General features: G+C 64.5%; 52 protein-coding genes. 23 read left to right on the top strand and 29 right to left on the bottom strand.

All coding sequences use genetic code 11. The features are described from left to right. Both LB572_RS25230 and LB572_RS25235 read left to right on the top strand, forming a co-directional pair. Window positions 1-192 (top strand): hypothetical protein (locus tag LB572_RS25230; RefSeq protein WP_224669645.1); only part of this gene is annotated, 192 nt, incomplete at its 5' end. Window positions 193-306: 114 nt separating this feature from the next. Then, a complete protein-coding gene (locus tag LB572_RS25235; RefSeq protein WP_224669646.1) occupies window positions 307-2,628 on the top strand; it encodes a PAS domain-containing sensor histidine kinase in 2,322 nt (773 codons plus the stop codon). Between the two features lie 211 nt (window positions 2,629-2,839). On the opposite strand, the gene LB572_RS25240 is transcribed toward LB572_RS25235, so the two are convergent. The 13 genes from LB572_RS25240 to LB572_RS25300 all read right to left on the bottom strand — a co-directional run bounded on the left by LB572_RS25240 (window position 2,840) and on the right by LB572_RS25300 (window position 17,428). Continuing rightward, the gene (locus LB572_RS25240; RefSeq protein WP_224669647.1) at window positions 2,840-5,803 is read right to left on the bottom strand and encodes a bifunctional [glutamine synthetase] adenylyltransferase/[glutamine synthetase]-adenylyl-L-tyrosine phosphorylase; all 2,964 of its coding nucleotides are present in this window, start codon (window positions 5,801-5,803) and stop codon (window positions 2,840-2,842) included. A gap of 114 nt (window positions 5,804-5,917) precedes the next feature. Further along, a complete protein-coding gene (locus LB572_RS25245; RefSeq protein ID WP_224669648.1) occupies window positions 5,918-7,396 on the bottom strand; it encodes a sensor histidine kinase in 1,479 nt (492 codons plus the stop codon). 110 nt (window positions 7,397-7,506) lie between these two features. Next, complete coding sequence (locus tag LB572_RS25250) at window positions 7,507-8,181, bottom strand: response regulator transcription factor (RefSeq protein ID WP_040991372.1); 675 nt, start codon at window positions 8,179-8,181, stop codon at window positions 7,507-7,509. A gap of 205 nt (window positions 8,182-8,386) precedes the next feature. Next, window positions 8,387-9,943, bottom strand: a complete 1,557-nt coding sequence (locus tag LB572_RS25255) for a Do family serine endopeptidase (protein WP_224669649.1) — start codon at window positions 9,941-9,943, stop codon at window positions 8,387-8,389. A gap of 217 nt (window positions 9,944-10,160) precedes the next feature. After that, window positions 10,161-10,625 carry a cytochrome c-type biogenesis protein gene (locus tag LB572_RS25260; RefSeq protein WP_140807892.1) on the bottom strand — a complete coding sequence of 155 codons (465 nt, stop codon included), beginning with the start codon at window positions 10,623-10,625 and terminating at the stop codon, window positions 10,161-10,163. Further along, window positions 10,622-12,607: a heme lyase CcmF/NrfE family subunit gene (locus LB572_RS25265; RefSeq protein WP_224669650.1), complete on the bottom strand. Its 1,986-nt coding sequence runs from the start codon at window positions 12,605-12,607 to the stop codon at window positions 10,622-10,624. The genes LB572_RS25260 and LB572_RS25265 overlap by 4 nt, the downstream gene beginning before the upstream one ends. 122 nt (window positions 12,608-12,729) lie before the next feature. Beyond that, window positions 12,730-13,170, bottom strand: coding sequence for a cytochrome c maturation protein CcmE (gene ccmE / locus LB572_RS25270; protein ID WP_224669651.1), 441 nt, complete (start codon window positions 13,168-13,170; stop codon window positions 12,730-12,732). A 4-nt stretch (window positions 13,171-13,174) separates the two neighbouring features. Further along, window positions 13,175-14,311, bottom strand: a complete 1,137-nt coding sequence (gene ccmI / locus LB572_RS25275) for a c-type cytochrome biogenesis protein CcmI (RefSeq protein ID WP_224669652.1) — start codon at window positions 14,309-14,311, stop codon at window positions 13,175-13,177. 104 nt (window positions 14,312-14,415) lie between these two features. Continuing rightward, entirely contained in the window at window positions 14,416-14,853 is a 438-nt protein-coding gene (locus tag LB572_RS25280) for a hypothetical protein (RefSeq protein ID WP_140807900.1), read from the bottom strand. Further along, on the bottom strand, window positions 14,850-14,993 hold the full coding sequence (locus LB572_RS25285) for a hypothetical protein (RefSeq protein ID WP_224669653.1): 144 nt from the start codon (window positions 14,991-14,993) through the stop codon (window positions 14,850-14,852). The genes LB572_RS25280 and LB572_RS25285 overlap by 4 nt, the downstream gene beginning before the upstream one ends. Then, the gene (locus tag LB572_RS25290) at window positions 14,990-16,378 is read right to left on the bottom strand and encodes an ATP-binding protein (protein WP_181179783.1); all 1,389 of its coding nucleotides are present in this window, start codon (window positions 16,376-16,378) and stop codon (window positions 14,990-14,992) included. Before LB572_RS25290 ends, LB572_RS25285 begins: the two co-directional genes overlap by 4 nt. A 22-nt stretch (window positions 16,379-16,400) precedes the next feature. Beyond that, window positions 16,401-17,066, bottom strand: coding sequence for a response regulator transcription factor (locus LB572_RS25295; protein ID WP_027164846.1), 666 nt, complete (start codon window positions 17,064-17,066; stop codon window positions 16,401-16,403). A gap of 62 nt (window positions 17,067-17,128) precedes the next feature. Continuing rightward, on the bottom strand, window positions 17,129-17,428 hold the full coding sequence (locus LB572_RS25300) for a hypothetical protein (protein ID WP_140807903.1): 300 nt from the start codon (window positions 17,426-17,428) through the stop codon (window positions 17,129-17,131). A 216-nt stretch (window positions 17,429-17,644) separates the two neighbouring features. Between LB572_RS25300 and LB572_RS25305 the strand changes: the two genes are divergently transcribed. Further along, on the top strand, window positions 17,645-18,031 hold the full coding sequence (locus LB572_RS25305; RefSeq protein WP_224669654.1) for an ester cyclase: 387 nt from the start codon (window positions 17,645-17,647) through the stop codon (window positions 18,029-18,031). A 5-nt stretch (window positions 18,032-18,036) separates the two neighbouring features. Here the strand turns inward: LB572_RS25305 and LB572_RS25310 are convergent, their stop codons facing one another. The 3 genes from LB572_RS25310 to LB572_RS25320 all read right to left on the bottom strand — a co-directional run bounded on the left by LB572_RS25310 (window position 18,037) and on the right by LB572_RS25320 (window position 22,561). Next, window positions 18,037-18,423, bottom strand: a complete 387-nt coding sequence (locus LB572_RS25310) for a DUF3168 domain-containing protein (protein WP_224669655.1) — start codon at window positions 18,421-18,423, stop codon at window positions 18,037-18,039. A gap of 160 nt (window positions 18,424-18,583) precedes the next feature. Next, the gene (locus LB572_RS25315; RefSeq protein WP_224669656.1) at window positions 18,584-20,137 is read right to left on the bottom strand and encodes a trimethylamine methyltransferase family protein; all 1,554 of its coding nucleotides are present in this window, start codon (window positions 20,135-20,137) and stop codon (window positions 18,584-18,586) included. Between the two features lie 12 nt (window positions 20,138-20,149). After that, on the bottom strand, window positions 20,150-22,561 hold the full coding sequence (locus tag LB572_RS25320) for a GcvT family protein (RefSeq protein WP_224669657.1): 2,412 nt from the start codon (window positions 22,559-22,561) through the stop codon (window positions 20,150-20,152). A 110-nt stretch (window positions 22,562-22,671) separates the two neighbouring features. Here LB572_RS25320 and LB572_RS25325 point away from each other — a divergent pair, with 110 nt between their 5' ends. From LB572_RS25325 to LB572_RS25345, 5 genes are all read left to right on the top strand, one after another. Next, window positions 22,672-23,310, top strand: coding sequence for a TetR/AcrR family transcriptional regulator (locus LB572_RS25325; RefSeq protein WP_140807910.1), 639 nt, complete (start codon window positions 22,672-22,674; stop codon window positions 23,308-23,310). A 164-nt stretch (window positions 23,311-23,474) separates the two neighbouring features. Further along, a complete protein-coding gene (locus LB572_RS25330; protein ID WP_224669658.1) occupies window positions 23,475-25,631 on the top strand; it encodes a transglycosylase domain-containing protein in 2,157 nt (718 codons plus the stop codon). 180 nt (window positions 25,632-25,811) lie between these two features. Next, window positions 25,812-26,396, top strand: coding sequence for a DUF1214 domain-containing protein (locus tag LB572_RS25335; RefSeq protein ID WP_224669659.1), 585 nt, complete (start codon window positions 25,812-25,814; stop codon window positions 26,394-26,396). Next, entirely contained in the window at window positions 26,389-26,937 is a 549-nt protein-coding gene (locus LB572_RS25340) for a DUF1254 domain-containing protein (protein WP_140806851.1), read from the top strand. Before LB572_RS25335 ends, LB572_RS25340 begins: the two co-directional genes overlap by 8 nt. Before the next feature lie 399 nt (window positions 26,938-27,336). After that, complete coding sequence (locus LB572_RS25345) at window positions 27,337-28,344, top strand: DUF2336 domain-containing protein (protein WP_224669660.1); 1,008 nt, start codon at window positions 27,337-27,339, stop codon at window positions 28,342-28,344. Window positions 28,345-28,349: 5 nt separating this feature from the next. Here LB572_RS25345 and LB572_RS25350 read toward each other — a convergent pair whose 3' ends face one another. The 3 genes from LB572_RS25350 to LB572_RS25360 all read right to left on the bottom strand — a co-directional run bounded on the left by LB572_RS25350 (window position 28,350) and on the right by LB572_RS25360 (window position 31,273). Then, a complete protein-coding gene (locus LB572_RS25350) occupies window positions 28,350-28,697 on the bottom strand; it encodes a DUF1491 family protein (protein WP_140806848.1) in 348 nt (115 codons plus the stop codon). 73 nt (window positions 28,698-28,770) lie between these two features. Then, window positions 28,771-29,562 carry a peptidoglycan-binding protein gene (locus LB572_RS25355; RefSeq protein WP_224669661.1) on the bottom strand — a complete coding sequence of 264 codons (792 nt, stop codon included), beginning with the start codon at window positions 29,560-29,562 and terminating at the stop codon, window positions 28,771-28,773. Continuing rightward, window positions 29,537-31,273 carry a sensor histidine kinase gene (locus LB572_RS25360; RefSeq protein WP_224669721.1) on the bottom strand — a complete coding sequence of 579 codons (1,737 nt, stop codon included), beginning with the start codon at window positions 31,271-31,273 and terminating at the stop codon, window positions 29,537-29,539. The genes LB572_RS25355 and LB572_RS25360 overlap by 26 nt, the downstream gene beginning before the upstream one ends. 556 nt (window positions 31,274-31,829) lie before the next feature. Between LB572_RS25360 and LB572_RS25365 the strand changes: the two genes are divergently transcribed. Both LB572_RS25365 and LB572_RS25370 read left to right on the top strand, forming a co-directional pair. After that, complete coding sequence (locus LB572_RS25365) at window positions 31,830-32,222, top strand: DUF5330 domain-containing protein (protein WP_224669662.1); 393 nt, start codon at window positions 31,830-31,832, stop codon at window positions 32,220-32,222. A 234-nt stretch (window positions 32,223-32,456) separates the two neighbouring features. Next, window positions 32,457-32,885, top strand: coding sequence for a SufE family protein (locus LB572_RS25370; protein WP_140806845.1), 429 nt, complete (start codon window positions 32,457-32,459; stop codon window positions 32,883-32,885). Window positions 32,886-32,964: 79 nt separating this feature from the next. Here the strand turns inward: LB572_RS25370 and LB572_RS25375 are convergent, their stop codons facing one another. Together LB572_RS25375 and LB572_RS25380 are read right to left on the bottom strand one after the other, a co-directional pair. Further along, window positions 32,965-33,390, bottom strand: a complete 426-nt coding sequence (locus tag LB572_RS25375; protein ID WP_027164827.1) for a MucR family transcriptional regulator — start codon at window positions 33,388-33,390, stop codon at window positions 32,965-32,967. Between the two features lie 521 nt (window positions 33,391-33,911). Next, window positions 33,912-34,274, bottom strand: coding sequence for an SH3 domain-containing protein (locus tag LB572_RS25380; RefSeq protein ID WP_412033589.1), 363 nt, complete (start codon window positions 34,272-34,274; stop codon window positions 33,912-33,914). 114 nt (window positions 34,275-34,388) lie between these two features. On the opposite strand from LB572_RS25380, the gene LB572_RS25385 reads away from it, so the two are divergent. The 3 genes from LB572_RS25385 to LB572_RS25395 all read left to right on the top strand — a co-directional run bounded on the left by LB572_RS25385 (window position 34,389) and on the right by LB572_RS25395 (window position 38,015). Then, entirely contained in the window at window positions 34,389-36,500 is a 2,112-nt protein-coding gene (locus tag LB572_RS25385; protein WP_224669664.1) for a S9 family peptidase, read from the top strand. A 99-nt stretch (window positions 36,501-36,599) separates the two neighbouring features. Then, a complete protein-coding gene (locus LB572_RS25390) occupies window positions 36,600-36,989 on the top strand; it encodes an SET domain-containing protein (protein WP_140806842.1) in 390 nt (129 codons plus the stop codon). A 201-nt stretch (window positions 36,990-37,190) separates the two neighbouring features. After that, window positions 37,191-38,015: an LON peptidase substrate-binding domain-containing protein gene (locus LB572_RS25395; RefSeq protein ID WP_224669665.1), complete on the top strand. Its 825-nt coding sequence runs from the start codon at window positions 37,191-37,193 to the stop codon at window positions 38,013-38,015. An 11-nt stretch (window positions 38,016-38,026) separates the two neighbouring features. On the opposite strand, the gene LB572_RS25400 is transcribed toward LB572_RS25395, so the two are convergent. The 4 genes from LB572_RS25400 to LB572_RS25415 all read right to left on the bottom strand — a co-directional run bounded on the left by LB572_RS25400 (window position 38,027) and on the right by LB572_RS25415 (window position 41,370). Beyond that, the gene (locus LB572_RS25400) at window positions 38,027-38,971 is read right to left on the bottom strand and encodes a cytochrome c (RefSeq protein ID WP_224669666.1); all 945 of its coding nucleotides are present in this window, start codon (window positions 38,969-38,971) and stop codon (window positions 38,027-38,029) included. Between the two features lie 10 nt (window positions 38,972-38,981). After that, window positions 38,982-39,419 (bottom strand): c-type cytochrome, encoded by a 438-nt coding sequence (locus tag LB572_RS25405; RefSeq protein WP_140806839.1) that lies wholly within the window; start codon window positions 39,417-39,419, stop codon window positions 38,982-38,984. A 258-nt stretch (window positions 39,420-39,677) separates the two neighbouring features. Beyond that, window positions 39,678-40,280, bottom strand: coding sequence for a superoxide dismutase (locus tag LB572_RS25410; RefSeq protein ID WP_140785282.1), 603 nt, complete (start codon window positions 40,278-40,280; stop codon window positions 39,678-39,680). A 211-nt stretch (window positions 40,281-40,491) separates the two neighbouring features. Continuing rightward, on the bottom strand, window positions 40,492-41,370 hold the full coding sequence (locus tag LB572_RS25415) for a branched-chain amino acid aminotransferase (protein WP_224669667.1): 879 nt from the start codon (window positions 41,368-41,370) through the stop codon (window positions 40,492-40,494). Between the two features lie 151 nt (window positions 41,371-41,521). Between LB572_RS25415 and LB572_RS25420 the strand changes: the two genes are divergently transcribed. Together LB572_RS25420 and LB572_RS25425 are read left to right on the top strand one after the other, a co-directional pair. Further along, a complete protein-coding gene (locus tag LB572_RS25420) occupies window positions 41,522-42,187 on the top strand; it encodes a haloacid dehalogenase type II (RefSeq protein ID WP_224669668.1) in 666 nt (221 codons plus the stop codon). A gap of 179 nt (window positions 42,188-42,366) precedes the next feature. After that, window positions 42,367-43,194 (top strand): L,D-transpeptidase, encoded by an 828-nt coding sequence (locus LB572_RS25425; protein ID WP_140806836.1) that lies wholly within the window; start codon window positions 42,367-42,369, stop codon window positions 43,192-43,194. Here the strand turns inward: LB572_RS25425 and LB572_RS25430 are convergent. Beyond that, window positions 43,191-44,633, bottom strand: a complete 1,443-nt coding sequence (locus LB572_RS25430; protein ID WP_224669669.1) for a PLP-dependent aminotransferase family protein — start codon at window positions 44,631-44,633, stop codon at window positions 43,191-43,193. The genes LB572_RS25425 and LB572_RS25430 overlap by 4 nt on opposite strands. Before the next feature lie 76 nt (window positions 44,634-44,709). Between LB572_RS25430 and LB572_RS25435 the strand changes: the two genes are divergently transcribed. The 3 genes from LB572_RS25435 (at window position 44,710) to LB572_RS25445 (ending at window position 47,075) form a co-directional block, all read left to right on the top strand. Continuing rightward, a complete protein-coding gene (locus tag LB572_RS25435; RefSeq protein ID WP_224669670.1) occupies window positions 44,710-45,333 on the top strand; it encodes an FMN-binding negative transcriptional regulator in 624 nt (207 codons plus the stop codon). Window positions 45,334-45,431: 98 nt separating this feature from the next. Then, on the top strand, window positions 45,432-46,082 hold the full coding sequence (locus LB572_RS25440) for a LysE family translocator (protein ID WP_224669671.1): 651 nt from the start codon (window positions 45,432-45,434) through the stop codon (window positions 46,080-46,082). A gap of 156 nt (window positions 46,083-46,238) precedes the next feature. Then, on the top strand, window positions 46,239-47,075 hold the full coding sequence (locus tag LB572_RS25445; RefSeq protein ID WP_224669672.1) for a 3-keto-5-aminohexanoate cleavage protein: 837 nt from the start codon (window positions 46,239-46,241) through the stop codon (window positions 47,073-47,075). Window positions 47,076-47,213: 138 nt separating this feature from the next. Here LB572_RS25445 and LB572_RS25450 read toward each other — a convergent pair whose 3' ends face one another. Then, on the bottom strand, window positions 47,214-48,737 hold the full coding sequence (locus LB572_RS25450) for a helicase HerA-like C-terminal domain-containing protein (RefSeq protein ID WP_140806832.1): 1,524 nt from the start codon (window positions 48,735-48,737) through the stop codon (window positions 47,214-47,216). Window positions 48,738-48,988: 251 nt separating this feature from the next. On the opposite strand from LB572_RS25450, the gene LB572_RS25455 reads away from it, so the two are divergent. The 4 genes from LB572_RS25455 (at window position 48,989) to LB572_RS25470 (ending at window position 53,230) form a co-directional block, all read left to right on the top strand. After that, complete coding sequence (locus LB572_RS25455) at window positions 48,989-50,431, top strand: methylmalonyl-CoA mutase subunit beta (protein ID WP_224669673.1); 1,443 nt, start codon at window positions 48,989-48,991, stop codon at window positions 50,429-50,431. After that, window positions 50,428-52,551: a methylmalonyl-CoA mutase gene (gene scpA / locus LB572_RS25460; RefSeq protein WP_224669674.1), complete on the top strand. Its 2,124-nt coding sequence runs from the start codon at window positions 50,428-50,430 to the stop codon at window positions 52,549-52,551. The genes LB572_RS25455 and scpA overlap by 4 nt, the downstream gene beginning before the upstream one ends. A 71-nt stretch (window positions 52,552-52,622) precedes the next feature. Then, window positions 52,623-52,844, top strand: a complete 222-nt coding sequence (locus LB572_RS25465; RefSeq protein WP_042641941.1) for an AbrB/MazE/SpoVT family DNA-binding domain-containing protein — start codon at window positions 52,623-52,625, stop codon at window positions 52,842-52,844. After that, the gene (locus tag LB572_RS25470) at window positions 52,841-53,230 is read left to right on the top strand and encodes a type II toxin-antitoxin system death-on-curing family toxin (RefSeq protein WP_224669675.1); all 390 of its coding nucleotides are present in this window, start codon (window positions 52,841-52,843) and stop codon (window positions 53,228-53,230) included. The genes LB572_RS25465 and LB572_RS25470 overlap by 4 nt, the downstream gene beginning before the upstream one ends. On the opposite strand, the gene greA is transcribed toward LB572_RS25470, so the two are convergent. Continuing rightward, entirely contained in the window at window positions 53,227-53,709 is a 483-nt protein-coding gene (gene greA, locus LB572_RS25475; RefSeq protein ID WP_140806827.1) for a transcription elongation factor GreA, read from the bottom strand. The two genes, LB572_RS25470 and greA, sit on opposite strands and share 4 nt — an antisense overlap. A 106-nt stretch (window positions 53,710-53,815) precedes the next feature. On the opposite strand from greA, the gene LB572_RS25480 reads away from it, so the two are divergent. After that, complete coding sequence (locus LB572_RS25480; RefSeq protein WP_140806826.1) at window positions 53,816-55,192, top strand: TIGR03808 family TAT-translocated repetitive protein; 1,377 nt, start codon at window positions 53,816-53,818, stop codon at window positions 55,190-55,192. Here the strand turns inward: LB572_RS25480 and LB572_RS25485 are convergent. Next, on the bottom strand, window positions 55,189-56,001 hold the full coding sequence (locus LB572_RS25485; protein ID WP_140806825.1) for a class I SAM-dependent methyltransferase: 813 nt from the start codon (window positions 55,999-56,001) through the stop codon (window positions 55,189-55,191). The two genes, LB572_RS25480 and LB572_RS25485, sit on opposite strands and share 4 nt — an antisense overlap. Between the last annotated feature and the right edge of the window lie 72 nt (window positions 56,002-56,073).

Here is a 56,073-nt window from a genome sequence, read left to right on the forward strand (position 1 = left end):
TCGAATCGGATGGCCATCCGGTTCGAGGCTCAGTCGCTCTTCTCGCACAAAGTCTCCTCCGTGCAGATACAAGGGGTGTTCCAGCGAAGTGAGGCGTTGGTGTTCCCTGGAAAACCCCTCATCCGTCCGCTTCGCGGCCACCTTCTCCCACAAGGGGAGAAGGGAAAAGGACAAATTTCAATCAACTTTTAATCTTTTTTGCCCGCGCCTCTGGACAAGGCGAATCACGTTTGATTCTTTACTGACGATTCGGGCGTGCGGCGTATCCGGATCATCCAGTATACGGCAGATCGGGGAGTGCCATTTATGGCCAAGGCGGACGCGTGGGGCGCGCCCGGAGGGAAGGCTTTTGCGCGTCGCAAGGCAAGGAGCGATGGACTTGCCGGTAATACGCGCCTGATCGCCGAACCCACCTATCAGCGGCTCTTGGCCGCCGAGCCCTTCCTGCGCCGTTCGATCCCGGCTCTCATCATCATCTTCCTGATCGTCATCGCCGCGCTGCGCTTCCTGTCGCTGATGAACGAGCATGACGAGATCGAGCGCGACGCCAAGGCGGTGCTGGCGCTGGCCGCCGGCCAGATGGCGCAGGGTGTCACCGCCGACTCCAGCGCAGCCGGCGCCAATGCCATAAGCCTGCTGGAAAACACCAGCCGCCAGGGCGCCATGAGCCGTGCCCATGTGCTCGCCATCACCGACGCCAACTTCAAGGTCATCGCCGTTTCGCCCTTGTCGACAGGCTGGCAGGGCCGCACGCTGGACAGCCTCGTGCTGGGCGGCCAGCCGCTGTTCATGTTCGGCGACCGCGCCGGCGTGATGGATGTCTCGATCGCGGGACGGGACTGGTTCGCCGCCGTCAGCCTCAGCGGCGACCGCAGACATGCGGCGGCCGTGTTGGTGCCGCAGGAAGCGGTGTTCGACAACTGGCGCAAGTCGATGTCGCTCAACGTCACCCTGTTCGTGCTGACGGCGGGCGTGCTGATCGTCATCCTCTACGCCTATTTCGGCCAGGCGGCGCGCGCCCAGGCGGCGGACCGCATCTATCTCGAAGCGCATCAGCGCATCGACATGGCGCTGGTGCGCGGCCGCTGCGGGCTGTGGGACTGGGACATGGTGCGCGGCAAGATGTACTGGTCGCGCTCGATGTACGACATGCTGGGCTACGAGCCCTGCGATACGATGCTCTCCTTCGGCGAGGTCGACGAGATCATCCATCCCGACGACGGCGACCTGTTCGAACTCGCCAACCGCATCGTCGAGCGCGAGATCGACCATATCGACCAGGTTTTCCGGATGCGCCACGCCGACGGGCAATATGTGTGGATGCGGGCCCGCGCGCAGGTGATCGACCCGGAGGCGCCGGAGATCCAGCTGATCGGCATCGCCGTCGACGTCACTGAGCAGCGGCACCTGGCGCTGCGCTCGGAAGCGGCGGACATGCGGCTCAGGACCGCGATCGAGAACATCAACGAATCCTTCGTGCTGTGGGATGCCGCCGAACGGCTGATCATGTGCAATTCGAAATTCCAGAAGGACAACGGGCTGTCGGACCGCGACGTCATGCCGGGCGCGACCCGCGATATGCTGGAGGAGCGCATGCTCGCCTTCGCCTCGGAGCGCAGGTTGGCCAATGCCAATGGTCCGCATGGCGGCATCACGCTCGAGCGCCAGCTTGCCGACGGCCGCTGGCTGCAGGTCAACGAGCTCAGGACCCGCGACGGCGGCGTCGTTTCCGTGGGCTCCGACATCACCCAGATCAAGCTGCACCAGGAAAAGCTGGTCGACAGCGAGCGGCGGCTGATGGCGACGATCCACGACCTCAGCCTGGCCCGCCGCGCCGAGGAGGAACGCGCCAGCGAGTTGGTCGAACTCAATCGCAAATACATGAAGGAAACCGAGCGCGCCGAGGCGGCCAATCGGGCCAAATCGGAGTTCCTCGCCAACATGTCGCATGAATTGCGCACGCCGCTCAACGCCATCATCGGCTTCTCCGAGCTTATGCAGCAGGGCCTTTTCGGGCCGCTCGGCTCCGAGCGCTACGAGGAATACGCAACCGACATCAACGGCAGCGGCAAATACCTGCTCGGCGTCATCAACGACATCCTCGACATGTCGAAGATCGAGGCCGGCCAGTTCTCGCTCGATCGCGAGGAGATCGACCTCTGCCCGCTGATCAAGGAAACGGTGCGGGTTATCTCGCTGCAGGCGGCGGAAAAGTCGATCAATGTCGAGACGCGCATCGCCGATACGATGCGGCTCTACGCCGACCGCCGCGCCATCAAGCAGATCGCCATCAACCTGCTCTCCAACGCGGTGAAGTTCACCGGACAGGGCGGCAAGATCACGGTCAGGGCGCGCAACACGTCGGGCGCCCTGCTGCTCACCATCGAGGACAATGGCTGCGGCATTCCCAAGCAGGCGCTGAGCAAGCTCGGCCGGCCGTTCGAGCAGGTGCAGAACCAGTTCTCCAAGAACCATACCGGCTCGGGCCTCGGGCTCGCCATCTCGCGCTCGCTGGCCGAGCTGCAGGGCGGCGCGCTGAAGATCCGCTCGACCGAAGGGACCGGCACCATCGTGTCGGTGCGCATCCCGCTGAAGAAGGCGCCGCCGACGGTGAAGGCGGCTGCCTGAATTTCGCAGAAAAATCTGTAACGCTGGAGGGACTGCGCCCCCCTCTGTCCTGCCGGACATCTCCCCCACAAGGGGGGAGATCAAATGTCGCGCCGCCTTTCGCCAATCTCCAACGTCGCAGGAGTGAGCGAGGCGCCGAAGCTGCCAATCTCCCCACTTGTGGGGGAGATGTCCGGCAGGACAGAGGGGGCGCGAAGGAATGAGGCGTGGATTAACCTCGCGAAGTCGCCGCGTCCGCGCGAAGGATATGGTCGAAGTCTTTCCGAACTTTCCGCGACATCTCCTTGAGATGTGCTTCCAGCACGCCGAAATCCGGCAGGTCGGTGGCCGCCAGCAGCAGGTCCGAAAGCCCCGGCGGGACATCGTCGCGCTGGAACTCGCCGGTGAGGCAAAGCCTGATCATCTGTGTCAGCGCCAGATAGAGCCGATAGGCCTCGCCAAGCTCTTCACGGACAGCGCCGCCTGCGAAACCGGGGGCTAGCCGCGCCAGAATGTCGGCCGTCGCCGTCGCCCGGCGGCCGGGCTCGACATTGCCGGTTATGACCGCGCCCTGGGCGATGAATTCGAGATCGATGAGCCCGCCCGGGATCAGCTTGATGTCCCAGAGGTCGCGCGGCGGCTTCTCCTTCTCGATCAGCGCTCGCATGTCCGAGGCCTCGGCCTTCACCTTGGCGGCGTCGCGCGGCTGCGCCAGAACCGCCGCTACTTCCGTCTCGAGCTCGGCGCAGAGTTCGGCATCGCCGCCGATGGCGCGGGCCCGTGCCAGCGCCATGTGCTCCCAGGTCCAGGCATCCTGGCGCTGATATTTCTTGAACGCGTCGATATGGGTGGCGACCGGCCCCTTGTTGCCGGAGGGGCGCAGGCGCAGGTCCAATTCATAGAGCACGCCTTCGGCTGTCGGCGCCGAGACGGCCGCGATCAGGCGCTGCGTCATGCGGGTGTAGTAATGCGAGGGCGCCAGCGGCTTCTCGCCATCGGAGTCCTCGGCATCTGAATGATCGTAGAGCAGGATGAGATCGACATCCGAACCCGCGGTGAGTTCGCGGCTGCCGAGCTTGCCCATGCCGAGCAGCGCCACCCTGCCGCCGGCGATCCTGCCGTGCCGTAGCGCGAATTCGGCGATCACCGCTTGAAGCGCCGCTTCTATGGTGAGGTCGGCGAGATCGGAGAAGGCGCGGCCGGCGCGCGCCGGATCGATCGAGCCGGCAAGCAGGCGCACGCCGATCAGGAATTTCTGCTCGGAGGCGAAGATGCGCAGGCGGTCGAGCACATCCTCATAGGCGCGGTCGCCTTCGATGAAGGCGGCAAGGCGCGCCGAGAGATAGGCGCGGTCCGGCAATTCGGTGAGCAGTGCCGGGTCGAGCAGGCCGTCGAAGACATGCGGGCGGCGGGTGATGATGGCTGCCAGCCTCGGTGCGGCACCCATGATGGTCGCCATCAGCTTCAAGAGCGCCGGGTTCGACTGCAGCAGCGAGAAGAGCTGGATGCCTGCCGGCAGGCCGGCGAGGAACTCGTCGAAGCGCATCAGCGCCTCGTCGGCGCGCCGCGTCTGGCCGAAGGCTTTGAGCAGCGCCGGCGTCAGTTCGGTCAGCCGTTCGCGCGCCTCCGCCGACTGGGTGACGCGGTAGCGGCCGAAATGCCAGCCGCGGATGACGCGGCAGATATCGCTCGGCCGCTGGAAGCCCAGGCTATGCAGCGTCTGCAGCGTATCGGGATCGTCGACATCGCCGGTGAAGACCAGGTTGCCGACTCCGGCCGAAAGCTCGGGCGCCGTCTCGAACAACGCCGCATAGTGGCGCTCGACCTGCTGCAGTGAGGCTCTGAAGGCCAGCGTGAAGTCCGCTTCGCCGGCGAATCCCAGCATCAGCGCAATGCGTTTCAGCTCCTCGTCTTCCTCAGGCAGGATATGCGTCTGCTCGTCGGCCACCATCTGGATGGCGTGCTCGACACGGCGCAGGAACCAGTATTGGCAGGTGAGCGCATCGCGCGCATCGGCGGTGATCCAGCCGCGCGCGGCGAGCGCTGCGAGCATCGGCACGGTCTCGCGACCGCGCAACTCCGGGAAGCGGCCGCCGGCGATGAGCTGTTGGGTCTGGACGAAGAACTCGATCTCGCGGATGCCGCCGCGGCCGAGCTTGACGTTGTGGCCCTTCACGGCGATCTCGCCGTGGCCCTTGTGGGCATGGATCTGGCGCTTGATCGAATGGACGTCGGCGATCGCCGCATAGTCCATGTATTTGCGCCAGACATAGGGCTGCAATTCCTTGAGGAAGGCCGCGCCCGCGGCGAGATCGCCCGCCACCGGCCGCGCCTTGATCATGGCCGCCCGTTCCCAGTTCTGGCCGCGCGCCTCGTAATAGCGAAGCGCCGCCTCGACCGGGATCGCCAACGGGGTCGAGCCTGGGTCGGGGCGAAGCCTGAGATCGGTGCGGAAGACATAGCCGTGCTCGGTGCGGTCCTGCAGGATGCGCACGAGACGGCGGGTGAGCCTGGAGAACAGCTCGGTCGCGTCGAGCGGATCGATGACGGCCGGCGCCTCCGGCTCGAAGAAGACGACGAGATCGATGTCGGAGGAAAAATTCAATTCATGCGCGCCGAGCTTGCCCATGCCGAGCAGGATCCAGCCTGAATCGCTGGCCGGTTCCGCTGGGTTCGGCAGCTTGAGCTTGCCTTGCCGGTTCGCGTCGAGCAGCAGGAAATCGACCGCGGCGCATGTGCAGGCATCCGCAAGATCGCTGAGCCGGCGCACCGTCGCCGAGGTCTCCGCCTCGCCTGAAAGATCGGCCAGCGCGATCAGGAAATGCGCTTCGGTCTTCCATTGCCTGAGCGCCATCATCAGGCCCGATTCCGAGGCGTCGTCCGCCCTGGCCGCGCCGCCGATCGCCTCGCGAACGGCGTCGAGCCGCGCTTCGACCGTCCGGTCGAACAGTGTGTCGAGGATCGCCGGCCGCCGGCGCGCCACATCGCGCAGGAAGGGCGAGAGGTCGAAGACCGCCGCCAGCAGCGCCTGTAGCGGCCCCTCGCCCGTCAGGAACGCAGCGAGGCGGGAAAGCCCCGCCTCCTCGGCGGCATCGGCGATTTCCGACAGTTCGCGCCGGGCATGCTCCGCATCCAGGGGGCGGAGCGCCAGTGCCGGGCTAAGCCGGAATTCGGATTCGATTTTCTTCTTCGCCATTTATCCGCGCCATCAGAGCATGTCTCCCGAAAGTGGGCCCGGTTTCGGGACAAAGACATGCTTAAATCAAGAATTCAAAGCAGGTCGCGTGAACCCATTTTCTCGCGACCTGCTTTAATGCGTCTCCCGCAACGGGAAACTCATGACCACGGACAATCCGGGATTGGCGGGTAAAAGATCAAGCCTTCCGTTGTGGAAAGTCATGATTGCCTTGGCGAGACTGAGGCCGAGGCCCGAGCCCGGCTGCGAGCGGCTCTTTTCCAGGCGCACGAAGCGCTCGGTGGCGCGGGCACGATCGGCGTCATCGGGAATGCCGTGGCCATTGTCGGTAACGGCAAGCTTGATTTCGTTGCCAACGCGCTCCAGCGCCACACGTACCTTCGGCGTCTCGGCGGCGTCGGTCGAGTATTTGATGGCGTTGTCGACGATGTTGGACAGCGCCTGGCCGATCAGCTCGCGGTTGCCGTTGATCGTCAAGGCCTCGGGCGCGGTCGTTTCCAGCGCGACGCCCGCTTCCTCAGCCACCGGCTCGTAGAGTTCGACGACGTCGCTCACCGTGGCGGCGAGATCGACGGGACCGGTCTGTTCCGAGGAATAGCCGGCCTCCAGGCGCGAGATCATCAGGATGGCGTTGAACGTCTTGATGAGCTGGTCGGACTCCGCGATCGTGCCTTCCAGCGCCTGGCGGTAGTCCTCGGTCTTGTGCCTGCCGGCGAGCGTCGCCTCGGCGCGGTTGCGCAGCCTGGTCAGCGGCGTCTTCAGATCATGGGCGATGTTGTCGGAGACCTGCTTCAGCCCCTCGTTCAGCATCGCGATCCTGGCCAGCATCGTGTTGAGGTTTTCCGACAGGCGGTCGAATTCGTCACCGGCGCCGGTGACCGGCAGCCGTCCGCTGAGATCGCCGCCCATGATGCGGCGGCTGGCGTCCGAGACGCTGTCGATGCGCTTCAGCGCGGCGCGACCGACAAAGAACCAGATCAGGATGCCGCCAAGCCCCATCATGCCGAGCGCCAGGGTCAGCGCGCGGCTGATGACCGCGCGGAAGCGCTCGGGCTCGCCGAGGTCGCGGCCGACCAGCATGATCATCTGGTTGGGCAGTCTCAACACCAGCGCGATGGCGTTGTGGCCCTTTTCACCTGTGGACTGGGGATTATTGCCGTCGCCGGCCTGAGGCGTGGGCTGGTCCGTGGCTCCACTGCGCAGCCGATCGAGCTCGCCCTCGCCGAAGCGCCGGTAGGAAAACGGTTCCGTCGTCCAGCCCTCGGTCTCGATGACCCCCGGCTCCAGGCTCTGGACATTGCCAGTCAGGATCTGGCCGTTGGCGTCGGCGATCAGATAGAGATTGGCGCCGGGTTGGCGCGAGCGGGCCTCGACGACGCGCACCAGCACCGGCAGGCCGCCGCGCTGATAGGCGCGGGCTAGGCCCAGCACCTCGTCGTTGATGGTCTCCTGCGTCTGCGCGGTCAGCATGCGCGCCGACAGCGACGTCATGTAGAGGACGAGCAGCACCGCGCAGAGCGCGAAAAGCAGAAGATAGAGCGCCGAGAGCCGGGCCGCTGTCGTCTTCATGATGGCCGGCAGGGAGAGAGCCATCTGTGGGCTCTAGATCAGGATGACGATTGGTTGAATCGTCATCCTGATCTAACCCTTTGTTGTAGCATGATCTTCTCCGAAAACCGGTTCCCACTTTTCGGGAGCATGCGCTAGCCGCCCTTCAGCATGTAGCCGGCGCCGCGGATCGTGTGCAGGATCGGCTTGTCGAAGCCTTTTTCGATCTTGCCGCGCAGGCGCGAGACGTGAACGTCGATGACGTTGGTCTGCGGATCGAAGTGATAATCCCAGACATTTTCCAGGAGCATGGTGCGCGTCACCACCTGGCCGGCATGGCGCATCAGATATTCGAGCAGGCGAAACTCGCGCGGCTGCAGCGTGATCTCGCGGCCAGCGCGCTTGACCGAATGCGACAGCCGGTCGAGCTCGAGATCGCCGACACGGTAGACGGTCTCGGATTCGCGCGCGCTTGCGCGGCGATTGAGCACCTCGACGCGGGCGAGCAATTCGGAAAAGGCATAGGGCTTGGTGAGGTAATCGTCGCCGCCGGCGCGCAGGCCGGTGACGCGGTCGTCGACCTCGCCCAGCGCCGAGAGGATCAGCACCGGCGTGGTGTTGCCGCGCGAGCGAAGTGCTGCGATCACCGACAGGCCGTCACGGCGCGGCATCAGGCGGTCGACGACCATCACGTCATAGTCGCCGGCATCGGCGAGCGCGAAGCCGGTCTCGCCGTCGCCAGCGACATGAGCGGTGTGGCCCGCCTCGGCGAAAGCTTTCTGCAAGTAGTCCGCCGCTTCGCGATCGTCTTCCATGACGAGAATCTTCATGGAGCCGTTATACGCGATTTCACTGGAAGGTTGAGGGGCAGTCATGGCTCATAGCCCTTATGTCTAAAGCGGCAGCGGGTGATGGGAAACCCGCTGCCGCCAGGAGCGAAACACGGTGACTGACTTACGTGCTCGGCCCCATGTTTTCCCGGCGGCGGCTCGGGGGTGTTGATACCGCCGCAGGGAAAAGCTGAACGCCGAGATATCAGCCCTTGCCGACCGGCAGCGCGACGAAGCGGTTTGAGTCGTCGCGGGTGATCTGCATCAGCACCGCCTTGCGGCCAGCCTTGGCAGCATCCGTCATCGCCTTGGAGACGTCGTCGGTGGTGTTCACGTCGTTCGAATTGATCGAGGTGATGACGTCGCCGGGCTGGATGCCACGGTCGGCCGCGTCGCTGTCGGGATCGACGTCGGTGACCACCAGGCCCTTGCCGTTTTCCGCCTTGGTGACGGTCAGGCCGAGATCGGCCAGCGTGTCGGCCTTGGCTGCGGGCGCCGACTGCTTGTTGTTGTCATCGTTCGAGGCCTGCTTGTCGTTCGCGGGAAGCGTGCCGAGATCGACCTTGACCGTCTCGTCCTTGCCGTTGCGCCAGACGGTGACGTCGACCGATTTGCCCGGCGCGAATGCGCCGATCATGCGGGCGAGCTCCTTCGGCGAAGCGACATCCTTGCCGTCGACCTGGGTGATGACGTCACCGGCGGTGATGCCCGCCTTCTTGCCCGGACCGGCATCCTGGGCGCTCGAGACCAGCGCGCCCTTGTCCGACTTCAGGCCGAGCGACTCGGCGATGTCGGAGGTGACCGGCTGGATCTCGACGCCGAGCCAGCCGCGCTGGACGGAGCCGCTCTTCATCAGGTCCTGGACGACCTGCTTGGCGGTCGAGGCCGGGATATCGAAGGCAATGCCGACACTGCCGCCCGACGGCGAGAAGATGGCGGTGTTGATGCCGATCACCTGCCCGTTGAGGTTGAAGGTCGGCCCCCCCGAATTGCCGCGGTTGACCGAAGCATCGATCTGGATGAAGTCGTCATAGGGGCCGGCGCCGATGTCGCGGCCGCGAGCCGAGACGATGCCGGCGGTGACGGTGCCGCCAAGGCCGAAGGGATTGCCGACGGCAACCACCCAATCGCCGATGCGGACCTTGGAATCGTCGGCGAAGTCGACATAGGTGAACTTGTTGCCGCCGCCATCGACCTTGAGCACGGCAAGATCGGTGCGCGGATCGGTGCCGATCAGCTTGGCGTCGAGTTCCTTGCCGTCATTGGTGACGACGCTGAAGTCCGAGCCTTCCGAGACGACGTGGTTGTTGGTGACGAGATAACCGTCCTCGGAGATGAAGAAGCCCGAGCCTTGAGCGACCGGGCGCGGCTCGCCATTGCCATGGTCGCGGTGATTGAACCGGCGCTGGCCGAACTGGCCGCCCTGACCCTGATCGCCGAAGCCGCGGAATTCCTTGAAGAAACGGCGCAGCTGCGGATTGTCGGGCAGGTTGTCGAAGCCGTCCTGATCGTCGGATCCGTCGTCGGCCGTCGGCTGAATCTTGGCCTTGACCTTGACGCTGACGACCGCCGGCGAAACATGCTCGACGACATCGGCGAAGCTCGGCATCTGCGGGGCTTCGACGCGCACGGCATCGGCCAGCACGGGGGCGGTGCCGGTTGCGAGCGCGCCGGCGCCGACGGCACCGATAACGGCCAGGGACGCTGCAGCCGCCATCAGGCGCTTTCGGGTGGAGGCAAATGAATTGGGGGCGTTATTCATGGGGTTTCTTATCCTCTATCGAAGTGGATGCGCTCAGGCGAAGCATCCTCGGGCAAGAGGATTAGAGAGCCGCACATTACGGCGCCATTTCCGGTACATGAAAGTTTTGTAATGTTGGGATCGGCGCCGATCACCACAGGCATGCCGCGCTCGAAGGCTTGGCAGAAGCGCCCGACCCGAGGGCGGTTGCAGTCAATCGCCGAGCCGAGCGACGGCGCTAATCGCTTAGCATCTTGTCCAGCGCCGCCTTCTCCTCGGCGCTGAGAGTGCTGTCCGAAGCCGGTCGGCGCGAGCGGGCGTTGAGCACGATGAACAGGCCGCCGGCCAGAAGCAGAAGCACCGGCGTGCTCCACAGAAGCGCGTTGCGCAGGCTGAAGCGCGGCTTCAAGAGCACGAACTCGCCATAGCGCGAGACGATATAGTCCATCACCTGCTGGTCGGTGTCGCCGGCGACGAGGCGCTGGCGCACGAGAACGCGCAGGTCGCGGGCGAGATCGGCGTCGGATTCGTCGATCGACTGGTTCTGGCAGACCATGCAACGCAGGCCTTCCGACAGCACGCGCGCCCTCGCCTCGAGCGCCGGGTCCCGCAACACTTCGTCGGGCTTCACCGCCTGCGCGGCGCCGGTAAAAAGCAAGGCCAGCAGCAGGACCAGCGAGGTGAGCGAAAATCTTGCGCTCATGTCGAGTTCGCCAACGCTGCCGCCGGCTTGCGGCGCTTTGCCGGCGCGCCGACGCGAAGGCGGCGGTCGAGCAGCGACATCGCCGCGCCCGCCATCATCACCAGCCCGCCGCCCCAGATCAGCGTCACCAGCGGCTTCCACCACAGGCGCACGACGACGGAGCCGTCCTTGTTCTCGTCGCCGAGCGACAGATAGAGCTGGCTGAAGCCCAGCGTCCTGATGCCGGACTCGGTCGTCACCGTCTGGCGCACCGGATAGAAGCGTTTGGCCGAGGCGATCTCGCCGTCGGCGTTGCCGTCGGCGCCCATAAGCAGGAAGCGACCGCGATCCTCGGTGAAGTTCGGACCTTTCTGCGGGGACAACCCCTCGAAGCGTAGCGTGTGGCCGGAGAGCTCCACCGTTTCGCCAGGGTGCATGGAGAGGATTTTCTCGGTGCCGAAGCAAAGCGTGCCGACGATGCCCAGCAAGGTCAGCCCGAGGCCGAGATGGGCCAGTGCGGTACCGAAGACCGAGCGCGGCAGGCCAGCGAAGCGCCGAAGCGCGACGGCAGGCGCTACCGAACCGAAACCGGATTTGACGGCAAGGTCGGTCAGCGCGCCAGCGACCAGCCAGACGGCGAGGCCGACGCCGAGCGCTGCGAAGACCGAGGCGCCGTCGATGAACAGGCCGGTGACCAGCATAGCGGCGATCGCGAGCGCAAACGCCGCCATCAGCCGCTGCGAGGCGGCAATGACGTCGCCCCGCTTCCAAGCGAGCAAGGGCCCGAACGGGACGATCGCGAGCAGCGGCAGCATCAGCGGACCGAAAGTCAGGTCGAAGAAGGGCGCGCCGACGGAGATCTTGCCGCCGGTCAGCTCCTCCAGCGCCAGCGGGTAGAGCGTGCCAACCAGCACCGTCGCCGTGGCGGTGGTGAGGAAGAGGTTGTTCAGCACCAACGCGCCTTCACGCGAGATCGGGTGGAACAGGCCACCCGCGGTCAGCGTCGAGGCGCGCAGCGCAAAGAGCGTGAGCGAGCCGCCGATGAACAGCGTCAGGATGCAGAGGATGAAGACGCCGCGCGTCGGGTCGGTGGCGAAAGCGTGCACGGAGGTCAGCACGCCGGAGCGCACCAGGAAAGTACCGAGCAGCGACAGCGAGAAGGTCAGGATGGCCAAGAGCAGCGTCCAGATCTTCAGCGCCGAGCGCTTTTCCATGACGATGGCCGAATGCAGCAGCGCGGTGCCGGCGAGCCACGGCATGAAGGACGCGTTCTCGACCGGATCCCAGAACCAGAACCCGCCCCAGCCGAGCTCGTAATAAGCCCAGTAGGAACCCATGGCGATGCCGCCGGTGAGGAACATCCAGGCGACCAGCGTCCAGGGTCGCACCCAGCGTGCCCAGGAGGCGTCGATGCGCCCCTCGATGAGCGCCGCGACCGAAAAGGAGAAGCAGATCGAGAAGCCGACATAGCCGAGGTAAAGCATCGGCGGGTGGATGGCGAGGCCGAGGTCCTGCAGGATCGGATTGAGGTCGCGGCCCTCGATCGGCGCCGGATTGAGGCGGACAAACGGATTGGAGGTCGCCAGGATGAACAGGAAGAAAGCGGCGCCGATCATGCCCTGCACGGCCAGGACATTGGCCTTGAGCGTTGCCGGCAGATTGTTGCCGAAGACGGCGACCAGCGCGCCGAAGAAGGTCAGGATCAGCACCCACAGCAGCATCGAGCCTTCGTGGTTCCCCCAGGTGCCGGTGATCTTGTAGATCATCGGCTGCAGCGAATGGGAATTCTCCCACACGCTCGCCACCGAGAAGTCCGAGCCGGCATAGGCGCTCGCCAATGCGGCGAAGGACAGCGCGGTCAACGCGAAGCCGGTGACCGTCACCGGACCGCCGACCGCCATCAGCCGCTGGTTGCCGGTGCGGGCGCCGACCAGTGGCACCAGCATCTGCACCAGCGACAGCGCGAAAGCCAGCACGAGGGCAAAATGTCCGGTTTCAACCATTGGTCACCTTTGCCGCAGATTCTGATCGCAAAACCGCGTGGCACTTTTGCGGAACCTGCGACCTTTACCTTGTCGCAGGTTCTGATCGCAAAACCGCTTTGCACTTTTGCGGAACCTGCTCATCAATTCGTGCTTTCCTGCCAGACGCCCTTGGCCTTCAGGCCGTCGGCGACTTCCTTGGGCATGTAGCGCTCGTCATGCTTGGCCAGCACACTGTCGGCGACGAAGACGCCGTCCGGACCGAAGGTGCCTTCGGTGATGACGCCCTGCTCCTCGCGGAAGAGATCGGGCAGGATGCCGGTGTAGGTGACCTTGACCGATTTCTGCTTGTCGGTGACCGAGAAGGCGACGGTGGCGCCCTGGCCGCGCACGATGGTGCCCTTTTCGACCAGGCCACCAAGCCGAATACGCTGTCCCGGCGGCACGCTTGCGGTGGCCAGATCGGCCGGCATGTAGAAATAGGAGGCCTTCTGTCCGAGCGCATAGAAGGTGAGCCCGGTCGCGGCGGCGAGGAAAGCCAGCCCCGCCAGGATCACCGACATCCGCTTCTGCTTGCGCGTCATTGCTTTACTCCGTCGCCGTCACGCCGAGCGAGGCGGCGAAGGCGGCGAATTTCTTGGCTTCTTCACTGTCCGCCCCAAAGGCGGCGACAGCGCGGCCGAGCGCGTCGCGCGCCTGGTCGGCCTTGCCAAGCACGACATAGGAACGGATGAGCCGCATCCATCCTTCCTCGTCGTGGGGATTCTGCTTCAATTTGTCGTCGAGCTCGGCGACCATGGTCTCGATCATTGCCTGCCGATCCTGCGGCGACATCTGCTGGGCGGCTTCCACCTGCTGGGCGTCCGGGCCGTTGGTCGGCGCGGCATCGGCGACCGCCGGGCCGCCTGCTTCCGCCAGCGCCTGCTGGACGGCGTTGCGCCAGGGCGAATCCGGCGGGAGTTGGCCGAGCATCTTTTGCCAGGCGGCGACAGCTTCTGCCTTCCTGCCTTCCTGGGCAAGGCCGACGCCCAAGTAGAAATTCGCCTTGGCGTTGGCCGGATCGAGCTTCAGCGCCGCCTCGAAGGCCTTTTGGGCGTCGGCAGAAACGATGCCGCCGGCGGCGCTGGCGATCGCCTCGCCAAGGCCCGACTGGCGCACGGCGGTGTCGCCGTCGAGGCGGATGGCGTTGCGATAGGCGGTCACGGCATCGGGAAAACGCTGCAGCCGAAGATAGATCGGCGCCAGCACGTCCCAGCCTTTGCCGTCCGACGGATTGGCGGCGAGATGCGCTTCGGCGCGGGCGACAAGCTCGTCGACCGAGGAATCGGCCGGGTTCTTGGCCAGACGTTGGGCCAGCGGCTGCGACGGCAGGTCGGGAGAGCCGAGCATGCCGTAAAGCCCCCAGCTCAGCAGGGGAACCGCAAGCACGGCCACGCTGGCGATCAGTCTGGCGCTGCGCGAGGGCTTCAGCGTTGCCGCGCCCGGTTGCTCAACCGCACCGAGACGCAGGATGCGGCGGCCGATCTCGGCACGCGCCTCCTCGGCCTCGCCCGGCTGGATCAGGCCGCGCGCCATGTCGCGGTCGAGCTCGGAAAGCTGGTCGCGATAGACTTCGAGATCGTGATCGCCGGCCGGCGACGCGCCCTTCATGCCGCCTGTTAGCGGCAACAGCACCGCCAGGCTGGCGCCGAGCGTGAGGATTGCGGCTATGACCCAGAACAGCATGCCTATTCCAATAGCGGCAGAGCCGTGTCCTGCCAACACGACCATCGTGCGACGCTTTGACGGCAGACGCCGTCGACCGCGGGCCTAATTCCGTTCGAAGCCCGTCAGGTCAGCGGCGTCCAGCTGCCATCGGCGTTGCGGCAAGCGGTGCCGCGCGCGGTGACGCCCGCGCCGCTGGTATAGACGGTGTGGGTATACTGGCGGCAATCCTGCGAGCCGACCCGGTAAGGCTGGGCGGCGACGACCTCGCCATAATGCGAGGAGTTGTCGCTCTTCCATGTCACTTTCTGGCCGCTGGTGTTGTACTCCAGCGCCTTGTACTCCGCTTCCAGGCCCTTGCGCTTTTCGGTATCGCTGAGGCCCGAGCCGATCGATCCGCCGATAAGCCCGCCATTCATGGCAGAGACAATGCCGGTCGACACCTTGCCGCCAGTGGGCGGCGTGGAAACAGGCGTGACCGGAGAGGTCGGACCGCTCCTGCCGAGCGTGGTGCAGCCAGAAACGGCGAGCAGGGCGGAAACGAGCGCGACGCGAATCTTCATGCCGACAACCGGTTCTCTTCAGCGGGATGGAACTGGATGGGCTGGGGGCGCGCCATCAGGAAGCTTTCATGGCCATAGTGTTGATATTTGTCGGAAATTTGGCCGTCGGTAGTCGCTCGCAAATCGATAAAAAACATCATTGGAGGCTCCGCAATCTCACCACCGCCCTCAAGCCGCCCATGCCGGACCGTTCCAGCGCCAGCGAGCCTCCATACTCGTTGACGAGGTCGGCGACAATGGCAAGGCCAAGCCCTGTTCCCGGCTTCGTCTCGTCCAGTCTCTTGCCACGCTTCAACACCTCCCGCGCGCTGTCCTCGGGAATGCCCGGGCCGTCATCCTCTATAACGATTTCAAACAGGTTGCCGCTTCCCGAAATAGTGGCGATCGTCACGGCGACGGCGCTTTTTGCCCATTTCATCGCATTGTCGAGCAGATTGCCGAGCAGTTCCTCCAGGTCCTCGCGCTCGCCGGCAAAGACGATCTCCGCCGGCGGCAGCGAAAGCGTCAGCCTTGCTTGCGGGTTGAGCTTCCGCAGCACGCGCACCATGCGCTCGACCAGCGGCGAAACCGGCGTGCGGAAGACGACGCTGTCGCGCTGCGCGGCGACGCGGGCGCGCTGCAGGTAGTGGTCGACCTGCTTCTGCATCGAGGCGGCCTGCTCGGCGATCAGCTGGCCTTTTGCGCCGCCGAGCGCGCGACCCTCATTGATCAGCACGGCCAAAGGCGTCTTCAGCGAATGGGCAAGGTTGCCGACCTGGGTGCGCGAGCGCTCGACGATGCGCCGGTTGTTCTCGATCAGCGCATTGGTCTCGTTGGCCAGCGGCTCGATCTCGGCTGGAAAGCTGCCGTCGAGCCGCTGCGCGGTGCCTTCGCGCACCATGGCCAGCGCATTGCGGACCCGACGCAGGGGCTGCAAGCCCAGCAGGATGGCGATGGCGTTGATGGCGATCATGCCGACGCCGAACAGCGAGAGATAGGTGAGCAGGCGGCGCTGGAAGCTCGCAATCTCCTGCTCGAGCTCGCTGTGGTTGCCCATGACGCGGAAGCGGGCGGCGCGGTTCTTGGCGTCCAGCACGAACTCGCTCTCGAACACTTCGAGCTGCTCGCCCTTGATGCCTTCCATCGAGTAGCTGCGCTGGAAGTTCGAATTGAAGGGTACTTCCGCGACGCTCGGCGACAGGAGCGAGGTCGTCATCGAGGAGGAATGGATTTCGCCATGCACGCCTTCTGAGGCCGGCTCCACCGACCAGTACCAGCCCGAGTTCGGCTCCGAAAAGCGCAGATCGCCAAGGTCGGGCGAACCGGTCAGCGCGCCATTGTCGGAAATGCCGACGGAGCCGATCAGGTTGAACAGATGCGCCGAAAGCAGACTGTCGAAGCCGCGTTCGCTGGCCTGGCGGTAAAGCGTGGTGATGAGGGTGAAGATGACGACCAACGTCAGGATCGCCCAGATGGTCGAAAAAGCGATGACGCGAAAGGTCAGCGAGCGCGGCCAAAGCCGCGGCCTTGAAATCCAAGTTCCCATCGCTGGCTTCAGCGGTTCCGCGTCACGCCTCCGGCTCACGCATGCGATAGCCCATGCCACGCACGGTTTCGATCATATCGATGCCCATCTTCTTGCGAAGCCTGCCGACAAACACCTCGATGGTGTTGGAATCACGGTCGAAATCCTGGTCGTAAAGATGCTCGACCAACTCGGTGCGCGACACCACCTCGCCCATATGGTGCATCAGATAGGCGAGCAGCCGGAACTCGTGCGAGGTGAGTTTGAGCGGCACGCCGTTCACGTCGGCCTTCGACGCCTTGGTGTCCAGGCGCAGCGGCCCGCAGGTGAGTTCAGACGATGCATGGCCCGCCGCGCGGCGGATCAGCGCCCGCACCCGGGCAAGCACCTCCTCGATATGGAAGGGTTTGGTGACATAGTCGTCGGCGCCGGCGTCGATGCCGGCCACCTTGTCGCTCCAGCGGTCGCGTGCGGTCAGGATCAGCACCGGCATCTTGCGGTCGCCGCGGCGCCAACGCTCGACGACGCTGATGCCGTCCATCTGCGGCAGACCGATATCGAGGACCACGGCGTCGTAAGGCTCGGTGTCGCCGAGGAAATGGCCCTCCTCGCCGTCATAGGCACGGTCGACCACATAGCCGGCATCGACCAGCGCATCGGCCAGCTGCCGGTTGAGATCCTTGTCATCCTCGACGACGAGCACGCGCATGGGTTGAAGCCTGTTGTTGGGTCAACGTATAGGCCGATTCCGCCGGCCTGGGAAACGAGGGGTCAGCCCATCGGGACGACGATTTCCGAGCGGCGCGGACGCTGTCCATCCTTACCGGGAACGAGCACGACGATGACGCAGACCTGCTGGCCGCCCCGCGTCGCCTGCGAGGCCTTGGCCAGCGTGCCGCCGTTCTGCGCGGCGACCTGCTGGCCGATGGCGTAGCAATCGCCGGCGGCAAGCACGACCGGCTGGTCGACCGACGGATCGATGACCGGCATTGCCGTCGTCTGCGACGCAAAGAGGCCGGCCGCGGCAAGCGCCAGCACTGCTTTGCGGAGATGAGAGCCAAGATTCTTCATGATCACGGTTCTAACGCATATGGGCTGAACGTGAAATGAACGGTGAACGACCAAAACTCCATGCTCGCCATTCCCCTGCGCGAGACGCCAGGCTTCCCTCAAGCCCGGCCTCGAATTCATAGCCGGAAAATCATTCGATCCGCTACGCTTTCGGCTGCGGATTCTGCGCTCTGTCCTAGCTAGTGTAGAACGGCCTGCTGACCATAGGAGCATGCGATGACGCGCGAGGCCATTGCCGATCTCTATCGGGGCTACATAGCCTGCCTGAACGACCAGGACTGGGACAATCTCGGCCGCTTCGTCGGCGAAGAGGTGCAGTATAATGGCGAGACGATCGGGCTTTCGGGCTATCGCCGCATGCTGGAGGGCGATTTCGAGGCCATTCCCGACCTGCACTTCAACATCGAGCTTCTCGTTGCAGAGCCGCCGCGCGTGGCGGCGCGCCTGCATTTCGACTGCCGGCCCAAGGGGGTGCTGTTCGGCCTGCCGGTCCACGGTAAACGGGTTTTTTTCGCCGAGAACGTTTTCTACGAGTTCCACGACGGCCGCATAAGCGAGGTCTGGTCGGTCATCGACAAAGCCGCCATCCAGGCACAACTTTAACCCGATCAGGCGGCTTCCTGCGTCAGCGCCCGAAAGCGCAGCAGTCCATGGTGGACCGCAAGGTCCTCGTCGTAACGGGCCTCGGCGAATTCCAGCGACAGACGCGTCTGGCCGCGCGAGCCGATGGAAAACGCCGCGCCATCGAGACGCGCCCTGATGCTGTCCATGATGAGGCGTGTCTCGGCCTCGCCCTGGGCTTTCGACCAGATGTGCAAGGTGACCAGCTGGTCACTATCGTCGTCGGCTCCGCTCTCGAGGTCGAAAGCGCTGGTACGGCCGTAGGTGACGTTCGGAAAGGCGGCTTTGTCGTTGGCCTGCTCGAGCAGACCGACGCCGCCGAGCAGCGCCGACAGCGACGCGTCGGTCTTCAGCCTCATAAACAAGGCCTGCATCAAATCGCCAGGCGCCGTCATCTACCGTCCATCGCCAACACATGTCTCCGCGCCGCGGCCCGACAACCTAGCCGCGCTCGCGATCCGATGCCAGATCGCGAATCGTTTTGACTATAACGTGAATGGCGAAGGTCTCGAATTTATTACGTTTTCGTCAAAATCACGACACCGGGGCCGCACCGCCTTCCTCGGTGCGCCTGGCAATGAACTCGTCGAGTACGTCGGCTGTGGCGGCAGCGGAGGCCGGCGGCTGGAAATCGGACAGAATCCGCTTCCAGATGCCGGTCGCGCGCTCCGTCGCGGTCTTCGAGCCGGATTGTGTCCAATTGCCGAAATTCGACCAGTCGGCCACCACCGGCTCGTAGAAGGCGGTGCGGTAGCGCGCCATTGTGTGCGCGGCCGAGAAGAAATGGCCGCCGGGCTGCACTTCGGCGATCGCTTCGAAGCCGATGGCATCGGCGTCGCCCGGCGTCGTGGCGCAAAGCTCGGCGACCGTCTGCAGCGCTTCGATGTCGGTGATCAGCTTTTCCAGGGAAACGCTCAGGCCGCCTTCCAGCCAGCCGGCGGCGTGGATGCAGACGGTGGCGCCGGCAAGCACCGAGCCCCACAGCGCGAATTGCGTCTCGTGTGCCGCCTGTGCATCGGAGACGTTGGCGGCGCTGCCGCCGCCGGAGCGCCACGGCAGGCCTGTGTGGCGGGCGAGTTGTCCCGCCCCAAGCGTCGCCTTGATGTGTTCCGGCGTGCCGAAGGCCGGAGCACCGGACTTCATGTCGACATTGGACGAGAAGGAGCCATAGACCACCGGCGCGCCAGGCCGCACGATCTGCGCGAGCGTCAGGCCGGCCAGCGCCTCTGCATGCTGCAAGGTCAGCGCGCCGGCAACCGTGATGGGCGCCATGGCGCCCGCCAGGCAGAAGGGCGTGATGACCAGGACCTGTCCGGCCTTGGCAAAATCGATGATGCCTTGCGCCATCGGAATATCCAGCTGGCGCGGCGAGTTGGTGTTGATGACGGTGTAGCAATGGGCGCCGGCGCGGAACTCGTCCTGCGAAAGGCCCCGCGCCAGGCGGATCATCTCGAAACCGTCTTCGACCTGCGGCGTGCCGCGCGCGAAGACGAAGGGGAACTTGTCCGAGAGCGTCAGTTGCGCCCGGTTGGCGGCATAGTGGCGGAAACGGTTGTCGATGTCCTGCGGCTCGACGCAGGGCCCGAGCATATGCAGCACGTCGAAGTGCTGAATCAGCTTGATGAATTCCTCGAAGGCGGCAAGCGTGCCCGGCCGGCGGCCGCGCTCGAGATCGGTGACGTTGGGAGCACCGGAGCCGGCCAGGAAGGTCATCGAGCCGAGCTCGAGCATCAGATCGCGGGAGCGGTCGCCGCCAAGGGCGGGAATCGCGCCCGGCGCCGCGGCAAGTGCTGCCTCGACCATATCGCGGCCGATCCTGACCATCTGGCTGTCTTCGTCGACCAATGCGCCGGCCCTGGCGTAGATCGCCCGGGCCTCGGGCAGCAGCACCTTGATGCCGAGCTCTTCCAGAACGCGCAGCGCGGTAGCGTGGATAGCGGCGACCTGGTCGTCGGAAAAGATCGGCTGCGGCAGGAAGGGGTTCTTCAGCGACCGGTAATTGGGATGGCGGCTGGATTCGCTGCCGGCCTCGCCGGTGCGTCCCCGCCGACGCTCGCGCCTGAGATCGCGTGCGGCCTCGTCAATCATGGCGGTTCCTCCTCATTGCCGCATCGCCTTGCCTTCAGCGTCGTAGGGCGAGGCCGCGATGACGCGCGCCGGCCGTTCGACCCCGACAATGTGGACGGAAAGTTCCGTCCCCTCCCCGGCGAAATCGTCATCGAGCAACGCCAGGGCGACGCTCTTGCCGAGCGTGTAGCCGTAGCCGCCGGAAGTGACGAAGCCGACGCGCCGGCCCTTGGACCAGACCGGCTCGAAGCCGCTGGCATCGGCATCGACAGCGTCGACCTCCAGCGTCGCGATGCGTCGCGAAACACCTGCATCGCGCTCCTTGAGCGCCGCTTCGCGGCCGATGAAATCGCCCTTTTCGAAGGCGATGAAGCGGTCGAGCCCAGTCTGGCCGGGCGTGTAGCCTTGCGTGAATTCGCGCGACCAGATGCCGAAACTCTTTTCCAGCCTGAGCGAATTCAATGCGTAGTAGCCGATCTCGGCCAGGCCGAGGTCTTCACCCGCGGCAAGCAGCGTCTCGCGCAGGATCGAATGCATGGTGGCCGGGCAGTTGATCTCGAAGCCGAGTTCGCCGGCAATCGACAGCCGTGCCACCCGGGCACGCACCATGCCGATATCGAGCGCGCCGCAAGCCATGAACGGCAAGGCTGCCGCAGAGACGTCCTGATGCGTGGTGCGTTCGACGATCCGGCGCGCGTTCGGACCGGTCACGAGGAAGCCGGACATGGCGTCCGAGATGTCGGCGATGGAGACGCCTTCGGCGATGTGCGCCTCGAACCAGCGCATGTGGAATTCGCGCAAATAGTAAGAGCCCATGATCCAGTATTCCCCGCCGCCCCAGTTGAGCACGGTGAGGTCGCCCTTGAGCCGACCGTCGGACCCAAGCATCGGCGCCAGCTTCGCGCGGCCGGGCTTCGGCAGCCGGCAGGCGAGCAGCCGGTCGAGCCAGGCCTCTGCGCCGGGGCCCGACACCGCATAGCGCGAGAAGGCCGTGGTATCGATAAGGCCGGCGGCGCGGCGGACCTGCAGCACCTCGTCGCCGACGATGTCGAAAGCGTTGGAGCGCTTCAGCGTCGTCTCCTCGCGGAAACCCATCGGCGCGAAATAGGCCGGGATCTCCAGCCCCCAGGACGCCGTCCATTCCGCGCCGGCCGCGCTCATGCCGTCATAGGCGCCCGGGCGCTTCAGCGGCCGGCCGGCCGGCAGGCGCTCGTTGGGGAAGGTCATGACGAAGCGGCGGGCATAGAACTGGCCCGTGGTTTGCCGCAGATACTCGCGGTTGGCAGCGAAGGCGCCGTAGCGGGCGATGTCCATACCGAAGATGTCGGCTTGCGGCTCGCCATGGATCATCCACTCGGCCAGCGACTTGCCGACGCCGCCGCCCTGGCTGAAGCCGGCCATGACGCCGCAGGCGACCCAGTAGTTCTTCAGCCCCCTGACCGGACCGACCAGTGGATTGCCGTCCGGCGTGAAGGTGAAGGCGCCGTTGACCCATTTGCGGATGCCTGCTTTCGCCAGGCAGGGGAAGCGCTCATAGGCCTTGGTAAGCTCGGGACTGATGCGGTCGATGTCCTCCGGAATGAGCTCGATGCCGTAATCCCAGGGCGCGCCGTCCATGTTCCAGTGCTTCGGGTTCTGCTCGTAGACGCCGAGCAGCACGCCCTTCCGCTCCTGACGCAGATAGGAGAAGCCGTCGAGATCGACGGCCAGGCCGAGTTCCTTGTCGAGGGCGGCGACTTCCGGAATATCCTCGGTGACGAAATAATGGTGCTCCATCGGCGTCACCGGCAGGTCGACGCCGGCCATCAGCCCGACCTGCTTGGCCCACAGGCCGCCGGCATTGACGACATGCTCGGCGACGATCGTGCCCTTTTCGGTCACGACGTCCCAGCCGCCATCGGCGCGTGGCTTCAATTCGACGACGCGATTGCGCAGGATGACGTCGGCACCACGCTTCCTGGCGGCGCCGGCATAGGCATGCGTGGTGCCATAGGGGTCGAGATGGCCCTCGTTGGAATCATAGAGACCGCCGAGCACGCCGTTCACATCGACGATCGGACAGATTTCCTTGATCTCGTCGGGCGTCACCAGCCGCGCCGTCTCGATACCGACCGACTGGAACACCGCCCAGGCCGATTTCAACCACTCCCAGCGCTGCGGGTCGCTTGCCATGTTGACGCCGCCGGTCATGTGCAGGCCGGCATTCTGGCCGGACTCGGCCTCGATCTCGCGATAGAGCTTGATCGTGTAATCCTGCAGCGCCGCGACATTGGGATCGGCGTTGAGCGCATGGAAACCGGCCGCCGCGTGCCAGGTCGAGCCCGCCGTCAGCTCGGCGCGCTCGATGAGCGCCACATCGCTCCAGCCGAACCGCGTGAGATGGTAGAGCACCGAGGCGCCGACCACACCTCCCCCGATGACCACTGCCCGATAATGCGACTTCACGAGCCTCTCCCTCTCGTTGGAGGTTCCAAGATACATGCTCTGTACATATGTGTCTAGACACTTCTGTCCAGAGCTTGCACGCCGCCGCGCGCCGTGTCACTTGTTCGGTCATGACCATGACCGCTCCCCAGGACGAGCCGACACCCGGCAATATCAAGGTGACCCGCGCGGACTGGATCAATCTCGCGCTGCAGACGCTGATTTCCGACGGCATCGAGAGCGTGCGCGTGCTGACGCTCGGACAGAAGCTCGGCGTCTCGCGCTCGAGCTTCTACTGGTATTTCGAAAGCCGGCAGGACCTGCTCGACCAGTTGCTCAAGCGCTGGCACGACACCAACACCACGGCGATCGTCGAGCGGGCGCGCCGGCCGGCCGACACCATCGTCATGGGCGTGATGAACGTGTTCGAGTGCTGGGCCGACGAGCGCCTGTTCGACCCGCGGCTCGATTTCGCCGTCCGCGAATGGGCAAGGCGCTCCGACGACGTGCGGCGCATGATCGACCGGGCCGACGACGAGCGCCTAAGCGCCATTCGCGACATGTACCGCCGGCACGGCTATGAGAGCGAGGACGCCTTCATCCGGGCTCGCGTGCTCTATTACATGCAGATCGGCTATTACGTGCTCGACCTCAAGGAACCGGTCGAGGCGCGCGTCAGCCATCTTGCCGCCTATCTGCGCTCCTTCACCGGGCTGGAGCCGACTGAGGCGGATGTGGCGCATTTCATGCGCTTCATCGCGGCGCGGTGATATAGTCCGCCTTCACGGCCAGGGCGCCCCCATCAACAAAGCTTGTGCTGTTGCTTCGCTGCCCTTGTGAGCAGTGCTAAAATGGTCGATTAGTCTTGCGGGGGTGGCGCTCGGAACTGTCCATGCGGTTTCCGGGCGAAAGTGCGTTGGGGCGGAAGTCTGGAATGACAAGTCCTTCGAAACCAAGCAGGAGAAGAGGCCGGATCGCTTCGGCGCTGCTCGGCGTGGACGCTTGGCTCGACTCCTCGCTCTACGAAATCGGTTTCAAGGCGCGCGAATTCTGGGAAGCGGCGACCATCTTTTCCCGCCGTTTCCGCGTGCATGGCTGGCGTCGCGCCATCATCGAGGTGCTGAGCGAAGGCTTCACCATGGGCGCAGGCGGCTTCGTGGTACTGCTCGCGCTCGCCATGCCCGCCTTCGACATCACCACCGGCGACTGGCGCAACCAGGGTGACTTCGCCGTCACCTTCCTCGACCGCTACGGCAACGAGATCGGCCAGCGCGGCATCATCCAGCGCGATTCCGTGCCGGTCGACGAGATGCCGGACATCGTCATCAAGGCAGTGCTGGCGACCGAGGACCGGCGTTTCTTCGACCATTACGGCATCGATGTGCTGGGCCTGTCGCGCGCGCTCTTCGAGAATATGCGCGCCAATTCGGTGGTCCAGGGCGGCTCCAGCATCACCCAGCAGCTCGCCAAGAATCTCTTCCTGTCCAACGAGCGCACCTTGGAGCGCAAGATCAAGGAAGCCTTCCTTTCGCTTTGGCTGGAAGCGAACCTGTCCAAGAAGGAGATCCTGCAGCTCTATCTCGACCGCGCCTATATGGGCGGCGGCACGTTTGGCATCGAGGCGGCGGCGGACTTCTATTTCGGCAAGAGCGTCAAGGACCTCAGTCTCGCCGAAGCGGCGATGCTGGCCGGCCTGTTCAAGGCGCCGACCAAATACGCCCCGCATATCAACCTGCCGGCGGCGCGCGCGCGCGCCAATGTCGTGCTGTCCAACCTGGTCGACGCCGGTTTCATGACCGAGGGTCAGGTGCTGCAGGCGCGGCTGCATCCGGCCGACGTGGTCGACCGCGGCGAGCAGAAGAGCCCGGATTACTTCCTCGACTGGGCTTTCGACGAGGTGAAGAAGATCGCCAAGCCCGGCCAGCACTCGCTGGTCGCCCACACCACGTTCGACGCGAACATCCAGAAGGCCGCGGAAGAGTCGGTCGAGTTCCATCTCCGGCAATTCGGCAAGGAATACAACGTCACCGAAGGCGCGGTGGTGGTGATCGAGACCAACGGCGCGGTGCGCGCCATCGTCGGCGGCCGCGATTATGGCACCAGCCAGTTCAACCGCGCCACCAAGGCGCTGCGCCAGACTGGCTCCTCCTTCAAGCCCTATGTCTATGCCACCGCGATGGAGCATGGCTTCACGCCGGATTCGGTCGTTTCGGGCGGCGCGATCACCTGGGGCGGCTGGTCGCCGCACAATTACAATGGCGGCTCGGCCGGCAATGTCACGCTGCTCACGGCGATCGCCAAGTCGATCAACACCGTGCCGGTGCGGCTGGCCAAGGATTACCTGGGCATCCCCCCGATCAAGGCGATGGCGGAATCGATGGGCGTCGAATCGCCGCTGGAATCGCACAAGACCATGGTGCTCGGCACATCGGGCATGACGGTGATGGACCAGGCGACCGGCTACAGCGTCTTTGCCCAGAACGGTTTCGTCGGCTCCCGCCACGGCATCACCCAACTCGTCACCCGCACCGGTGAGGTGGTCTATGACTGGGCCAAGGATGCGCCGCCGCCGCATCGCGTGCTGTCGGAAAAGGCGCTGAAATACATGAACACGATGCTGGCGGCGGTGCCGGCGATCGGCACGGCGCGGCGCGCGCAATTGCCCAACATCGTCGTGGCCGGCAAGACAGGCACGACGCAATCCTATCGCGACGCCTGGTTCGTCGGTTTCACCGGCAACTACACGGCCGCCGTCTGGCTCGGCAATGACGACTTCACGGCGACCAACAAGATGACCGGCGGCACGCTGCCGGCGATGGTCTGGCAGCGGCTGATGGTCTACGCGCACCAGAATATCGACCTGAAGCCGATCCCCGGTCTCGATCATCCATGGGTCGATCCGGAGGTCGCGGCCAAGGCAGAGGAAGCGGCGAAGAAGGAAGCCGACGCGGCGGCGGCCCAAGCCGAGGCCGAACGCCCGCCGGTGCTTTCCAGCCGCACCAGCCAGACGCTGCGGGACATGACCAAGGCTTTCCAGGCCGCGCCAGTGCTCGATGCGCCCACTTTGCCGGAGACGCTTTCGGCGCTTTAGAGCATAATCACGAAAAGTGGGAACCGGTTTTCGGATAAGATTATGCTCCAACAAAAAATTGGATCAGGAAGACGTATCAGCGAAACGTCGTCCTGATCCAGCCATCCCTCGCGTGAAGCCGGCTTGCCACGGCACCCCGCGCCGCGATATCCCGGGCAACCTCCTCTGTTTGCGGCTCTCATGCTCAAGAACGCCATCCTGACGCTGCTTTCGCTTGCCATAGCCATCGGGCTTGGCGGCTACAGCGTCTGGTATGCGCTCAATGCGCAGGACGGCGTCGGCGCGATCCGCATCGGCCAGTGGACCGCTTTTCCCGAAGTCGGGACTTTGGCAGCCGACCCCTACTCCAAGGCGCGCGTGGCGCGCGAGGGCGTGCTGGCGCTCGGCCAGGCCGAGGGGCTTGCCTTCGTCGCCGAGCGCGACGACGCGGGCGAGCCGCTGAAACGCGAATGCGCCTATACGATCGAAGGCGGTTATCCCACCGCTCGCTTCTGGACGCTCTATGCCGCCGACCAGTCGCTTGGCGTGATCGACACCGGCAAGCCGAGGCAATCGGCGCTGCAATCCTACGAAGTGCTGCGCCGGCCCGACAATTCCGTCGTCATTTCCGTCGGCAGCCGCCCGGCTCCCGGCAACTGGCTGCTGATCGGCGGCTCCGGCAAGATGTATTTCGTGCTGACCTTCTATGACACGCCGATCGCGTCCAGCACCGGCCTCTCGGACGTCACGCTGCCGCGCATCCTGAAGGCTCGCTGCAATGCGTAGCCTGCTGCACGCCCTGATCCTCGGCCTGCTCGGCGCCGGCATCGTGCACATCGCGGTGCTGTTCCTGGTGCCGGAATTTTCCGAACGCGATGCCTGGTCGCGGCTGGCGATGGCTTCGGACCTCTACAAGATGACGCGGCTCGACGCCGAGGCCGGCGGCGCGCCGGTGGTGAAATCGGTCGATCCGCTGTTTTATGCCGCCGCCTGCCGCTTCGACCTCGCCGACGGGCTGGTCAGGATCAGGGCGCCGGGCGACGTGCCGTTCTGGTCGGCCTCGGTCTACGACCGCAACGGCCACAACATCTATTCCTTCAACGATCACAACGCCAATGGCGAGAAGCTCGATGCCGTGGTGCTGACACCGGCGCAGATGATCGATGTGCGTCGCGACCTTCCGGAGGATCTGCAGGGCGCGATCTTCGTCGAGGCGCCGATCGAGGAAGGCATCTTCGTCGTCCGCGCCTTCGTGCCGGACGAGAGCTGGAAGCCGATCGTGTCACGCTTCCTCGAGCAGAGCGCCTGCGAATTGCAGGACTACTGAGAAAGGCGAGCCGATCAGTGATGCGGCCTGGCAGGTGGCGGAGAGCCTGGCCTGTCGGAGCCGCTGTCGCGCGGCCGGGCCTCATCGGCCTGCGGACGCAACTCATAGCGCACGCCGGGGAAAATGATGACCGCCGCCGCCGTAGTGGTGTCGTGACTTGCTCGATTTACAGATGCCGCTCGCGGCACAAAAGACAGGACCATGCCCATGGTTCGCGCATTCCCTCTCGGTTTCCCCGGAGCACAACGCAACGCCTCCAAAGTTGATTAAGGGGCGTAGAGGGTTAACGGAGCGCTAACGGATCGCGGCTAATTTGATGTTTGTTTTCCTGAAGATGCGAAACCGGCCCGGCCGGATTGCGTGGGTTCAGGGTTGTGTCGAGTATCGGGCGTATCCTCCGTGTCATCTTCGGATTTTAGGCAAATCGCTATCCGGACCGAAGCGGGAAAGGCCGAAAGGCTGTTCCGCGCCGCCGTGTCGGCCTTCTGCTCGCTGACGCGCCCCTCGCGTCGCGAGATCGCCCAGCTCGAAGACCTGACGCTGCCGCTGTTCGACGAGGTCTCGGTCGAGTCGCGCCGCTATGTCGCCGCCGCCCTTTCCGAATGCGAATATGCGCCGACAGCCTTGGTGCGGCGGCTGGCCGAAGAGCCGGTCGAGATCGCAGCACCCCTGCTCACCCGCTCCAACGCGCTCAGTGATATCGACCTCATCGCGCTGATCGGCCGGCACGGGCTGCCGCACGCGCGCGCCATTGCGCGCCGCAAGGAGCTCAACCCGACGATCGCCGATCTGATACGCGCGCTGGAAAGGCCGACGCTGGTCAAGACGCGGCCACCCGAGACGGTAACGAAGCTCACGCCGAAACCGGAGCCTGTGGCCGAGGCGGATGCCGACAGCCCCGCGACTGGCCAGGCAACGGAGAACGCGCGGCGCCGCCTGCGGTCGATGATGCGCCCGACCGGTGACACGTCCGACGCCAACACCTTCCTCGGCCAGCCGGCCTATGTGAAGTTGCGCGAGACGGCGCTGACCGGCAACGCGGTTTTCTTCCAGACCGCGCTTGCCGATGCGTTGGAGATCGACTTCGCAACGGCCCGCTCGGTGACCGGACAGTCAGGTTATGCCGCCCTGCTTGCGGCGCTGCGCGCCCTCGACCTCAGCGAAGACAGGGCCTTCCTGATCGCGGTCGCGGTCTATCCCGGCGAGTTCCCGCATCCGCAGGCGATCCGCCTGTTCCTCGACCGCTACCGGCTGCTGCACCGCGAGGCGGCGCTGGACAAGGTACGCGCCTGGAAGGCCGAGACCCTTTCACGAGCGATCCGCGGCAATGCTCCCGATGCGGTGGACATCGAGAGCCGCGAAGCCTCGAACAACGACGCGGCGAGCGCCGGCCTCAAGGCCTCCTGACGCGATTATTCCGCCTTCACGGAAAGAAGCTCTTCGACGGGAACCGTCCCGCCCTCGATCTCGACCACCCAGATGTCGGGATCGAATTTCTTCTCCCGCTCCAGCCGCGCATCGAAGGACGAGCCATCGTCGCTCGTACCAAGCACGCCGAAGAAGCGCTCATCGGGCTTGGCCGAATCGTAGCTCGTCTGCGGCGCCGGCCCGTAGAGGACCACCTCTCCCATCCGCCCGCGCGAGAGCACGAAGACCGCGCCCGCCTCGGTCGCGCCCCGCTTGACGACAGCGGCAAAGCCGCCGGCGCCGAACACACGGCGGACAAGGGCCGAAACCCAGAGATCGGTGGTTACGCGCATTGGATGTTTCCGGATGGCATGCGCGGTTCCTTACAGCAAGGATGAAGGAACCGAAACGATCGGACGCCGCCGCTCAGTTGGTCAGGCCGATCTCGCGCATCTTGACATAGACGGCTTCGTCCGGCTCGCCGGTTTCGGGCAGACCGAAGAGAGCCTGGAATTCCTTGATCGCGGATTTGGTGCGGGCGCCGACCTTGCCGTCGAGCTGCATGTCGTTGTTGCCGAAGGCCTTGAGGCCGGCCTGGATCCTGACGATGCGGGCGTCGGGAGACAATGTGGGGTCATCGGCAGGCGCCGAGACCGGAATGACCGATGGCTTGGCGGACGGCGCGGCGGCTGCCGCGTCGGTCGGGCGCGGCACCGGATGCGGGATCGCCGCAGTCGTCTGGCGGGCGCCGAGCTGGTCGAGCAGCGCCGTGTCGATCTCGCCCGAGCCCGGCAGCCCGACTTTCAGCTGATAGGCCTGGATGGCCTTGCGGGTGGCCGGTCCGGTGAGACCATCGACCGTGCCGTCATAGAAGCTGAGGTCCTTCAGGATGCCCTGCACCTGCTGGACGACCGGATCCGGCTTGGGCGCGGGCTGCGCCGGCGCCTGGCGCACGATGTTGATGGTGGTTTCCGGCTCGTCGGAGACGGTGTGCGGGAAATTCACGATGCTTCGGGTGGCGAAGAAGGCGCTCGTATGCGGAAAAGGCTGATACCAGAGCGCGTTGGCCGAGACATAGAACAGCGTCACCAGGAAGGCGGTCGAACCGCCGACCAGAACCGGATTGCTCGCGATCAGCTGACCGACGGCCACCGCGCCCTCGGCAAGGACCCCACGCTCGGGTTCGACGACCTTAGGCCGTTTTGCGGAGCGAGCCATTGCTGTCCCCATCTGCATCCCCCTTCGGCTTGGCCGCCGGCATGGCCAGCACGCCGGAAGGCGCACCGGAACGCCGCTTCGGCCCGTTCACCGGCAGGCCGATCGTCACCGTGGTGCCCTCACCCGGCGCGCTCTCGATCGACATCGTGCCTTCGTGCAGCGCCACGAGGCCCTTGACCAGCGACAGGCCGAGCCCGGTCCCCTCGAAACGGCGCGTGTAGTCGTTCTGTATCTGCATGAACGGCTTGCCGAGATTAGCCATGTCCTCCTCGGCGATGCCGATGCCGGTGTCGCTCACCCAGAAATGCAGGCGCGAGCCGACGCGCTTGGCGCCGATCACCACCGAGCCGCCATCGGGCGTGAATTTCACCGCGTTCGAGGCGAGATTGATCAGTATCTGCTGAATGGCACGGCGGTCGGCGTTGATCTCGCCCGCGTCCGGGGCGATCTGCGTGGCAAGAATTATGCTCTTGGCGTCGGCCAGCGGCCGCATCATCGAGCGGCACATGTCGACGGCCTCGACAAAGCGGAACGGCTCCAGCTCGGTCGCATAGGCGCCGGCCTCGATGCGCGAGACGTCGAGGATCGAGGTGACGACGGACAGGAGATGCTGACCGGACTCCCTGACCAGGCCGACATATTCCTTCTGGCGCGGATCCCTGAAGGCACCGAACATCTCATGCAGCAGCATGTCGGAAAAGCCGATGATGGCGTTGAGCGGCGTGCGCAGCTCGTGGCTGACCACCGCCAGGAAACGCCCCTTGGCCACTTCGGCTGCCGCGGCGGCTTCCTTCGCTTCCGCAAGCTCCTCGCGCAGCGCCGCGACATCGTCGTTTTCGCGCAGGACCAGGGTGAAGACGTCGCGGTCGACCTCGCCGCGCAGCAGCTCGAGGCTGAACGGGCGGAAATTGTCGGCCGCGCTCGAACCCTCGCGCGGCAAGCGGATGCGCAGATCGAGCCGGCGCTTCGGCGCCCCCTCGCGCATGTCGGCCAAAGCGGTGAGATAGGCGACGCGGTCGGAAAGATGGACGCGGTCGAAAAGGCCGTTGCCGAGCAGGAGCTCCGGCGCCAATTTGAGGGTCGAACGCGCCCTGGCGGAGGCGTCGAGTACTTCGCCCTGGCGGCCGGCGCGCAGCACGACAGCGTCGATGACGTCTTCGAGGCGATCGCCGCCAGGCTCCGCCAACCGCAAGCCGGCCGGGTTGGCGAAGGCGGCGGCTCGCGGCAACAGCGTCAGCGCCCAGGCCAACGGCAGCAGCCAATGCCAGGTGGCGATTTCGCCCAGCGGCAGGAACTGCCCGGCAAAGGGCTGCAGCACGATAGCGGCAAGCGCCGAAAGCGCCCCCGACAGCGCGGCGCGCCGCGACCCTGAGACCCACCAGGTTTCAACAGGCAAAGCGACGGCAAGAAGTGCGACCGGCGAGGCCAATCCCCCCGCCGCGGCAATAGCGCCGGCAAGGGTGAGGCCGCCCAGTGCGACCGCCATGCGGCCGGCGAGCGCCATGCGGCCGGTGGCAGCCACCAGAAGCGCCGCGAACCAGCACAGGCCGAAAGCGGCAAAGATTGCGGCTACCGTGACGGCCGCGCCGAGGCTTGCGGTGACGAGCGTGACCGCGGCGCCCGCGGCAAGGAAGGGCGCGGCGAGCATGACGCCGATGAAGCGACGCTGGCGCACGCGTTCGGCCTCACCCGTGACGGTCGGGTGGACCATGCGCTCGCAGCCGGCGGCAACCGCGCCAGGCAATTGAACGTATCTGGCTGAAATCGAACTCAACGCACGCGTACCCGGTGGTAAAAAACGCCCTGCCTGGCAGGTGACTCATCAATCGACTTGAAACTCGCATTCAGCGTTTAAGGAATGGATAAGGCTGGCCGAGCCGGCGACCCGCCCAAGGCAAATATTGTGGTGCCGGCCCCGCAAAGCACCGCGAGTTGGCGCCATGGTAAACGGCGGGTTAGCCGCAGGGCCTGTGCCAAAACGGACCGAAACTTGACCCGGCTAACGTGCCATGGCGATAAAATCATTTGATATCAAAAGGATATATGGTTATTGTAAAGTTAAAGCATCCAGTGAGATTCGAGACAAGTCCGTTTCAAAACCAATTCCTTTCGAATTTGTCTAAAATTTGAGGAAAATTCGCGGCTTCGATGCAAGCCGTCCTTTGCGTGAGCGTGCCATTATCGTGTCCATAAAAGAGGTCATGCCAATGGATGCATGATCCGTCACGGATGGATGCATCATCCATCCCGGATGAGAGGCAAGTAAGATGGGCTTTCTGATCAGGATGGCTTTCTGGTTTTCGCTGGTGCTGCTGGCGCTGCCGCTCGGCGTCGGCCCGGGCGAGGACGGCCAGCAGAGCGTCGGGCCGATCCAGGCGCTGTTTGCGGCGCGCGAGGCGGTCGGCGACATTGCCGGGCTGTGCGAGCGCAAGCCCGATGTCTGCGAAACCGGCAAATCGGCCATGTACACCATCACCGTTCGCGCCAAGGAAACGGCCAAGATCGCCGCGGCCATGATCGACGACCAGCAATCCGGGCAGACAGACGCGCCCGAGACGAAAGTCGCGGATGGCGCCGTCACGACCACCGGCAGCGTCGCCGAGGACATTGTGCTGCCCGCCAAGGTCAACATCCCGGTGATGCTGGCCGCCAAGAACTGAATTCTTTCCAGCCGTTCGCTCGGCTATTTGGTTTCGGCGCAATTCCGGACGGAAAAACCGCTACGCACTTTTCCTGGAATTGCTCTCTCTTTGGTTCGGCGCAATTCCGGACGGAAAACCGCTACGCACTTTTCCTGGAATTGCTCTAACGCCGCGGGCCCGTCCGACCTCTCGACGCCCGCGGCGTCTTTCTTTTTCCGTGACGCGGTCGTGCCGGGCCACTATATGCGGGCAATGACCACCCCGATCCAAACGATCCGCGACGACTTCTCCCTGCTCGACGAGTGGGAGGACCGTTATCGCTATGTGATCGAGCTCGGCGAGGGTCTGCCGCCATTCCCCGAAGAGGAGCGCACGGCCGCGAACAAGGTGCCTGGCTGCGTGAGCCAGGTGTGGCTCACCACCGAGCAAGGCGCCGGCGCCGATCCGATGATCAGCTTCCAGGGCGATTCGGACGCCCATATCGTGCGCGGCCTCGTCGCCATCATGCTGGCGCTGTTTTCAGGCAGGCATGCAAGCGAAATCCAGAGCACCGACGCCGAAGCGACGCTGAAGGAGCTCGGCCTCGACGAGCATCTGTCGCCGCAGCGCGCCAACGGCCTGCGCTCGATGGTCAAGCGCATCAAGCGCGACGCCGAGGCAGCGTTGAAGCAGACGGCCTGATCCGGTCGATATCGGTCCCGCCAAAAAGCAAAACGGCGCCGCAAGGGCGCCGTCGAACTGCTTGAGGAACCGAGACCTGTCAGCGGCCCTTGCGCTTGCGGCCCAGGCCCATCTTCTTGGCGAGCTGCGAGCGGGCAGCCGCATAATTGGGGGCAACCATCGGGTAGTTGGCGTCCAGACCCCACTTCTCACGGTATTCTTCCGGCGTGAGATTGTAGTGGGTCATCAAGTGCCGCTTCAGCGACTTGAACTTCTTACCGTCCTCGAGACAGACGATGTAGTCATCATGGACGGAGCGCTTCGGGTTGACGGCCGGCTTCTGCTTCTCGGCCGACGGCTGCTCCGGCGAGCCGCCGACGCGACCCAACGCGGCATGGACGTCGGCGATAAGGTTCGGCAGTTCCCCAACGGGCACCGGGTTGTTGCTGACATAGGCGGCGACGACATCGGCGGTCAGCTCGATCAGCGCATCACCGTTTTTCGAAGGTGTTTCGACGATTTCCATAGTGCTAAAGCCCCAACGAGAGTTGTTTCTAAAATTGCGCCCTTTTTTTTGGGATCGGGCATCGCGCGAATTTCATTCAGGAAAGGCCTACGATTCGCGTCGAGTTATCTTAATGACGCCGCATTGCAAGTAAGTCAATTCGCCTATTGACTTATATTCGCCGATATTCATCAAATATTGCTGATTCAGCTTCAAAAATTCGTGCATCGTGTAACTTCACGAGATTTTTCTGGCCAGACCAGCGCGCCGTGACGTTACGTCATCCCTATGTTAGACATCCGATCGCCGCTCGACACGGCGTTCAATGCTTGGCCAATGCTTGGACGCCCGTTGCGCCGGCACGACGAATCCTGCGCTGCAACGAAGCGCAAGGACGTCGCCTTTCCCGCCGGGCCCGACAAGGCGGCGCGACGAGATCGCTTAGAGCAGTTCAGCGTTTGATAGAATCGCTGAACTGCTCTAACTCATTGTTTTTACGCAATTCCGGACGGAAAACGCGGCGCGCTTTTCCTGGAATTGCTTTAGTAAGGCGCGATGTATTTGCCGTAGACCCAGCCGGTGGCGAAATGACCGTTCTGCGCCGGGTCATGCCAGATCTCGCACCAGCGATAGCGGATCGCCTGGCGCTGCTTCCACTGCGGCTGGCGAGCGATATCGAGCAGGTTTACGCCGCCGGTGCAGCGGCCGGTCATCTGCAACACGGTGCCGTTCGGGTACGCGGCCTGTTTTTGCGATGCGTTGGACGGATACTTTCGCGCATTGAGCGTATCGCCGAACGGCACGCCCGCCACTTGCCAGGCGGCAAAGACGGTTGCATGAGACTGACTGGAAAAGTCAGACCGGCCGCGAGCGCGGCGACGGACATTGCGATAGAAACACAGGATTTCATCTTTCCCCCTTCAACTTGGCTTCTGTAGACCACCTTGGACCGCGCCCCTTGAACCGCCGCTGAGCGGCGTGTTCATTCGTCATTCAAGCAAATTCCGCAGCGAGACGTAATGACCAGAGCTTCCGCCTTGACTTCCGCCTTCCCGGCCGCCAGCCCGCCGACGCCCGAGAAACACCCGGTTTCCGATACGCATCATGGCATCACCCGCAACGACGACTATGCCTGGATGCGGGCCGACAACTGGCAGGCGGTGTTCCGGGACCCTTCCCTGCTCGACGACCGCATCCGCGCCCATCTCGAGGCTGAGAACGCCTATCAGGCGGCGCTGATGGCGGGCACCACGGACCTGCGCGGCAAGCTGTTTGCCGAGATGAAGGGGCGCATCAAGGAAGATGACTCGACGGTTCCCATGAAGGACGGCCCCTATGCCTATGGCTCGTCCTTCCGGCTGGGCGGCGAGCAGCCGCGCTATTTCCGAACGCCGCGCGACGGCGGCACCGAGGAGATCCTGCTCGACGGCGACAAGGAGGCCGAGGGCAAGCCCTATTTCCGGCTCGGCGGCGTCGACCATTCGGCCGACCACGGGAAGCTGCTGTGGGCCTTCGACGACAAGGGTTCGGAATTCTTCACGCTGCGCGTGCGCGATCTTGCGAGCGCCAAGGAACTTGCCGACCAGATCCCGGATACCGGCGGCGGCGGGGTCTGGGACGCCCGCGACGGCGGCTTCTTCTATACCCGTCTCGACGACAACCATCGCCCGTCAAAGGTGTTCTTCCACGCGCTCGGCGACAGACCCGAGAACGACCGGCTGATCTATGAGGAGACCGATCCGGGCTTCTTCATGGATGTCGGCGGCACACGTGCCAATGACTGGATCATGATCGGCATCAACGACCATGAGACTTCGGAATACCGCCTGCTGCCCGCCAATGATCCATCGGCCGAGCCGAGGCTGGTGGCGGTGCGCGAGACCGGGCTGCAATACGACCTGGAAGAAGGCGGCGACATCTTCTTCATCCTCACCAATGCCGACGGCGCCAAGGACTTCAAGATCATGACCGCGCCGGTCGATAACCCGGTGCGCGCCAACTGGCAGGAATTGGTGCCGCACGAGCCGGGACGGCTGATCCTCTCCGTGCTCGGTTTCAAGCATCACATGGTCCGGCTCGAGCGCAAGGACGGCCTGCCGCGCATCGTCGTGCGCGAGCGCGCGGGCGGCGAGGAGCATTTCATCTCCTTCGACGAGGAGGCTTTCTCGCTCGGCCTCTCGGGCTCCTACGAATACGACACCGAAACGATGCGCTTCACCTATTCCTCGATGACGACGCCCGCGCAGGTGTTCGACTACAATATGCGCAACCGCGAGCGCGTGCTCCTGAAGACACAGGAAGTGCCGTCCGGCCACGACCCGGAGCACTATGTCACGCGCCGGCTGATGGCGCCGGCAGCCGATGGCGAGTTGGTGCCGATCTCGCTGCTCTACCGTCGCGATACGCCGCTGGACGGCTCGGCGCCCTGCCTGCTTTACGGCTATGGCTCCTACGGCATCACCGTTCCTTCGGCCTTCAACACCAACTGCCTGTCGCTGGTCGACCGCGGCTTCGTCTATGCCATCGCGCATGTGCGCGGCGGCAAGGACAAGGGCTACGGCTGGTACGAGGACGGCAAGCGGGCGAAGAAGATGCACACCTTCACCGATTTCATCGCCTGCGCCCGCCATCTCGTCGCCGAGCGCTACACGCGGCATGACCGCATCGTCGCGCAAGGCGGCTCGGCCGGCGGCATGCTGATGGGGGCGATCGCCAACATAGCGCCGCAGGATTTCGGCGGCATCGTCGCCGAGGTGCCGTTCGTCGACGTGCTCACCACCATGCTCGACGCCAGCCTGCCGCTGACGCCGCCGGAATGGCCGGAATGGGGCAACCCGATCGCGTCCGCCGCCGACTACGAGACGATCGCGGCCTATTCGCCCTATGACAATGTGGCGGCGCACGACTACCCGCCGATCCTGGCGCTGGCGGGCCTCACCGATCCGCGCGTCACCTATTGGGAGCCGGCGAAATGGGTGGCGCGGCTGCGCGAGCGCAAGGCAGGCGGCAACCCGGTCCTGTTCAAGATCAACATGGAGTCCGGGCATGCCGGCGCGTCGGGCCGGTTCTCGCGGCTGGAGGAGATCGCCTATATCTACGCCTATGCCTTGAAAGTGACCGGCAAGGCCTGATTTTCCACTCGCAATTGCCAAGGGCGCGCGTTACCCAATGCCGCCCTTTCGCGCGCGGCCTAGTCAAGCTGCGCCATCCGTTCACTCGCAAGGACAATCATGCTGCTCGTCGACACCTATCTCGACAAATCCGCCATCCAGGGCATCGGCGTTTTCGCCAAGAACCGCATTGCCAAGGGCACGCTGGTCTGGAAGCTCGACCCGCGGTTCGATCGCCGCATCCCTGTCGGCACCTATGAGGCCCAGATCGGCCCGGTGAAATCCTATCTCGACCGCTATTCCTATCCGGACCGGCACGATCCGAGCTTCATCGTCTTCGAGGCCGACGATGCGCGCTACATGAACCACGACGACGATCCGAACTGCGACGTCTCTTCGCCGGAGGAGACCTACGCGCTGCGCGACATCGCGGCCGGCGAGGAACTGACCTGCAACTACAACCACTTCTTCGAAAACGGCTTCGATTTCCTGGGCGACCGCCACCCGTAGACAGGGCGCGGGACCTGAGGTCAGGATTGACAAGCACCTGACCTCGGCGCACCTTCCCGGGCGGTAGATACAACCTGCTGCTTGCACCCTCCTGGGTACGGTGAATGTATCGAGCTAATTCAGGCTCCCTTTGCCCGAACGAACGGGTCAGCAACGCAAGCTCCTGACGCTTTCCGTTCGTTTTACGCAGAGGATGATCTCATGCGCGATTTCCGCGACGCCAAGGCCATGGCGCAAACGTTAAGCGAAGCGCTGGCCGCCAAATCCGTCTCACTTTCTCACGGCGAAAGCCTGGAGCTGATCGCTAGGATTCTCGGCCTCCGCGACTGGAATGTGTTGGCCGCGAGGATTCAGGCAAACCAGCGGGCAACAGGGCCTGAAGCAGCGCCAGTTGCGGTCCTTTCCAGTCTCATGCAGACAGAGGTCCCCATCTTTCCCATGCGGGACCTTGTGCTGTTCCCGCAAACGATCACGCCCATCTTCGTGGCGCGCGACAAAACGCGGCGTGCCGTTGAACGTGCCATGGCCGGCGATCGTCGGGTTGTCGTGGTCGCCCAGAAGCATGGCGCCGACGACGACCCCAGCACCCTTCAGTCTCTCCATCCGGTGGGCGTTATGGCGAGCGTGATAAACAGCCAGACGCAGATGGATGGCGTTCTCAAGGTCACGGTATCCGGCCTTCAGCGCATGGCCATCACACGCCTGATCGACGGCGAATGCCTGGCGGCAGAGACAAGCCCGATCGAAGAGCAGCGCGGCCAGTCGGAAGAAGCCGCCTCACTTTCCCGCATGGTGCTCGATGCATACAGTATCTACGCCAACATCGACCTTTCCTCGCTGCCGGTGCGCCAGCGAGCCCGCTTCGGCCTCCCTTCCGCCGAGAATCCCGGCCTGATGGCCGACACCGTCGCGCAGTTGCTGTCGATAGGCATTGATGAGAAGCAGCGGATCCTGGAAACCAGCGATGTCGTGGCACGACTCGAAAAGGTGCTCGAGTTGATAGGTACCGCCCGGCCCGAGCAATAACCGGAAGCAGCTCAACTCGCCGGCTTGCGCGCCGGGTAGCCGTTGGGATGCGGCGGGACGGCCTTGAGATAAGCGGCGATCGCTGCACGGTCGTCGGCGGTCAGCTGCGCCATGTTGCGCTGCACCTCGACCATGGCGCCGCCGACGGAATCGAACTCGGGCGTGAAGCCGGTTTCGAGATAATTGGCGATGTCGGCCTCGGACCAGTCTTTCATGCCGCCACCGAGAGTGATGTTCGGCACGATGCCCGAGCCTTCGGCCGCCACGGCGCCCGCCAGCCACTCGCCCTTCTTGACCCCGCCGGCGAAATCGCGCGGCGTGTGGCATTCGCCGCAATGGCCGGGTCCCTCGACCAAATAGCGGCCGGCCAGCATCTTGTCCGGCGTGCCGTCGGGCAGCGCGATCACCGGTTCGGGGCTGAGGTAGAGCCGCTTCCACAGGCCGATGCCGCGGCGGATGGTGAAGGGGAAGGAAAGCTTGTGATCCGGCGCCTTGCCGGCTACCGCCGGCAGCGTCTTCATGAAGGCGTAGAGGTCGGCGATGTCGGCCCGCTTCATGCGCGCGTAGGAGGCATAGGGAAAGGCCGGGTAGAAATGCTCGCCGGAAGGCGAAACACCCTTCAGCATGGCGTTGGCGAAGTCTTCCTCGCTCCAGGCGCCGATGCCGTCCTTCTGATCCTGCGAGATATTGGGCGGAACGAAGGTGCCGAACGGCGTCTTCAGTTCCAGACCGCCGACGAGCTCGAGACGGGCGTCGCCCTGGGCGCCCGGCTTGGCGTGGCAGGAGGTGCAGCCCCCCGCGTAGAAGATGCGCTTGCCCTTGGCAGCGTCGCCGGGGCCGAGCTGGGCGACGGCCGCAGCGTCAAGCCTGACCGGCGCCGACAGGGCCCAGCCGGCAACGGCCGCGGCGCCGCCAAGCACGATGACGGCGCCGACGAGCTTCTTCAGCCAGGCCATCGCCAGGCGATCAGCTCTTCTTGATCCGGTAGGTCTGGTGGCAGGTGCCGCAATCGCCACCCAGCGTGTTGAGCTGCGCCTTCAGCGCGTCGACATCGGCCGGCGGGGAAGCGACCGCGGCCTTGGCGTCGGCCAGGAACTTGTCCTCGGCGGCCTTGAAGCCCGCCATGTCTTCCCAAATCTTGGGTGCTGCCGTGGTGTCGCCCTTGTCGGAGCCGGCAGGGAACAGCGTGTCGGCGTCGAACTTCTCGGCGTTGGCTTCCAGCGCCTTCAGCGCGTCGAGCACGGCGGCGGCATCGAAAGGCGTCTCGCCCTTGACCACCTTCGAGATCTGGCCGGCGAGCTTGCCGCGTTCCTTCATCAGGGCCTGACGATCCTTGATCGGGTCGGCATAGGCGGCCGAGCCAGCAAAGGCGAGCATAGAGATGGCGATGACAAGCTTTCTCATTCAATTGGCTCCATGATGATGAAGGGAGTTCGCGACTAAGGCATTTCACCGTTTCACGGTGAAATGCTGTATCTCCTTATTGACGCAATTCCGGACGGAAAACCGCTTCACACTTTTCCTGGAATTGCTCTGAACGTTAACGGGCATCGCGGCGGGATTATTCCCTTTTTGCCGTGACGATTTTGCTGGCCGGCTTGTAGTTTCTTCCCGCCCGAAAATGAAAAGCCCCGGCGTACCGGGGCTTTTCATCAAAATCGCTTAGCCTTTGGCCTTTTCGTACAGCTCCAGGACATGGTCCCAGTTGATCAGGCTGTCGACGAAAGCCTCGAGGTATTTCGGCCGCGCATTGCGGTAGTCGATGTAATAGGAGTGCTCCCAGACGTCGACGCCGAGGATCGGCGAGCCGCCGTGAACCAGCGGGTTCTCGCCGTTCGGGGTCTTGGAGATTTCCAGCTTGCCGTTCTTGACCGAGACCCAGGCCCAGCCGGAGCCGAACTGGGTGGTGCCGGCGGCGATGAAATCCGCCTTGAACTTGTCGTAGCCGCCAAGATCGCTGTCGACGGCCTTCTGCAACGCGCCCGGCAGCTTGTTGCCGCCGCCGCCCTTCTTCATCCACTTCCAGAAATGGATGTGGTTGTAATGCTGGGCCGCGTTGTTGAAGAGCCCGGCATTCTTGCCGAAGGACTGCTTCACGACCTCTTCGACGGACAGGTCGCCCATTCCGGCCTCGGCCGCCAGCTTGTTGCCGTTGTCGACATAGGCCTTGTGGTGCTTGTCGTGGTGATACTCCAGCGTCTCCTTCGACATGTAAGGCTGCAGGGCCTCGTAGTCATAAGGCAAAGCGGGCAATTCAAAAGCCATGGATGGTACTCCCTCGAGGAAAAAAGTCCGGTGATACTACCGAGCTAAGATAGGTCTGGAATGGATCGGGGCAACTCCGGAATGGAGCGCCGAGCGAGTTTTTAGAGCAATTCCGAAAAAAGTGCGAAACGGTTTTCCGCCCGGAATTGCGCAAAATTAAAGAGATGGAGCGGGTCGCCGTTCGCGTGAAACGGTGAAACGCTCCGGCGGGTCAGGCGGCGGACGTCGAATGCGCCCATTCCCAATAGAGCTCGCGCGCCTTCTTGGCCACCGGTCCGGGCTGCAGGTCGCGGTTCTCGATGCGGGTGATCGGCACCACCTTCGAGTGGTTGCCGGTCGAGAAGATCTCGTCGGCCTCGAGGAAATCGCGAATCGACAGCGTCTTCTCGGTGGTCCTGAAACCGTAGTCGCCGAGCAGGTTGATGGTGCGCGAGCGGGTGATGCCGGACAGGAACGTGCCGTTCGGAGCAGGCGTCATCACATGACCGTCCTTGACCAGGAAAATGTTGGAGGTGCCGGTCTCGGCGACATTGCCCAGCATGTCGAGCACCAGCGCGTTGTCGAAGCCGCGGTTCTTGGCCTCCAGGATGGCCCGGCCGTTGTTGGGATAGAGGCAGCCGGCCTTGGCGTTGGTCGGCATGGTCTCGATGGTCGGGCGCCGGAACGGCGAGACGCCGATCGAAAAGCCGGACGGCGGAATCATCGGCGATTCGTAGAGGCAGAGGCAGAAGCGGGTCGAGGCCGGATCGGCCGGCACGCCCATATAGCCGCCATGCTCGGCCCAATACATCGGCCTGATATAGACTGCCGTCTTGCCGTCGAATTTCTTCAGGCCGTCCCAGGTCAGCCCGACGATCTCTTCCGTCGTCATCGAAGGCTTCAAGCCAAGCGCGGTCGCGGAAGCGTTGACTCGGGCGGAGTGAAGCTCGAGGTCGGGCGCGACGCCTTCGAACCAGCGGCCGCCGTCGAAGACGCTGGTGCCGAGCCACATGGCATGGCTGCGCGGCCCCAGTATCGCGACATTGCCGTCGTACCAGTCGCCGTCCACATAGGTCCAAGTCGCGGTTTGCGCCGCCGCCGCCAGTGTCATGTTCGCCGTCCAGATCGATGATTTCAGGCCGCCATAGGACGATGCTTTGGCGGGCGGCGTCAACCGACATGGACAAAAATCGTTGAGGCCAGCAGCACTTAGGCGCAATCAGCGCTTGCACGGCGCGGCTTGCCGCCGCAAAACTCTTTCCATGCACCATGCGGCTTATGTCTTCGACGCCTATGGCACGTTGTTCGACGTGCATGCGGCCGTGCGCCGCCATGCCGGCGAGATCGGCCCGGACGGACAGCTGCTGTCGGAAATCTGGCGTGCCAAGCAGCTCGAATATTCCTGGGTACGGACGCTGATGGGAGGTGCCTACGCCGATTTCTGGCAACTGACCGAGCAGGCGCTCGACTTCGCGTTGCGCAAGGTGCCGTCAGCCGACCCGGCGCTGCGGACGAAACTGCTCGAGGCCTATTGGCGGCTCGACTGCTATCCGGAAGTGCCCGCCGTGCTGAAGGCGATCAAGGCCTCGGGCGCGAAGCTCGCGATCCTCTCCAACGGCTCGCCCGAAATGCTCGGCGCGGCTGTCAAATCCGCGGCGCTCGACCAGATCCTCGACGACGTGTTCTCGGTCGATGCGGTCAAGCGGTTCAAAACCGACCCGTCGGTCTACGACATGGTGGTCACCGGCTGGCGGCTTTATCCGGGCGCGGTGTCGTTCCAGTCGTCGAACCGCTGGGACATAGCCGGCGCGGCCAAGTTCGGTTTCCGCACGGTGTGGATCAACCGCACCAACCAGCCCGACGAATACCGGGATTTTCCGCCGGCACTGATCCTGCCCTCGCTCGAGGGTCTTCTGGCCGGCGGTTAGCCCCCAAAGTGGCTGTTGCTGCAGTGCAACAGCTGTGGCACGATCACAGCTTCGCCTTTTTCTGTCCACCGTCAGGCCAGAATTGGAACCGCCTATCACCGCCGAATGTTATGGATGCCGCCGGCGACGTGCCCCCGCATTCATGCTTTCTTGCGAATTAAGACCTAGAAAAGGCAACCATGTCAGACGCTTCCTTCCGCATCAGCCGCCGTGGCTTCCTCAATCTTACAGCCCTTGGCGCTGCTTCTGCCGCGGTCTCCGCCTGCACCACGACCAGCGATCAAGGCCCCGCGCCCATCCAGACGCCACCGCCTCAGACCTATGTCGAGCCGCCGCTCGGCGATTATGAGACGATGTATGCCGCGGTCACCGACAACGGCTTCGACCTGCCGGCCATCCCGGTGAGAAAGATCGATCACAAATTCTTGCGCCAGATCGTGCCCGACCCGACCGGACAGCGTCCCGGCACCATCGTCGTCGATACCACCGGCCACTTCCTCTACCTGGTGCGTGAGGGCGGCCAGGCGATCCGCTATGGTGTCGGCCTCGGCCGCGCCGGTTTCGAATGGTCGGGCGACGCGGTCGTGCAGTGGAAGCAGAAATGGCCGAAATGGACGCCGCCGGACGAGATGGTCGCGCGCCAGCCGGAACTGACGCAATACAGCGCCAAGAATGGCGGCATGCCGGGTGGCCTGAAAAACCCGCTCGGGGCGCGTGCGCTCTATCTCTTCCAGGGCAACCAGGACACGCTCTACCGCCTGCACGGTTCGCCCGAATGGTGGTCGATCGGCAAGTCCGTCTCATCCGGCTGCGTGCGCCTGATCAACCAGGACATCATCGACCTTTACGACCGCGTGCCGACCAAGACCCCGGTCATCGTGACCGCCAATGTCGGCGCGCCGGAAGAGGACATGCCGGAGCGCAAGGCGATCCCGATCGACAACGGCGTGCCGACGGGCTCGATCCTGCTCGGCCCGGTGAAGAAGCTCACCAACGAGATCTTCTAAGACGCCGATCTATTGGCGTGCTTGGCCAATATGGTGGCCAGCACCGCAACGCCGCGTCGCAACGCCTCCGCATCAAGACCGGCATAGCCCAGGATAAACCCGGCCGTTTCCGGCCTGGGTCCGCTCGGATCATAAAGCGGCGACACGGGATAGAGACCGATCCCGGCGTCTCGCGCAGCCGCGATGATCGCCGGTTCGCGTTCGGCGTCGATGCCGTTCATCCAGGCAACGACATGCAGGCCAGTATCGGCTCCCGCGACCGTGACCTGCGGCCCCAGACGATCGCTCAACGCCCGCAGCAGGATGTCTCTGCGCTCGGCGTTCTTCCTGCGGATGCTGCGGACATGACGTTCGTAGGCGCCGCTTGCCAGCAGCTCGCTCAGCACGTCCTGCTCCAGCATGGGGGCGTGCCGGTCGGTCAGGCGCTTCGCCTCGCTGAATGCCCGGCGCAGGCTGACGGGGACGACGAGGTAGCCGAGCCTCAGGGTGGGCGAGAGCGTCTTGGACAACGTGCCGACATAGATGACGGTATCCGCGTCGAGCGCCTGCAGCGGCGGGATAGGACTGATGTCGTGGCGGTATTCGCCGTCATAATCGTCTTCCACAATGTAGGCTCCCGTGCCGGCGGCCCAGGCCAGCAGCGAACGCCGCCGCGTCGCCGAAAGCACGCTGCCGAGCGGAAACTGATGCGAAGGCGTCACGTAAGCGAGACGGGCCGCCGGCAGCTTTTCCGTCCTTAGCCCATCCGCGTCGACAGGAACCGGCACGGCAATGCCTCCCGCGGCCACGAAGGCATGGCGGGCGAGCGGATAGCCGGGGTTTTCGATCACAAAGGGATCGCCGGGGTCGAGCAGCAGCCGCGCGCAGAGGTCCAACCCCTGCTGCGAGCCGTTGACGATGACGATCTGCTCCTGCGTGCAACTGATGCCGCGCGCGCGCCAGAGATAGGCCTGCAGCGCGTTGCGCAGGATGGAAGACCCCTGCGGGTCGCCGTAGCGCAGCCGCGCGGGGCGTCGCAGCACGGCCTTGTTGGAGGCCCGCCGCCAGGCCAGCACCGGGAAGTCGGCTCCGGACAGTTCGCCATAGCGGAAATCCGCAAGCTTGGCCGGCGGCATTTCTGCGGTTCGAGGCAGGGCCAGCAACCGTCTTGCGAAGGCCGAGAGGTTGCGCGGCGAAGCGGTTGCGACGGTCGCCTCTCCCAATGCCCTCTCCAGCCCGGGAGCAACGATGGCGCGCGCGCCATGCCGGATGATCAGATAGCCTTCGGCATCGAGCTGGCTATAAGCGCCCGTGACCGTGGTTCGCGAGGCCCCCCACTCGGCCGCGAAGGCGCGCGTCGACGGCAGGCGATCGCCGGGCCTATAGGCGCCGCTGTGGATCTGCTCCTTGATCGCCGCGATGATCCGGCGCGCGACGCCGTCCTGCTCCAACTGGACCACCAGAAACTTTCAAAACTGGATATTCCAAGCAAGCCAGACATCCGGCATCTTTTCCTGCAACGCAAGGAGTTTTGTCATGTACACACCACCTGCCTTTCGCGACGACGATCACGAGAGCCTCACGGCCACGATCCACGCGGCGCGGCTGGCAATCCTGGTCACCGCCACGGCCGATGGCCCGCTGGCGACGCCTCTGCCGCTTCTCCTCGACGAGAACGAGGGCGAGCAGGGCGTGATCTACGGGCACGTCGCGAAGGCAAACCCGCAATGGCGCGCGCCAGTGCTGGGCAACGGACTGGCGATGTTCATGGGGCCGGACGCCTATGTGACGCCGTCCTGGTACCAGACCAAACAGGAGACCGGGAAGGTGGTGCCGACCTGGAACTATGTCGCCGTCCACGCGCATGGACCGATCGAATTCTTCGAGGATGCCGACAGGCTGCTCGAGGTCGTGACCCGCCTGACCAACCTGCATGAAGGCGAGCGCGCCGCGCCCTGGGCCGTGTCGGATGCGCCGGCGGATTTCATCCAGTCGCAGCTGAAGGGCATTGTCGGCCTGCGCATGCCGATCACCAAGCTCGAAGGCAAGCGCAAGATGAGCCAGAACCGCAACGCGGCCGATCGCGCCGGCGTGCTCGCCGGCCTGGCGGCGAGCGAGCGGCCATCCGATCGCGAGGTCGCGCCGCTCATTCCAGTGTGAAGTCTGGCCAGTGTGAAGACTGGCCAGTGTGAAGTCTGGCCAGTGTGAGGTCTGGCCAGTGTGAAGACTGGCCCCAGCACTTTCAAGAGACCTCCGTCATGTTGGACCTGACCCAATTCGCCTTGTATTTCGCCGCGGCTTTCCTGCTTGCCATCACGCCGGGGCCGGGCATCTTCTATGTCGCCGCGCGCACGCTCGCCGGAGGACGTGGCGAAGGCATTGCCTCCAGCTTCGGAACGGGGCTGGGCGGCATGGTCCATGTGCTGGCCGGCAGTCTGGGCGTCTCGGCAATCGTGCTTGCCAGCGCGGAGCTGTTCACGGCGCTGAAGCTGATCGGCGCCGTCTACCTCGTCTGGTTGGGCTTCCGCACGTTCCAGGCCGCCCGACGCGATGCAAAAACAATGCTGGAGGGCGGCGTGCCGGCGCCCGCGCTCGGCGCTGCCCGAGCGTTTCGCGAGGGGGTGCTGGTCGAAGCGTTGAACCCGAAGACGGCCGCCTTCTTCCTGGCCTTCATTCCGCAATTCGTGAACCTCAGCGGCGGCCACGTCGCGCTGCAGTTCATGATCCTCGGCTTCATATCGGTAACGCTCAACACGCTGGCCGATGTCGTGGTCGCTTTTGCGGCGAGCCGAATCCGGGCAGGCGCAACCGGGCGTTCGGGCGTGATCCGCCGCCTGCGGGAGGCGTCGGGCGGCGCGATGGTCGCGCTCGGCATAGGCCTGGCCATAGCCAAGCGCCCTGCCCTCTGATTGCCCGGCCACGCAGGGCGGGCGACTGATTGCCATTTTGAACTCTGCCTGGTCTCGGCGACAAGCGTTACGCGCTCACATTGGAGTGGATGTTGCGCAAGGCATAGTTATGGTTGTGCAACCCACGAAGTACAGATGCGGAGCAGGTAGAATCCAATGCAAGCAGTTTCCGGCCGCTCCGGTCCCGTCGCGATCGCAGTGGCGCCGAGTGGCGGCCGGCGTACGAAGGCCGATCATCCGGCGTTGCCGATTACGTCCGATGAGTTGGCACGGGTCGCGGCGGTCTCGCTCGAGGCCGGCGCAGCCATGATCCACGTGCATGTCCGCGACCGCAACGGCCGCCATCTCCTCGACGCGCAAGCCTACCGCGCCGCAGCCACCGCGATCAGGGCACAAGTCGGCGAGAGGCTCGTGGTTCAGATCACCAGCGAGGCCTTGGGTATCTACCGGCCCGAACAGCAGATGCGGGTGGTGCTGGAGGCGCGCCCCGAAGCCGTCTCGCTCGCTTTGCGCGAGTTCGTGTCCGATCAAACGCATGAAGCAGGTTTCGCCTCGTTCCTCGAAACGCTCCGGCGGCGGAAGGTAGTACCACAGATTATCCTCTATTCGACGGAAGAGGCCTCGTATCTAGCGACGCTCGCGAGACGGGGGATGATCCCGTTCGACAATCAGCCAGTCCTCTATGTGCTCGGCCGTCACACAGTTGGACAGACATCTGCCCCCGCCGACCTGCTGCCGTTCTTGGCTCTCGGCCCCGTCGCGCCCAGTCACTGGATGGTGTGCGCCTTCGGTAGCCAGGAAACGGCATGCGTCACGACCGCCGCGCTACTCGGCGGGCATTGCCGTGTCGGATTTGAAAACAATCTTTTCCTGCCGGGCGGCGCATTGGCCTCGGGGAACGGGGATTTGATCGCGGCCACGCGACGGGCACTTGAAGCCTGCGGCCTCGCGGTCGCCGACGCCGATGCGCTACGCAACCAGTGGGCCGCCTAAAGCGCGTCGCGCTGAACCGGATTTCAGGCGACGCGCTTTAAGTCTTTGTTTTGATGCATGTCGTTGTCCCAGAACCGAGCACACTTCTGGGCGACATGCATTAGTGGTGTGAGCCTTGCCACGCCGCCAGGCGAAAGCTCACCGCCCCCGGGCCAGACTCCCCAGGATGCCGCGCACGATGGCACGGCCGACGGAGGAGCCGACCGAGCGCACCACCGACTTGATGGCGGCTTCGGCCACGGTCTGGCGGTTGGACGAGCGCCGGTTGCCCGTTCCCAAAACATCGTCGAAACCAGGAATGGTCCAGCGCGAGCCGCCGCTGTTCTTCTGCTTTGCCTGCGCCTCGGCGTCCTGCGCTTCCTTGGCCTTCTTCTGCAGGATTTCGAAGGCCGATTCGCGGTCGACCGCCTCGTCGTACTGGCCGGCGACCGGGCTCTCGGCGATGATCTTGCGGCGCTCGTCGGGTGTGATCGGTCCGAGCCGCGACGACGGCGGCCGGATCAGCGTGCGCTGCACCATGGCCGGCACGCCCTTGTCCTCCAGCATCGAGACCAGCGCCTCGCCGGTGGCGAGCTGGGTGATGGCGGTGGCGCAGTCGAAATCGGGATTGGGCCGGAAGGTCTCGGCGGCGGTACGCACCGCCTGCTGTTCGCGCGGCGTATAGGCGCGCAGCGCGTGCTGGACGCGGTTGCCGAGCTGGGCCAACACCTTTTCGGGAATATCCAGCGGGTTCTGGGTGACGAAATAGACACCGACGCCCTTGGAGCGGATCAGCCGCACCACCTGCTCGACGCGGTCGATCAGCACCTTCGGCGCGTCCTCGAACAAAAGATGCGCCTCGTCGAAGAAGAACACCAGCTTGGGCTTGTCGAGATCGCCGACTTCAGGCAGCTCCTCGAACAGCTCGGACATCAGCCACAGCAGGAAGGTGGCGTAGAGTCTTGGGTTCATCATCAATTTGTCGGCGGCCAGAACGCTGATCGCGCCACGGCCGTCGCGCGTCGTGCGCATGATGTCGGCAATGCGCAGCGCCGGCTCGCCGAAGAAGTTGGCGGCACCCTGCTGCTCGAGCACCAGGAGCGTGCGCTGGATGGCGCCGACCGAAGGCTTGGTGACATTGCCGTAGCGCGCGCTGAGCTGGTCGGCGCGATCGGCCATGTTGGCAAGCAGCGCCTGCAGGTCCTTCAAATCAAGCAACAGCAGGCCTTCCTCGTCGGCGATGCGGAAGGCGATGTTCATGACGCCTTCCTGCGCGTCCGTGAGGTTCATCAGCCGCGACAAAAGCAGCGGCCCCATCTCGGAAATGGTGGCGCGGATCGGGTGGCCCTGCTCGCCGAACAGATCCCAGAAGATGACCGGAAATTCCTGGAACTGGTAGGGATCGAGCTTCACCTGCCCGGCGCGCTTGACCAGGAAATCCTTGGGCTCGCCCATCATGGATATGCCGGAAAGGTCGCCCTTGATGTCGGCGCAGAAGACCGGCACGCCGGCATTCGAAAAGCCCTCGGCCAGGATCTGCAGGCTGACCGTCTTGCCGGTGCCCGTGGCCCCGGTGACGAGGCCGTGGCGGTTGCCGTAGCGCAGCAAAAGCTCTTCGGCGCGCTGATAGGAATCGTCGGACTTGCGGCTGGCGCCGATGAAGATGCTGGTCTCGTCAACCATATCCTGTCTCCGCAATCTGTTCCGCTCAAAGGCCTCAACCCGAGGTATAGTAACGCCAGTCGCATGCGGCAATGCCCAGTATCGATTTGAGACGCGGCGAATTTGGCCTTTGGCGCTTGCGGATTGCGCGCATGTTTGGCAATCGATTGGCTGGTCGCGGGAGAACCCGGCCGGATGACGCATTGTGATATCCGGTTCCTGACCTTAGATTGGCTGGACCCGGCTGATGCGGCCGAGAAGCGAGGAGAGCGATGGGCGCCGGCGCCTTGACCAGGGATGTCGACCTTCCGAACCCGGACGCCAAGCGTTGGCAGGCGCTGGCGGAAAAGGCGCTTGCCGGCGGTTCCTTCGAGGAAAAGCTCGTCTCCCGCACCGATGACGGCATCCGCATCGGGCCGCTCAGCCAACGCTCGACGTCGGCCGAGCCATTGCCGCGCACAAATCCGACCGCGCCCTGGGTCGTCAGCCAGCGCGTCGACGACCCGGACATTGCCCGCGCCAGCGCCCAAGCCCTGGAAGACATCGCCCAAGGCGCCACCGGCCTGTCGCTGGTCTTCGAGGGCGCGCCGAACGCGTTCGGTTACGGCCTGCCGCGCACCGCGGAAGCGCTCGAGGCGGTGCTCGACGGCGTGCCGCTCAACCGCGTGCAGGTGCGCATCGACGCGCATCCCTGGAGCCGCGCGGTCGCCGACTGGCTGCTTGCCTTCCTGAGCAAGCGCCGCTCCGATCCGACCAAGCTCAACCTCTCCTTCGGCATCGACCCGGCGGCGATCTTCGCCGGCACCGGGCGGCTGCGCACCTCGATCGAGGCGCTGCAGGAATCGATGCCGCAGTCGCTGGCGCATTTCTTTTCGATGGGCGTGCCGGGCGTGCTGCTCGAGGCCGACGGCCGCGTCTTCCACAATGCCGGCGCCACCGAGGCGCAAGAGCTCGGCACGATGATGGCCTCCGTCGTGTCCTATCTCAGGATGTTCGAGAAGGCGCGCCAGCCGCTGGTCTATGCCGCACCCCATATCGGCTTCGCGCTCAGCGTCGACCAAGACCAGTTCGTCTCGATTGCCAAGGTGCGGGCCTTGCGCAAGCTCTGGGCGCGCATCCAGGAAGCCTGCTCGATCCCGGCCTCGACGGCCAGCATCCATGCCGAGACCTCCTACCGCATGATGACGATGGCCGACCCGGAGACCAACATATTGCGCACGGCGATCGCAGCCTTCGCCGCGGCAGCCGGCGGCGCCGATTCGATCTCGATCCTGCCGCACACCATCGCGCATGGGCTGCCGGCCGGCTTTGCCCGCCGCGTCGCCCGCAACGCGCAGCTTATCATGGCCGAGGAGAGCCATATCGGTCATGTCGCCGACCCCGCCAGCGGCTCGGGCGCGGTCGAGGCGCTGACCAACGATCTCTGCGCTGCCGCCTGGAAGGAATTCCAGCGCATCGAGGCCGAGGGCGGCGTGCTCGCCAGCCTGCAGCAGGGCTATATCCAGAATCGCGTGCAGACGGCGGCCGCTAAACGCAACGGCGCTTATCGTTCGGGTGAACGCGGCATCGTCGGCACGACGCTTTACCGCGTCGGCACGGAGCGCCCGGTCGAGACACTGCCGCAGGAGCGGCGCCCGGCCCTGACCGAAGGTGTCGCTACCTGCGAGCCGCTGTTTCCGGTGCGCATCGATCAGTCGATCGGAGCCGGGTCATGATCCCGGATTTCAGCCAGATCGATTGGTCGGCGCCGCGTCGCGCACCGGTCGAGCTCAAAGGCCAGCGGATGACGCCGGAAGGCATCGCCGTAAAGCATCTCTACACGCAAGGCGACCTCAAGGGGCTCGCCAATCTCGACACCTATCCGGGCATGCCGCCTTTCGTGCGCGGCCCCTACCCCACCATGTATGTCCAGCAGCCCTGGACGATCCGGCAGTATGCCGGCTTCTCGACAGCGGAAGAATCCAACGCCTTCTACCGGCGCAATCTCGCCGCCGGCCAGAAAGGCCTATCGGTGGCCTTCGATCTCGCCACGCATCGCGGCTATGACAGCGACCATCCGCGCGTCGCCGGCGATGTCGGCATGGCCGGCGTGGCGATCGATTCCATCCTCGACATGCGGCAGCTGTTCGACGGCATTCCGCTAAACGAGATGACGGTGTCGATGACGATGAACGGCGCCGTGCTGCCGATCATGGCTTTGTACATCGTCGCGGCCGAGGAACAGGGCGTCGCGCAGAAGGATCTGGCCGGGACCATTCAGAACGACATTCTGAAGGAGTTCATGGTCCGCAACACCTACATCTATCCGCCGAAGCCTTCGATGCGGATCGTGTCGGACATTTTTGCCTACACCTCCAGGCATATGCCGAAATTCAACTCGATCTCGATCTCCGGCTATCACATGCAGGAAGCCGGCGCGACCGCCGACCTCGAGCTCGCCTACACCATCGCCGACGGCATCGAATATGCGCGCGCCGGCGTTGCTGGGGGCCTCGACATCGACCGCTTCGCGCCACGCCTCTCCTTCTTCTGGGCGATCGGCATGAACTTCTTCATGGAGGTCGCCAAGCTCAGGGCCGCAAGGCTGCTCTGGTCGAGCCTAATGAAGAAGAATTTCGCGCCGAAGGACGAACGCTCACTGTCGCTGCGCACCCATTGCCAGACCTCAGGCTGGTCGCTGACGGCGCAGGACCCCTACAACAACATCACCCGCACGATGATCGAAGCGATGGCGGCGACGCAGGGGCACACGCAGTCGCTGCACACCAATTCCTTCGACGAGGCGATGGCGCTGCCGACCGACCATTCGGCGCGGATCGCGCGCAACACGCAGCTCATCCTGCAGAAGGAATCCGGCACGACGCGCATGATCGATCCGTGGGGCGGCTCGGCCTATGTCGAGCGGCTGACGCATGATCTGGCGGCGCGCGCGCTCGCCCATATCGAAGAGGTCGAAAGCCTCGGCGGCATGGCGGCGGCGATCGAGAAAGGCATTCCGAAGCTTCGCATCGAGGAAGCGGCCGCGCGCACCCAGGCGCGCATCGATTCCGGCGAGCAAATTCTGGTCGGCGTCAACGCGCACCGGCCGCAGACGGACATCGAGGTCGATGTCTTGAAGATCGACAATGCCGAGGTGAAGGCCAGGCAATTGGCGAAGCTGCAGCGGCTCAAAGGCACGCGCGACGTCGCGGCCCTGGAGGACGCGCTGGCGGCGCTGACCCGTGCCGCCGAGGGCGACGAGAACCTGCTCGAATTCGCGATCCGCGCCGCGCGCGCCAACGCCACCGTGGGCGAGATTTCGCTGGCGCTGGAAAAAGTGTTCGGCCGCCACACGGCGGCGGTGCAGACGATCTCCGGCGTCTATCGCGACGCGCTTGGCGACAACCCGGCGCTCGACCCTCTGCAACAGAAGATCGAAGCGTTCGAGAAGAAATCCGGCGGCAAGCCGCGCATCCTGGTCGCCAAGATGGGCCAGGACGGCCACGACCGCGGCCAGAAGGTAATCGCCAGCGCTTTTGCCGATCTCGGCTTCGACGTGACCGTCGGGCCGATGTTCCAGACGCCGGACGAGATCGCCAGGCTCGCGGTGCAGCACGACGTCGACATCATCGGCGCGTCATCGCTGGCAGCCGGTCATCTGACGCTGATCCCCGAGCTCAGGAACGCGCTGAAGAAGCTCGGCCATGCCGACATGCTGATCGTCGCCGGTGGCGTCATCCCGCCGCAGGATTATGACGCGGTGCTGGCGGCTGGCGCGGCGGAAATCTTCCCGCCGGGAACGGTGATACCGGAAGCCGCGAACCGGCTGATGGACCGGTTGCTGGCTGAGAGTTAGCGCCGTTATAATCGCTGTTGCAACATTTGGCGCTTGACGTTATAATTTGCGTTGCAACAGGATATTCCGTCATGAACACCACCATTCGCAAGATCGGCAATTCCGAGGGCGTGATACTGCCGAAGGAACTCCTCGATCGCATGAACATGAAGGCGGGTGACCAGCTTCAAATCGTCGAGACCGACAAGGGCATCGCCCTTGAGCCGGTCGATGACAGTTTCGAGCGGCAGATGGAAGCTGCCCGTAAGGTCATGGACAAGTACAAAGTCGCGCTTCAGAAGCTCGCTGAATGAGCTGGCAGTTTCTGTCGCGCCGCGCCGTCGAGGCAATGCATGCCGAGCAGTTGCGCCGGCATGGCGGTGCGCAGGGGTTGAGAGATGAGAACGCTCTCGAATCCGCCCTCGCCCGTGCTGAGAACAAGGCCAATTACGGTGATCCGTCTATCGAAGATCTGGCAGCAGCCTACATCTTCGGCATCGCGAGGAACCATGCATTCGTCGACGGTAACAAGCGCACGGCCATGGTCGCGGCCGGTGCATTCCTGATCATCAATGGCTACGGGCTCACAGCCGACAACGGTACGATCTATGAATTCGTCATGGGGGTCGCAGCCGGCGAAATCGATGAGGCAGGTGCCGCAGCATTCTTCCGCGACCACACTGCAAAGCTAGAAGACTAACTCTCGGCCTTGTCCGAGAGCTTGACGATTTCCCATTCCTTGCCGTTGACCTTGACGACCTCGCCGACCTTCTTGCCGAACAGCGCCACGGCCATCGGCGAGACATGGGAAATGCTGCCCTTCGACGGATCGGCTTCGTCCTCGCCGACGATGCGCCAATGCACCTTCTTGCCGTCGTCGCCTTCCAGCGTGACACCCATGCCGAAGCGCACCACGTCGCTGCCGGGCTCCGGCACGGAAAGCTCGGCGTTCTCGCGCCGCGCGGTCCAGTAGCGCAGGTCGCGGGAAACCACTGCGATGCGCTCGCGGTCGCCCTTCTTTTCCGCCTTGCCCAATATATCACGCAGGTCGGCGAGATTGTCCTCGATCATCGCCAGGCCGCGCTCCGTCACCAGATTGCGGTGCGTGCTGACTGGACGTTCGCCGACGCCGGCAATGGCGTTTTCGCTGTCTTCTTCGCGGGTAAAAGCTCTGCTCATAAAGTAAACTTAGGCTTAGCGAGGCGACTGCACAAGCGGTTTGCCGATCAGCTCACCTTGGCACGATTCCTGCGACAGACAGGGCGAAACGCCAGGACCTGTGCCGATGTTGAACAGACGAACGCTGCTTGCCCGGACCGCCGGCTTCGCCGTCGCCGGCGTCTTCGCCGGCAAGGCAGCGGCAAAGTCACTGCCGGGCATCGAGATGGCCGCGATGCGCGGCTCGATCAATGCCACGGAGATCGGCGTGCAGCCGGGCGCTGTCGACGACCAGAGCAAGGCTTTCGCCAAGATGCTGGCAGCGGCCAGCGACCGCGACCAGCCGGTGTTCCTGCCGCCCGGCACCTATCTCGTCTCGAACCTCAAGCTGCCTGCCCGCGTGCGCCTGTCGGGCGTGCCCGGCGCGACGCGCATCGTCTATGGCGGCAACGGTCACCTGATGATGGCCGAGCAGGCCGAACATATCGAGCTCAGCGGCCTGGTGCTCGACGGCGCCAACCGCTGGCTGGCCGACTACACCCAGGGGCTGCTCGACCTGCGCCGCGTCGGCCATCTCGTCATCGACAATTGCCAGGTGACAGGCAGCGGCAAGAACGGGCTGGCGCTCGAACATGCCGCCGGCCGTGTCGGCCGCTCCGATATTTCGGGTGCTGCGGATGCCGGCATCTATTCGGTCGAGGCCGGCGGGCTGGAGATTTCCGGCAACACCGTTTCTGACTGCGCCAATGGCGGCATCCTGGTGCATCGCTGGCAGGCGGCGGAGGATGGCACCATCGTCAGCGGCAACCGTGTCCAGAGGATCGGCGCAAGAAGCGGCGGCACCGGCCAGAACGGCAACGGCATCAACGCCTTCCGCGCCGGCAACGTCATCATCTCGGGCAACGTCGTCTCAGACTGCGCCTTCACCGCAGTCCGCGCCAACAGCGCCAGCAATCTGCAGATCACCGGCAACACCTGCTCGCGCTCCGGCGAGACCGGGATCTATTCGGAATTCTCCTTCGAAGGCGCGATCCTCAGCAACAATCTGGTCGACGGCGCGGCCAACGGCATATCGATCGTCAATTTCAACGAAGGCGGCCGCATGGCCGTCTGCTCGAACAACATCGTGCGTAACCTCTCGACCATTGGCCCCTACACTGCCGATCCGCCCGGCTTCGGCGTCGGCATCAGCGCCGAGGCCGACACGACGGTCTCGGGCAATGTGGTCGAGAACGCGCCGCTCTATGGCATGCAGCTCGGCTGGGGCCCTTATCTGCGCAATGTCGTGGCGACGGGGAACATTATCCGCAAGGCCGGCACCGGCATCGTCGTTTCGGTCGTCGAAGGCTCCGGCACCGCGGTCATCTCGGACAACGTCATCGACGGTGCGAAAAACGGCGCCATCATCGGCCAGCGCTGGGCCGATCCGGTGACCAGCGACCTTTCCCAGTCAACGGATACCGGCTACGCGCATCTCACGGTCGAGCGCAACAAGGTAAGTTAAGCCGCGGCCACGACAATGTGGGCCTGGATCTTGGCGGCCACCTCGCCGCGGCCATGCTTGCCCGCGATCACGGATTCGGCGTAGTCGGTCGCGGACGCCAGTCGTCCGGCCTCCCTGGCCTCGATCTCATTGCGAAGCAGGGTTCCCTGGCAATAGGCGACGGCTGGAACACGCGGCGAGGATGCGCGGCTCTGCTCGGCCACGGTATCGATCGCCACATCTGAGAAGGCCGCGGCAGCCAGATCGCTACGGATCAGGTCCTTGTCGTGATAGCCATGCGGCGTGCGCGCCAGGAAGCGCGGCGGATCGTGCGGAAAGATCGTTGCCAGAGCGTTCGTCACGTCGTCGGCGAATATGTTCTCCTCGATGCGATCCCAGACACTGAACAGGAAATGTCCGCTTGGCTTCAGGACCCGTTTTGCCTCACGATAGGCGGCGGCACGGTCGGGAAAGAACATGGCGCCGAACTGACAGCAGACGAGGTCGAAGGCCGCATCGTCGAAGGGCAGCTTCAGGGCATCCGCCTGGTGCCATGCGATGCGGCTGTCGGGCCCCTGGCGAGAAGCCGCGTAGTCGAGCATCGGCTGATTGAGGTCGGTTACGGTGTAGCTGGCGCGGTGAGAAAGCTGTGGCGCCAACGCGCGGGTCACGGCCCCGGTGCCCGCGGCGGTCTCCAAGATGGCCAGGGGCGAGAAGGACGCGGCCCGGCGTGCGGTCTCGGCGGCATAGGCGTCGAAAATCAGCGGCACCATGTGGCGATCGTAATTTTCCGGGATCGACCCGGCAAACACCTTGTCCGCTTCCAGCATGGCTACCCACCGTCCGATCGATGCTGGTAGACTAGCAAAAAAAAATGAACTCGTTGCTGTTCAATTTTGCCG

Source organism: Mesorhizobium sp. BH1-1-5, assembly GCF_020165615.1.
Classification (GTDB): Bacteria; Pseudomonadota; Alphaproteobacteria; order Rhizobiales; family Rhizobiaceae; genus Mesorhizobium.

Excerpts from the sequence above, each read along its gene's own strand:
- LB572_RS25235 (WP_224669646.1), top strand. The coding sequence starts at position 307 with ATGGCCAAGGCGGACGCGTGGGGCGCGCCCGGAGGGAAGGCTTTTGCG.
- LB572_RS25240 (WP_224669647.1), bottom strand. The coding sequence starts at position 5,803 with ATGGCGAAGAAGAAAATCGAATCCGAATTCCGGCTTAGCCCGGCACTG.
- LB572_RS25245 (WP_224669648.1), bottom strand. The coding sequence starts at position 7,396 with ATGGCTCTCTCCCTGCCGGCCATCATGAAGACGACAGCGGCCCGGCTC.
- LB572_RS25250 (WP_040991372.1), bottom strand. The coding sequence starts at position 8,181 with ATGAAGATTCTCGTCATGGAAGACGATCGCGAAGCGGCGGACTACTTG.
- LB572_RS25255 (WP_224669649.1), bottom strand. The coding sequence starts at position 9,943 with ATGAATAACGCCCCCAATTCATTTGCCTCCACCCGAAAGCGCCTGATG.
- LB572_RS25260 (WP_140807892.1), bottom strand. The coding sequence starts at position 10,625 with ATGAGCGCAAGATTTTCGCTCACCTCGCTGGTCCTGCTGCTGGCCTTG.
- LB572_RS25265 (WP_224669650.1), bottom strand. The coding sequence starts at position 12,607 with ATGGTTGAAACCGGACATTTTGCCCTCGTGCTGGCTTTCGCGCTGTCG.
- ccmE (WP_224669651.1), bottom strand. The coding sequence starts at position 13,170 with ATGACGCGCAAGCAGAAGCGGATGTCGGTGATCCTGGCGGGGCTGGCT.
- ccmI (WP_224669652.1), bottom strand. The coding sequence starts at position 14,311 with ATGCTGTTCTGGGTCATAGCCGCAATCCTCACGCTCGGCGCCAGCCTG.
- LB572_RS25280 (WP_140807900.1), bottom strand. The coding sequence starts at position 14,853 with ATGAAGATTCGCGTCGCGCTCGTTTCCGCCCTGCTCGCCGTTTCTGGC.
- LB572_RS25285 (WP_224669653.1), bottom strand. The coding sequence starts at position 14,993 with ATGATGTTTTTTATCGATTTGCGAGCGACTACCGACGGCCAAATTTCC.
- LB572_RS25290 (WP_181179783.1), bottom strand. The coding sequence starts at position 16,378 with ATGGGAACTTGGATTTCAAGGCCGCGGCTTTGGCCGCGCTCGCTGACC.
- LB572_RS25295 (WP_027164846.1), bottom strand. The coding sequence starts at position 17,066 with ATGCGCGTGCTCGTCGTCGAGGATGACAAGGATCTCAACCGGCAGCTG.
- LB572_RS25300 (WP_140807903.1), bottom strand. The coding sequence starts at position 17,428 with ATGAAGAATCTTGGCTCTCATCTCCGCAAAGCAGTGCTGGCGCTTGCC.
- LB572_RS25305 (WP_224669654.1), top strand. The coding sequence starts at position 17,645 with ATGACGCGCGAGGCCATTGCCGATCTCTATCGGGGCTACATAGCCTGC.
- LB572_RS25310 (WP_224669655.1), bottom strand. The coding sequence starts at position 18,423 with ATGCAGGCCTTGTTTATGAGGCTGAAGACCGACGCGTCGCTGTCGGCG.
- LB572_RS25315 (WP_224669656.1), bottom strand. The coding sequence starts at position 20,137 with ATGATTGACGAGGCCGCACGCGATCTCAGGCGCGAGCGTCGGCGGGGA.
- LB572_RS25325 (WP_140807910.1), top strand. The coding sequence starts at position 22,672 with ATGACCATGACCGCTCCCCAGGACGAGCCGACACCCGGCAATATCAAG.
- LB572_RS25330 (WP_224669658.1), top strand. The coding sequence starts at position 23,475 with ATGACAAGTCCTTCGAAACCAAGCAGGAGAAGAGGCCGGATCGCTTCG.
- LB572_RS25335 (WP_224669659.1), top strand. The coding sequence starts at position 25,812 with ATGCTCAAGAACGCCATCCTGACGCTGCTTTCGCTTGCCATAGCCATC.
- LB572_RS25340 (WP_140806851.1), top strand. The coding sequence starts at position 26,389 with ATGCGTAGCCTGCTGCACGCCCTGATCCTCGGCCTGCTCGGCGCCGGC.
- LB572_RS25350 (WP_140806848.1), bottom strand. The coding sequence starts at position 28,697 with ATGCGCGTAACCACCGATCTCTGGGTTTCGGCCCTTGTCCGCCGTGTG.
- LB572_RS25355 (WP_224669661.1), bottom strand. The coding sequence starts at position 29,562 with ATGGCTCGCTCCGCAAAACGGCCTAAGGTCGTCGAACCCGAGCGTGGG.
- LB572_RS25360 (WP_224669721.1), bottom strand. The coding sequence starts at position 31,273 with ATGGTCCACCCGACCGTCACGGGTGAGGCCGAACGCGTGCGCCAGCGT.
- LB572_RS25365 (WP_224669662.1), top strand. The coding sequence starts at position 31,830 with ATGGGCTTTCTGATCAGGATGGCTTTCTGGTTTTCGCTGGTGCTGCTG.
- LB572_RS25370 (WP_140806845.1), top strand. The coding sequence starts at position 32,457 with ATGACCACCCCGATCCAAACGATCCGCGACGACTTCTCCCTGCTCGAC.
- LB572_RS25375 (WP_027164827.1), bottom strand. The coding sequence starts at position 33,390 with ATGGAAATCGTCGAAACACCTTCGAAAAACGGTGATGCGCTGATCGAG.
- LB572_RS25385 (WP_224669664.1), top strand. The coding sequence starts at position 34,389 with ATGACCAGAGCTTCCGCCTTGACTTCCGCCTTCCCGGCCGCCAGCCCG.
- LB572_RS25390 (WP_140806842.1), top strand. The coding sequence starts at position 36,600 with ATGCTGCTCGTCGACACCTATCTCGACAAATCCGCCATCCAGGGCATC.
- LB572_RS25395 (WP_224669665.1), top strand. The coding sequence starts at position 37,191 with ATGCGCGATTTCCGCGACGCCAAGGCCATGGCGCAAACGTTAAGCGAA.
- LB572_RS25400 (WP_224669666.1), bottom strand. The coding sequence starts at position 38,971 with ATGGCCTGGCTGAAGAAGCTCGTCGGCGCCGTCATCGTGCTTGGCGGC.
- LB572_RS25405 (WP_140806839.1), bottom strand. The coding sequence starts at position 39,419 with ATGAGAAAGCTTGTCATCGCCATCTCTATGCTCGCCTTTGCTGGCTCG.
- LB572_RS25410 (WP_140785282.1), bottom strand. The coding sequence starts at position 40,280 with ATGGCTTTTGAATTGCCCGCTTTGCCTTATGACTACGAGGCCCTGCAG.
- LB572_RS25415 (WP_224669667.1), bottom strand. The coding sequence starts at position 41,370 with ATGACACTGGCGGCGGCGGCGCAAACCGCGACTTGGACCTATGTGGAC.
- LB572_RS25420 (WP_224669668.1), top strand. The coding sequence starts at position 41,522 with ATGCACCATGCGGCTTATGTCTTCGACGCCTATGGCACGTTGTTCGAC.
- LB572_RS25425 (WP_140806836.1), top strand. The coding sequence starts at position 42,367 with ATGTCAGACGCTTCCTTCCGCATCAGCCGCCGTGGCTTCCTCAATCTT.
- LB572_RS25435 (WP_224669670.1), top strand. The coding sequence starts at position 44,710 with ATGTACACACCACCTGCCTTTCGCGACGACGATCACGAGAGCCTCACG.
- LB572_RS25440 (WP_224669671.1), top strand. The coding sequence starts at position 45,432 with ATGTTGGACCTGACCCAATTCGCCTTGTATTTCGCCGCGGCTTTCCTG.
- LB572_RS25445 (WP_224669672.1), top strand. The coding sequence starts at position 46,239 with ATGCAAGCAGTTTCCGGCCGCTCCGGTCCCGTCGCGATCGCAGTGGCG.
- LB572_RS25450 (WP_140806832.1), bottom strand. The coding sequence starts at position 48,737 with ATGGTTGACGAGACCAGCATCTTCATCGGCGCCAGCCGCAAGTCCGAC.
- LB572_RS25455 (WP_224669673.1), top strand. The coding sequence starts at position 48,989 with ATGGGCGCCGGCGCCTTGACCAGGGATGTCGACCTTCCGAACCCGGAC.
- scpA (WP_224669674.1), top strand. The coding sequence starts at position 50,428 with ATGATCCCGGATTTCAGCCAGATCGATTGGTCGGCGCCGCGTCGCGCA.
- LB572_RS25465 (WP_042641941.1), top strand. The coding sequence starts at position 52,623 with ATGAACACCACCATTCGCAAGATCGGCAATTCCGAGGGCGTGATACTG.
- LB572_RS25470 (WP_224669675.1), top strand. The coding sequence starts at position 52,841 with ATGAGCTGGCAGTTTCTGTCGCGCCGCGCCGTCGAGGCAATGCATGCC.
- greA (WP_140806827.1), bottom strand. The coding sequence starts at position 53,709 with ATGAGCAGAGCTTTTACCCGCGAAGAAGACAGCGAAAACGCCATTGCC.
- LB572_RS25480 (WP_140806826.1), top strand. The coding sequence starts at position 53,816 with ATGTTGAACAGACGAACGCTGCTTGCCCGGACCGCCGGCTTCGCCGTC.
- LB572_RS25485 (WP_140806825.1), bottom strand. The coding sequence starts at position 56,001 with ATGCTGGAAGCGGACAAGGTGTTTGCCGGGTCGATCCCGGAAAATTAC.